At 34.4% G+C, this 57,671-nt stretch carries 51 protein-coding genes and 1 pseudogene (1 of these 52 cut by a window edge); 41 read left to right on the plus strand and 11 right to left on the minus strand.

Features of this window, described 5'->3' with window-relative positions; translation table 11 throughout:
• Positions 1–483: 483 nt before the first annotated feature.
• From MHB74_RS11310 to MHB74_RS11330, 5 genes are all read left to right on the plus strand, one after another.
• Positions 484–984: a sigma-70 family RNA polymerase sigma factor gene (locus tag MHB74_RS11310; protein WP_061679490.1), complete on the plus strand. Its 501-nt coding sequence runs from the start codon at positions 484–486 to the stop codon at positions 982–984.
• Positions 974–1,996 (plus strand): anti-sigma factor, encoded by a 1,023-nt coding sequence (locus MHB74_RS11315; protein WP_061679489.1) that lies wholly within the window; start codon positions 974–976, stop codon positions 1,994–1,996. The genes MHB74_RS11310 and MHB74_RS11315 overlap by 11 nt, the downstream gene beginning before the upstream one ends.
• The gene (locus MHB74_RS11320; protein WP_061679488.1) at positions 1,978–2,289 is read left to right on the plus strand and encodes a hypothetical protein; all 312 of its coding nucleotides are present in this window, start codon (positions 1,978–1,980) and stop codon (positions 2,287–2,289) included. Before MHB74_RS11315 ends, MHB74_RS11320 begins: the two co-directional genes overlap by 19 nt.
• 243 nt (positions 2,290–2,532) lie before the next feature.
• Positions 2,533–3,069, plus strand: coding sequence for a C1q-like domain-containing protein (locus MHB74_RS11325; RefSeq protein WP_061679487.1), 537 nt, complete (start codon positions 2,533–2,535; stop codon positions 3,067–3,069).
• A gap of 106 nt (positions 3,070–3,175) precedes the next feature.
• Complete coding sequence (locus tag MHB74_RS11330; protein WP_061679491.1) at positions 3,176–3,787, plus strand: hypothetical protein; 612 nt, start codon at positions 3,176–3,178, stop codon at positions 3,785–3,787.
• Positions 3,788–4,486: 699 nt separating this feature from the next.
• On the opposite strand, the gene MHB74_RS11335 is transcribed toward MHB74_RS11330, so the two are convergent.
• Positions 4,487–4,912, minus strand: coding sequence for a GIY-YIG nuclease family protein (locus MHB74_RS11335; RefSeq protein ID WP_016717418.1), 426 nt, complete (start codon positions 4,910–4,912; stop codon positions 4,487–4,489).
• A 404-nt stretch (positions 4,913–5,316) separates the two neighbouring features.
• Positions 5,317–5,511 (minus strand): hypothetical protein, encoded by a 195-nt coding sequence (locus tag MHB74_RS11340; protein WP_016717419.1) that lies wholly within the window; start codon positions 5,509–5,511, stop codon positions 5,317–5,319.
• 275 nt (positions 5,512–5,786) lie between these two features.
• On the opposite strand from MHB74_RS11340, the gene MHB74_RS11345 reads away from it, so the two are divergent.
• The 6 genes from MHB74_RS11345 (at position 5,787) to MHB74_RS11370 (ending at position 11,180) form a co-directional block, all read left to right on the plus strand.
• On the plus strand, positions 5,787–6,377 hold the full coding sequence (locus MHB74_RS11345) for a hypothetical protein (RefSeq protein ID WP_016717420.1): 591 nt from the start codon (positions 5,787–5,789) through the stop codon (positions 6,375–6,377).
• Positions 6,378–6,903: 526 nt separating this feature from the next.
• Positions 6,904–7,917 carry a glycoside hydrolase family 25 protein gene (locus tag MHB74_RS11350; protein WP_061679486.1) on the plus strand — a complete coding sequence of 338 codons (1,014 nt, stop codon included), beginning with the start codon at positions 6,904–6,906 and terminating at the stop codon, positions 7,915–7,917.
• Between the two features lie 191 nt (positions 7,918–8,108).
• A complete protein-coding gene (locus MHB74_RS11355; protein WP_061679485.1) occupies positions 8,109–8,960 on the plus strand; it encodes a peptidylprolyl isomerase PrsA in 852 nt (283 codons plus the stop codon).
• A 488-nt stretch (positions 8,961–9,448) separates the two neighbouring features.
• Positions 9,449–9,667 carry a hypothetical protein gene (locus MHB74_RS11360; protein WP_061679484.1) on the plus strand — a complete coding sequence of 73 codons (219 nt, stop codon included), beginning with the start codon at positions 9,449–9,451 and terminating at the stop codon, positions 9,665–9,667.
• A gap of 273 nt (positions 9,668–9,940) precedes the next feature.
• On the plus strand, positions 9,941–10,348 hold the full coding sequence (locus MHB74_RS11365; protein ID WP_061679483.1) for a hypothetical protein: 408 nt from the start codon (positions 9,941–9,943) through the stop codon (positions 10,346–10,348).
• 496 nt (positions 10,349–10,844) lie between these two features.
• Positions 10,845–11,180: a YolD-like family protein gene (locus MHB74_RS11370; RefSeq protein WP_061679482.1), complete on the plus strand. Its 336-nt coding sequence runs from the start codon at positions 10,845–10,847 to the stop codon at positions 11,178–11,180.
• A gap of 214 nt (positions 11,181–11,394) precedes the next feature.
• Here MHB74_RS11370 and gerPF read toward each other — a convergent pair whose 3' ends face one another.
• Complete coding sequence (gene gerPF / locus MHB74_RS11375; protein ID WP_001141565.1) at positions 11,395–11,610, minus strand: spore germination protein GerPF; 216 nt, start codon at positions 11,608–11,610, stop codon at positions 11,395–11,397.
• 209 nt (positions 11,611–11,819) lie between these two features.
• Here gerPF and MHB74_RS11380 point away from each other — a divergent pair, with 209 nt between their 5' ends.
• The 4 genes from MHB74_RS11380 (at position 11,820) to MHB74_RS11395 (ending at position 14,342) form a co-directional block, all read left to right on the plus strand.
• Positions 11,820–12,155, plus strand: a complete 336-nt coding sequence (locus tag MHB74_RS11380) for a hypothetical protein (RefSeq protein ID WP_061679481.1) — start codon at positions 11,820–11,822, stop codon at positions 12,153–12,155.
• A gap of 232 nt (positions 12,156–12,387) precedes the next feature.
• Complete coding sequence (locus tag MHB74_RS11385; RefSeq protein ID WP_061679480.1) at positions 12,388–13,095, plus strand: SDR family oxidoreductase; 708 nt, start codon at positions 12,388–12,390, stop codon at positions 13,093–13,095.
• A gap of 185 nt (positions 13,096–13,280) precedes the next feature.
• The gene (locus tag MHB74_RS11390; RefSeq protein ID WP_061679479.1) at positions 13,281–13,955 is read left to right on the plus strand and encodes a DUF6944 family repetitive protein; all 675 of its coding nucleotides are present in this window, start codon (positions 13,281–13,283) and stop codon (positions 13,953–13,955) included.
• Between the two features lie 174 nt (positions 13,956–14,129).
• The gene (locus MHB74_RS11395; RefSeq protein ID WP_000990225.1) at positions 14,130–14,342 is read left to right on the plus strand and encodes a YqaE/Pmp3 family membrane protein; all 213 of its coding nucleotides are present in this window, start codon (positions 14,130–14,132) and stop codon (positions 14,340–14,342) included.
• Between the two features lie 67 nt (positions 14,343–14,409).
• On the opposite strand, the gene MHB74_RS11400 is transcribed toward MHB74_RS11395, so the two are convergent.
• Positions 14,410–14,619 (minus strand): KTSC domain-containing protein, encoded by a 210-nt coding sequence (locus MHB74_RS11400; RefSeq protein ID WP_061679478.1) that lies wholly within the window; start codon positions 14,617–14,619, stop codon positions 14,410–14,412.
• A 466-nt stretch (positions 14,620–15,085) separates the two neighbouring features.
• On the opposite strand from MHB74_RS11400, the gene MHB74_RS11405 reads away from it, so the two are divergent.
• Together MHB74_RS11405 and tnpB are read left to right on the plus strand one after the other, a co-directional pair.
• Positions 15,086–17,590, plus strand: coding sequence for a PBP1A family penicillin-binding protein (locus MHB74_RS11405; protein ID WP_061679477.1), 2,505 nt, complete (start codon positions 15,086–15,088; stop codon positions 17,588–17,590).
• A gap of 457 nt (positions 17,591–18,047) precedes the next feature.
• Entirely contained in the window at positions 18,048–19,166 is a 1,119-nt protein-coding gene (gene tnpB / locus MHB74_RS11410) for an IS200/IS605 family element RNA-guided endonuclease TnpB (RefSeq protein ID WP_340844077.1), read from the plus strand.
• Positions 19,167–19,366: 200 nt separating this feature from the next.
• Here tnpB and MHB74_RS11415 read toward each other — a convergent pair whose 3' ends face one another.
• Positions 19,367–19,648 (minus strand): hypothetical protein, encoded by a 282-nt coding sequence (locus MHB74_RS11415; RefSeq protein ID WP_061679125.1) that lies wholly within the window; start codon positions 19,646–19,648, stop codon positions 19,367–19,369.
• A 237-nt stretch (positions 19,649–19,885) separates the two neighbouring features.
• On the opposite strand from MHB74_RS11415, the gene MHB74_RS11420 reads away from it, so the two are divergent.
• The 8 genes and pseudogenes from MHB74_RS11420 to MHB74_RS11455 all read left to right on the plus strand — a co-directional run bounded on the left by MHB74_RS11420 (position 19,886) and on the right by MHB74_RS11455 (position 29,690).
• Complete coding sequence (locus MHB74_RS11420; protein WP_061679126.1) at positions 19,886–21,031, plus strand: MFS transporter; 1,146 nt, start codon at positions 19,886–19,888, stop codon at positions 21,029–21,031.
• 15 nt (positions 21,032–21,046) lie between these two features.
• A pseudogene (locus MHB74_RS11425) lies at positions 21,047–21,272 on the plus strand (HesB/YadR/YfhF family protein).
• 414 nt (positions 21,273–21,686) lie between these two features.
• Positions 21,687–22,808, plus strand: a complete 1,122-nt coding sequence (gene mmgD, locus MHB74_RS11430; RefSeq protein WP_041184530.1) for a citrate synthase — start codon at positions 21,687–21,689, stop codon at positions 22,806–22,808.
• Between the two features lie 98 nt (positions 22,809–22,906).
• Positions 22,907–24,343, plus strand: a complete 1,437-nt coding sequence (gene prpD / locus MHB74_RS11435; protein WP_000598119.1) for a 2-methylcitrate dehydratase — start codon at positions 22,907–22,909, stop codon at positions 24,341–24,343.
• Positions 24,344–24,361: 18 nt separating this feature from the next.
• A complete protein-coding gene (prpB, locus tag MHB74_RS11440) occupies positions 24,362–25,270 on the plus strand; it encodes a methylisocitrate lyase (protein WP_061679127.1) in 909 nt (302 codons plus the stop codon).
• A gap of 306 nt (positions 25,271–25,576) precedes the next feature.
• Positions 25,577–27,286, plus strand: coding sequence for an acyl-CoA dehydrogenase family protein (locus tag MHB74_RS11445; protein ID WP_061679128.1), 1,710 nt, complete (start codon positions 25,577–25,579; stop codon positions 27,284–27,286).
• A gap of 16 nt (positions 27,287–27,302) precedes the next feature.
• Positions 27,303–28,193 (plus strand): NAD(P)-dependent oxidoreductase, encoded by an 891-nt coding sequence (locus tag MHB74_RS11450; RefSeq protein ID WP_061679129.1) that lies wholly within the window; start codon positions 27,303–27,305, stop codon positions 28,191–28,193.
• A gap of 36 nt (positions 28,194–28,229) precedes the next feature.
• Complete coding sequence (locus tag MHB74_RS11455) at positions 28,230–29,690, plus strand: CoA-acylating methylmalonate-semialdehyde dehydrogenase (protein ID WP_000633351.1); 1,461 nt, start codon at positions 28,230–28,232, stop codon at positions 29,688–29,690.
• A 70-nt stretch (positions 29,691–29,760) separates the two neighbouring features.
• On the opposite strand, the gene MHB74_RS11460 is transcribed toward MHB74_RS11455, so the two are convergent.
• A complete protein-coding gene (locus MHB74_RS11460; RefSeq protein ID WP_061679130.1) occupies positions 29,761–30,393 on the minus strand; it encodes a LysE family translocator in 633 nt (210 codons plus the stop codon).
• 172 nt (positions 30,394–30,565) lie between these two features.
• Positions 30,566–31,621 (minus strand): enoyl-CoA hydratase/isomerase family protein, encoded by a 1,056-nt coding sequence (locus MHB74_RS11465; protein ID WP_061679131.1) that lies wholly within the window; start codon positions 31,619–31,621, stop codon positions 30,566–30,568.
• 316 nt (positions 31,622–31,937) lie between these two features.
• Here MHB74_RS11465 and MHB74_RS11470 point away from each other — a divergent pair, with 316 nt between their 5' ends.
• The 4 genes from MHB74_RS11470 to MHB74_RS11485 all read left to right on the plus strand — a co-directional run bounded on the left by MHB74_RS11470 (position 31,938) and on the right by MHB74_RS11485 (position 36,878).
• Entirely contained in the window at positions 31,938–32,195 is a 258-nt protein-coding gene (locus MHB74_RS11470) for a hypothetical protein (protein ID WP_061679132.1), read from the plus strand.
• 184 nt (positions 32,196–32,379) lie between these two features.
• The gene (locus MHB74_RS11475) at positions 32,380–32,619 is read left to right on the plus strand and encodes a DUF2584 family protein (protein WP_000667347.1); all 240 of its coding nucleotides are present in this window, start codon (positions 32,380–32,382) and stop codon (positions 32,617–32,619) included.
• 15 nt (positions 32,620–32,634) lie between these two features.
• Positions 32,635–33,792, plus strand: a complete 1,158-nt coding sequence (locus tag MHB74_RS11480) for an exonuclease SbcCD subunit D (RefSeq protein WP_061679133.1) — start codon at positions 32,635–32,637, stop codon at positions 33,790–33,792.
• The gene (locus MHB74_RS11485; RefSeq protein WP_061679134.1) at positions 33,789–36,878 is read left to right on the plus strand and encodes an AAA family ATPase; all 3,090 of its coding nucleotides are present in this window, start codon (positions 33,789–33,791) and stop codon (positions 36,876–36,878) included. The genes MHB74_RS11480 and MHB74_RS11485 overlap by 4 nt, the downstream gene beginning before the upstream one ends.
• A gap of 123 nt (positions 36,879–37,001) precedes the next feature.
• On the opposite strand, the gene MHB74_RS11490 is transcribed toward MHB74_RS11485, so the two are convergent.
• The gene (locus MHB74_RS11490) at positions 37,002–37,175 is read right to left on the minus strand and encodes a hypothetical protein (protein ID WP_001142748.1); all 174 of its coding nucleotides are present in this window, start codon (positions 37,173–37,175) and stop codon (positions 37,002–37,004) included.
• A 330-nt stretch (positions 37,176–37,505) separates the two neighbouring features.
• Between MHB74_RS11490 and MHB74_RS11495 the strand changes: the two genes are divergently transcribed.
• Entirely contained in the window at positions 37,506–37,805 is a 300-nt protein-coding gene (locus MHB74_RS11495; RefSeq protein WP_000214798.1) for an ArsR/SmtB family transcription factor, read from the plus strand.
• Between the two features lie 58 nt (positions 37,806–37,863).
• Here MHB74_RS11495 and MHB74_RS11500 read toward each other — a convergent pair whose 3' ends face one another.
• Positions 37,864–38,049 carry a YkvS family protein gene (locus MHB74_RS11500; protein WP_061679135.1) on the minus strand — a complete coding sequence of 62 codons (186 nt, stop codon included), beginning with the start codon at positions 38,047–38,049 and terminating at the stop codon, positions 37,864–37,866.
• Positions 38,050–38,529: 480 nt separating this feature from the next.
• On the opposite strand from MHB74_RS11500, the gene MHB74_RS11505 reads away from it, so the two are divergent.
• The 10 genes from MHB74_RS11505 to MHB74_RS11550 all read left to right on the plus strand — a co-directional run bounded on the left by MHB74_RS11505 (position 38,530) and on the right by MHB74_RS11550 (position 55,173).
• The gene (locus MHB74_RS11505) at positions 38,530–39,732 is read left to right on the plus strand and encodes an L-lactate MFS transporter (RefSeq protein ID WP_061679137.1); all 1,203 of its coding nucleotides are present in this window, start codon (positions 38,530–38,532) and stop codon (positions 39,730–39,732) included.
• 633 nt (positions 39,733–40,365) lie between these two features.
• Positions 40,366–41,151, plus strand: a complete 786-nt coding sequence (gene dhbA / locus MHB74_RS11510) for a 2,3-dihydro-2,3-dihydroxybenzoate dehydrogenase (RefSeq protein ID WP_061679138.1) — start codon at positions 40,366–40,368, stop codon at positions 41,149–41,151.
• Between the two features lie 25 nt (positions 41,152–41,176).
• Positions 41,177–42,376: an isochorismate synthase DhbC gene (dhbC, locus tag MHB74_RS11515; protein ID WP_061679139.1), complete on the plus strand. Its 1,200-nt coding sequence runs from the start codon at positions 41,177–41,179 to the stop codon at positions 42,374–42,376.
• Between the two features lie 12 nt (positions 42,377–42,388).
• Complete coding sequence (locus MHB74_RS11520; protein WP_061679140.1) at positions 42,389–44,005, plus strand: (2,3-dihydroxybenzoyl)adenylate synthase; 1,617 nt, start codon at positions 42,389–42,391, stop codon at positions 44,003–44,005.
• A 30-nt stretch (positions 44,006–44,035) separates the two neighbouring features.
• A complete protein-coding gene (locus MHB74_RS11525) occupies positions 44,036–44,929 on the plus strand; it encodes an isochorismatase family protein (RefSeq protein WP_061679141.1) in 894 nt (297 codons plus the stop codon).
• A gap of 31 nt (positions 44,930–44,960) precedes the next feature.
• Positions 44,961–52,118, plus strand: a complete 7,158-nt coding sequence (locus MHB74_RS11530; RefSeq protein ID WP_061679142.1) for an amino acid adenylation domain-containing protein — start codon at positions 44,961–44,963, stop codon at positions 52,116–52,118.
• Positions 52,115–52,339 carry an MbtH family protein gene (locus MHB74_RS11535; RefSeq protein WP_000184069.1) on the plus strand — a complete coding sequence of 75 codons (225 nt, stop codon included), beginning with the start codon at positions 52,115–52,117 and terminating at the stop codon, positions 52,337–52,339. Before MHB74_RS11530 ends, MHB74_RS11535 begins: the two co-directional genes overlap by 4 nt.
• Positions 52,339–53,781, plus strand: coding sequence for an MDR family MFS transporter (locus MHB74_RS11540; RefSeq protein ID WP_061679143.1), 1,443 nt, complete (start codon positions 52,339–52,341; stop codon positions 53,779–53,781). Before MHB74_RS11535 ends, MHB74_RS11540 begins: the two co-directional genes overlap by 1 nt.
• Before the next feature lie 64 nt (positions 53,782–53,845).
• The gene (sfp, locus tag MHB74_RS11545) at positions 53,846–54,595 is read left to right on the plus strand and encodes a 4'-phosphopantetheinyl transferase Sfp (RefSeq protein WP_061679144.1); all 750 of its coding nucleotides are present in this window, start codon (positions 53,846–53,848) and stop codon (positions 54,593–54,595) included.
• Positions 54,596–54,630: 35 nt separating this feature from the next.
• A complete protein-coding gene (locus MHB74_RS11550) occupies positions 54,631–55,173 on the plus strand; it encodes a hypothetical protein (RefSeq protein ID WP_061679145.1) in 543 nt (180 codons plus the stop codon).
• Positions 55,174–55,212: 39 nt separating this feature from the next.
• Here the strand turns inward: MHB74_RS11550 and MHB74_RS11555 are convergent, their stop codons facing one another.
• Positions 55,213–55,485 carry an HU family DNA-binding protein gene (locus MHB74_RS11555; RefSeq protein WP_001043960.1) on the minus strand — a complete coding sequence of 91 codons (273 nt, stop codon included), beginning with the start codon at positions 55,483–55,485 and terminating at the stop codon, positions 55,213–55,215.
• A 204-nt stretch (positions 55,486–55,689) separates the two neighbouring features.
• Between MHB74_RS11555 and MHB74_RS11560 the strand changes: the two genes are divergently transcribed.
• Positions 55,690–56,457, plus strand: coding sequence for a DUF3891 family protein (locus MHB74_RS11560; protein WP_061679146.1), 768 nt, complete (start codon positions 55,690–55,692; stop codon positions 56,455–56,457).
• Positions 56,458–56,619: 162 nt separating this feature from the next.
• Here MHB74_RS11560 and MHB74_RS11565 read toward each other — a convergent pair whose 3' ends face one another.
• Positions 56,620–57,671 carry the 3' portion of an alanine/glycine:cation symporter family protein gene (locus MHB74_RS11565; RefSeq protein WP_061679147.1) on the minus strand. It continues 316 nt past the right edge of the window, so only the last 1,052 of its 1,368 coding nucleotides appear in the window; its start codon lies off the right edge, out of view; the stop codon is at positions 56,620–56,622.

Below are 57,671 nucleotides of genomic sequence, written 5' to 3' on the forward strand. Positions count from 1 at the left end.
AATTGAGGGGGATGAAATTGTGTATGTATAAGCGTCAAATAGTCCTTACCTACAATTTGTAAATAACCGATGAGATAATCTCCGTACATAATACAAGTGGAGTTTTTTTGATGAGAAGATATCGATTAAAAAAAGAATGGGAATTATCTAATCATGACAAATGATGACTAGTGGCTTTGCATGAAAGGAAACATGAAGGTTTATTTACGCGAACCAGGTTAAGATTCAACAACGAAGTTCTATCTGTGGTTATATCATACAGTATGATTGTCCTATGACTATCAAATTACAAGATTAAGAGAACAGCTGAATCGTTTTTTGGCTGGTTTTTAAAGATATTTACAGCCATAATATCTTATATTTTGTTTATAATTGTAAATAGTTATTGAAATGTATAAAATTTCTTTTTTATTAATAAAAAAGAAAAAATAATGCAACTTTTTAATTTCTTTATTCGTGTTATATATGAAAGGAGGAGGGGGGATGGAGATTGAAGAAATATATAAGGTTTATATAAACGATGTGTACCGGTATTTATTTTCCCTTTCTCGTAGCCATCACGTAGCAGAGGACTTGATGCAGGAGACTTTTTATAGGGCGTATCTTTATTTAGAAGACTATGAAAACCAAAAGGTAAAATCATGGCTATTTAAAGTGGCATATCATACGTTTATTGATTTTGTTAGGAAAGAGAAAAAAGTAACCTTTGTAGGAATGGAGGAATTAGAGACAATACAAGTAGGGGAATCCACAGAAGAGTATGTGATCGCAAAAAATAGTTATGAAAAATTAATTCAGATTATTCATACTTTACCGATGGTGGAGGCGCAAGTTATTTTATTATGTGACGTACATCAATTAACGTACGAAGAGGGTGCATCTGTATTAGATTTAAAGTTAAACACGTATAAAAGTCACATATTTCGCGGGAGAAAGAGATTAAAAGAATTGTTAAAGGAGGAAAAGAGTCAAAATGACAAATGATAAACCTCATTCTGAACAAGATGATTATAAAGAATTGTTACAAGAAGCTCTTCAGCAAAGACCGGCTTCACTACCTGATGGAAAACAAGAGCAAGTGTTGAAAATAGGTAAAAAAAGAGCGCGTATTACAAATGTTTTAATTGTATTTACTTTTTTATTACTCATTCAACCTATTTTATATGTATTTACACTTTTATATTATACATTGGCACCTACAAACGCGATGGAGATACGGAATGTAGTAAATCAAACGTTAAGTGTAACAGAACCAAATGTATTTTTGAAAGATAGGGACATGGAGCAAACGTTGTTACCACTTAGTTTACAATTGCATTTTGATTTGTATAAAAGGATAGGGAAGAAAGATATTCGAATAGGAGAAGAGAAAACAGATTATTTATTAAGTACAGCAACGAAAGTAAGCCGTGAATATACAACAGATGAAAAAATTCCAGAAATCCCGTATATAGATAACGAAGTATTGTCTCATCCTAATAATTATAATGCGTCCTATAATAGTAGCGAAGAAGCACAGGTATTAAAGGGTCTTCCACAAGAGTCTGTTGTAGAAGCATTTGTATCTTTTAGGGAATTATTAAGTGTACAAGAAGTAACAGATATGTTTCCTACTATTGATATCGTTTGGTATGCCGTTAATACAGGATTAGAGGAGAAGCAAACGAATGATGAGGGTATGTATGTAGCCCCGATTGGCTTCCCAGCAGATATGATTGCAAGTCCAAGTGGTGCTTTTGAAAGTGATTCACCTCATGAGGAACAATTTATTACTGTTTTAAAGTCATTACAGAAGCATGAAAATTTAGCAGTGAAGCTATCTAGAGCGAAAGTATTAGAGTTGTCAAAGCGAATTTCTTTCCTTGAAAAAAATGGGGTGAAAACTTATGGGGCAGTTGTAACTGGACCTAAAGGAGAAGTTGAAAAATTAATGAGCCACGAAAAAGTTAGAAAATTGAAAGTAGGTGAAGCGAGGTTATGGAATTGGCATTCTTAAAAAAAAGAAAGAATCATATGTATAAACAAGAATCGTGGATGGGGACTATTTCATTAATTATTGCCTTTTTAGCTCTAATGTATTTGAACATTATATTGCTTATTCAAGAAACATTTATAGGTAAAGGTTTTCTACAAATAGTTGGTATTGGAGTGGTGTGCTCAGTTGTAGGTATGATCACAAAAAGAAAAAGTCGAAAATATGCATTGTGGGCTTGTAGTTTATTTGTTTTTATGCTGCTGTTTGCTTTCTTTGGATTTATGTTAGGTTGGATGATAAGTTTTGGGCCATAAATATGTGGGAAAGAGCGAATGTAGATTCGCTCTTTTTTATATTGAAAGTAAAATAAATAAGAGAAGAATCTATCAAATTTGAATGGAGTGCACTATACATCTAGGTTGTGTTATTATTGATATCTTTTTCGCTCACGTACACATAAAATAGGTGGCAAGTATAGTACTAAAATAATAGCTCGTCCAAACATTACAAGTCCCTCTTACATAATATGTAGGAATAAGCATGAAAGGGGAACTAGTATGTCTTGCTATAACTACTGTAAGTTTTGTAAAGAGTATAAAAAGAAACAGCATGATTGTTGTAAGAACACGAGTAAGTGTAATAACAACAAGGACATGCTTATAAGGGCATCAGCATTTAGAGCTAGAAATACGGTGGATCAAACGGTTCCTGCCAATACTTTTGTAAAGGTATTGTTCCAAGATGAACAATTTGATTTAGCAAATGAGTATAATCCGGCAACGTCTACTTTTATTCCGAAGACTAGAGGGGTTTACTCAATTATTGGAACGATTGGTTTCTTTCCAAACGATTTTAACTTAAATTATAGAGCTCGTGTAGAAATTCGTGTGAATGGAAACGCAGCAATCGCTATAGATAATGATTTTTTCGGTCCAATAAGTTTTGGAAATGTAGTAAGTGTTTCGACGATTATTCAATTGAATGAAGGAGATCAAGTTGAGGTTTATGCACAAAGTAGCATAGACGGAGTTTTAAGTACTTCAGAAGACGGCTCACATTTTGAAGCTGCAAGATTCCCTTCGCCAATTAAATAAAGTCGAGTATACAGAAGATAAAGGGTAATCCTCACCAAAATGGTGGGGATATTTTATTCAATTGAAAATAGTAGCAGTTTGTCCAATCTATTCTAATCTATATTTCATAGTATGTAATAATAAGTTTAAAGGGGGACTTACTACGTCTTATTATTACTGCAAGTATTGTAAAGGTTACAAAGAGAAAAGTCATGATTGCTTCAGAAAAAATAGTCAATGTGATAGAAAGTATGTAAAAGTGAATTGTTGTGATGATAAAAAAGAAAAGCTTGTAAGAGCGTCTGCATTTAGAGCTGTTAATACAATGAATCAACCTGTTCCTGAAAATACTTCAGTTAAAGTATTATTTCAAAATGAACAGTTTGATCTAGCAAATGAATATAACCCAGCAACATCTATTTTTATTCCGAAGACGAAAGGTGTATATAGTGTATTAGGAAATATAACATTCTCTCCAAATGATTTTAATGTAAATTACAGAGCTAGAGTTGAAATTCGTGTGAATGGAAATCCAGCAATAGCAATAGATAATGATTTCTTTGGGACCGGGGTATTTTTTAATAATGATGTTTCAGTAACGTCTATTCTACAATTAGAAGCAGGAGATTCAGTTGAAATTTTTGCTGAGAGTAGTGTTGCTGGAGTAATTGTTCAAAATGTTAATGGTTTGAATACGGTTCATTTTGAAGCTGCAAGATTCCCTTCGCCAATTAAATAACGAATAGAATAAAATATTTTTCAGCATGTTTAGTTAATCCCCTTTACCAAATGGTGGGGGGATTATTATTGTTTTTCTAAAATATATAAGTAAATAGGCTTAATATAGTTTGTTTCAAGAGAATTTTGCATGCTAGGATGTAAGGCTAAAAGTGCTATCTTATTATGAGTAATAGTGCAGGCAATAAAAAGCCTACAACGAAACGAGTAACATGGTTGTAAAAGTTCTCTGGCATTACATTTGCTAGTCGTCGTATGGAATAGAAAAGACATCTTAATTTATAAATACATAAAAGTCCGTATAATTACGGGCTTTTTCTTAACTATATAGAAATTACATATTTAACATAAGTTTTTGTAGGTATTGTTATTGAATGGAAAGGAATAACATTAAGGTGATTACACTATATAAAAATAAAATAAATCCTAAGATGAGTAGAATCGGATGCAACTTGAACATGTTTGACCTCCTTAATTATATAAAGATTTTAATATATTTATGGTCAATTAAGAAGGAAAATATTTTAAATGAATGAATACGCGAATTTAACAGAGGATATTTTAAAAGAAAAAGAGCTCGATCTAGCTATCAAGCTCTTTTCTGAATGGCGTCATTATATTCCCTTGTGATACGTTAAAAACTATAGCGGACTTTAAGGGGAGAGTGTCAAACCCTATTAAACTAATTTATGATCTGAGTTCACGCCCATTCATAGTTCTGAGTAGTTATTTTTTTATCAATTAATCCTCTTTGTCCAAAGCTGATAACTTCTAAGTTTTCTCTTCCTATATAGTAATTCGTACATTGGGTGTTTTCTAGCGGTGTATGCCAAGAAATTAAAAGTGCCTCTACATCGGATAATTTTTGCTCAGAATACTTACCTCCATTAGGAAATTCTAAAATCCCTAGCCTCACATGAATTCCTCTTGCTCCATGAATCCAATCTTTGTAATGTTCATGTAATCGTTTCGAAAAACTTCTTTTTGTTTTTCCGATGTATAGTAATTTTTCCTTTCCACGATACACTCTATAAATTGCATATATACCTTTTGAAAAAGCTTCTTCATAATGATTGATTTCAGATAAATTATAAAGTTTAGACCACCTAATATGTACAACAGTCATACATTAGCCTCTTTTATCAAGATATTAAAATAAAACATTTTCTTTCAATTTCTCAAAAATCGAAAGAAAATGCAAGGATTATAGTGAACATATAATAAATAAAGGAGGATTGTTACACCTTGATTAGATTGCTTATAAGTAGCAGATGGGTTTACCACTTATGAAATATAAAAGTGAACAAGCTTATATGTACAGGATGAGGGATAAATAAAAAAAGAGCATACATAAAAAGTACGCTCTAAAGAAAGATAGGTTTTATGAGTGGATAATCTCCATACGATAATATATGCTCGGTTAATAAAAACGTGTGAAAAATCAATAGATTATCAATGGAATATCATGAAATGAGTAATTTTAGTCTTTTACCGAAGTCGTTTAGCTAACCAAATTGTAGATTGAATGGATTAACAATTTGATAAAGATCGCACTTCAGTTTCGTATTTTTTATAGTTTGGATATTGCGTAATAGTTTGGCACTTAGGTGTGGAAAGTTGATTAATTATAGAAACATTTGTAATTACCTCGTTACAAGGACCGAAAAATGTAATTTTCAGCTTTGAATTTGGTGGAACTTTGACCACGATAGGTTTTTTTTTCATAAAATCAGCTCCTCATCTGCAGTATCATATACTGCGCTTTTTCGTTCAGATTATAAAGGTGTATTAATATAATATGAAATTTTAGTTGAGTTGATAATGATATGGAGCTTTATGGCGTGGTAAGAATGTGGAAAATGCACTGGAAACTGAGAATGTTTTATAAAATGTTTAATCGATATAATAGGTAAAAGTAAAAAATAAGTAATTTATCTAATACACTTTTTTCTTTGATACATATTATAATAGTAAGAATTGTATTAGGAGGTAATGAAAGAGTGCAAGAAAATGTACAAGCTCAGCTTTCACCACCGTGGATCACATATTTCAATGAGTTAAAAAATTCAATTGGTGCTGATCCAACTATTTCAGTTGGCCCGCTAATTCCAGTTGGCGGGAATTATATTATTTTAGTGCATGCGTTAAGTAATGAAAAAGCGATAGCGTTAGCAACGCTTCTAAAATCTTTTGTTGAATTTGGGAATGTAAGTGTAACAGTTATTGTAACGAATAATGAAAATAACATTGTAAATCCACTTCCATGTCCACTAGATGCATTTGAAATTGCTCATTTATTTCAAGTGGCGTTAGAAAATAATCCTTATTTTGAACAAGTTGTTGTACAGCCGCAGCTCCCTGGTGGATCAAATGTTGTCTTTCCAGTTTTTGCTGCGCAAGTGATTCAATTTTTTAATGATGATATTTCAAATTTATGTCAAACATTTACTGGTGTTGCTGCAAATGTATTTCATGATGTAATGAACGATGACATTTGTGATATCCCAATTTTATTCTCCACAAGCTGTGTTCCGAGCGGTGAGAGTGAACAATTACAAAATACAGATTTAACACCAAAACTGTTTTACTAGATTGTAAGTAGACATTTTCTTTAATAGAAAATGTCTTTTTTGTATGCATTAACGATACAGTGTCTAGCTAATTGCGGATGGTGACTGAAATTTCCACTGATAAATATATAGCGTATAAAGATAGTATGTTTCATGTGAAAATATATAAGAAATGAAAGATAAATTATTTTCATTAATATAGAGTAACCGTAAGAAACACAGAAAGTTAGCTGTCATACATATGTTTATTAGCCTAAAGAAGATTAATATCGATGAGTTTTAATAATGAAAACGTTTCTAATAATAGCGCTAATGAAAGGTTAATGAATTGATATTATTTACTAATAGATGATAGTGCATATTTAGAATTTGTGAATGGACGGAATGAAAAATAAATAAAATTAGTGGAGGTTTAATTAAAAGATTATACGTTTTTGAAAAATAATATAGATTCTCCTTATTTATATTATAGAAAGCTAGTATTAGGCATAAGGAGCTTTCAATAAGACAAGCTTTGAATATGATAATAAAAAGGGGATGAATTGTATTGGGGTATATTATCGATATTTCAAAATGGAATGGAACGATTAATTGGGATATTGCAGCATCTCAGCTAGATTTAGTTATTGCTAGAGTTCAAGATGGGTCGAATATGGTAGATTTTATGTATCAAAATTATGTGAATGAAATGAAGAAACGCAGTATTCCATTTGGTAATTATGCATTTTGTCGCTTCATTTCTATTGCTGATGCAAGGAAAGAGGCACAAGATTTTTGGAATCGCGGAGATAAATCTGCTAAGTTTTGGGTAGTGGACGCAGAAATTCAAACGATGATGGATATGCAAGGAGGGATACAGGCGTTTATAGATGAATTACGCCGTTTAGGTGTGAAAAAAGTAGGGCTATATGTGGGGCACCACACGTATGTATCATTTGGATCACGTAATATTGAAGTTGATTTTGTGTGGATTCCTCGTTATGGAGGGAATAAGCCAGCATATCCGTGTGATATTTGGCAATATACTGATTCAGGATATGTTCCTGGTATTGGGAAATGCGATTTGAATCAATTAATAGGAAATAAGTCGCTTTCTTGGTTTATAGGCTCAGATGAAGTAAATCAATCTATTCTATCTGACAAGGAGGATACGCAGCAACCAAATGGTATTGGTATTGCAGTTTCAAAATATGATGATGGATATGGCATAAATGTATATGAAAATCCTGCGAATCCTCAGTTTACAGGTACAATCACTCAAAAAACGCCATATGTAGTCATACGTGGTTATTGGGAAGAGACAGATAAAAATATGATTTGCTTAGGCAATGATAAACAGTGGGTATATGTAAAACATTTTGATGTGAAATGGTTTTATGCATCTTCAAAATATCCCGTTGGGTATGGGGTTAACTACTATGCAGAGCCTGAATGTATAAACTATAAAGGAAATATTGATGGGTCAAAATCTTTTCGTGTGTGGGACAGGGCGAAAAATGCGGTAGATATCGGGCAAAATAATTGGATATTGGAAGAACATTTAAATATTAAGCACTTATAAGTAAACAAATGTTTTAGGAATACGTAAAGGGTTATCTTGCTGATACATAGTAAGATGGCCTTTAATTATTGAAAAAAGAACAAGATCCATAGTTCAATCAAATGAAATGAATTACATGTGGAAAACACATTGTTAACACAAGTACATTGTATAGTTATCCTTATATAATAATAAAAGTGAGGTATTTTGAATTGAAAAAGAAAAAGCTATTTGTAGGAACAATTATTTCATGTGTAGTACTGGCATTATCTGCATGTGGTTCCTCAGACAACGTAGTAACATCAAAAGTAGGAAATGTTACAGAGAAAGAGTTAAGTAAAGAATTAAGACAAAAATATGGGGAAAGTACTTTATACCAAATGGTGTTAAGTAAGGCATTGCTAGATAAATATAAAGTTTCAGATGAGGAAGCAAAAAAACAAGTAGAAGAAGCAAAAGATAAAATGGGCGACAACTTCAAATCGACTTTAGAGCAAGTTGGATTGAAGAACGAAGATGAATTAAAAGAAAAAATGAAGCCAGAAATTGCATTTGAGAAAGCGATTAAAGCGACTGTTACAGAAAAAGATGTAAAAGAAAACTATAAACCAGAAATGAAAGTAAGTCACATTTTAGTGAAAGATGAAAAGACTGCTAAAGAAGTGAAAGAGAAAGTAAATAATGGTGAAGATTTTGCAGCTTTAGCGAAGCAATATTCGGAGGATACTGGTTCAAAAGAACAAGGCGGAGAAATAACTGGTTTTGCTCCAGGGCAAACGGTGAAAGAATTTGAGGAAGCTGCATATAAATTAGATGCAGGACAAGTAAGTGAGCCGGTAAAAACAACTTACGGGTACCATATTATTAAAGTGACAGATAAAAAAGAATTGAAACCATTTGATGAAGTAAAAGATCAAATTCGTAAAGATATAGAACAGCAAAGACTACAAGATACGACAGGTAAATGGAAACAACAAGTAGTCAATGATTTATTGAAAGATGCTGATATTAAGGTGAATGATAAAGACTTTAAAAATACATTTGAATTTCTAGAAAAGAAATAATGATTGTAATTAGAAAAGGGAACCTATATAGGTTCCCTTTTCTAATTAGTGTGTGAGTTATAAATAGATAGTAAGACAATATAATATTACATTTAAATATTAAGAATTACAATGGGGATTTATGTAATTAATTTAAGTTGGAATGATTAATGCTTCAAAGAATGTTGATATTATAATGTTCCTTTTGTTTAATGTCATTAAATATAAAGTAAATTTAACAATTTCCTCCCACTATTTGTAGGCTAATTATTAGTCGAGAATGAACAAAATCCTAATTGATTTAAATTTTATTTTATTGAAGTGGATAAGCATAATTTGCAGAATGAAACATACAATATTATTGGAAAATATTGATGCGAAATGAAGTGAAAAGCAGAGCATTCTACTAAAAAAGGATGTTCTTTTTTAGTATGAAATTTTTAGGATAAAAAAAGAATACTTTAAACAAATGATTTAATAGATCAATATATTATGTAGGAGGAGAAAATATGAAAGTAATTTTTCAAAGAGAAGGTGGAGGGAAGGTTTTTGAATCATATGATGAAGATATAAGTAACTTATTAGCTATTTTAAAGGAAACGAAAGGGATTAAAATTGGGATGGTTGAGTATGAAGTATTAAAATACGAATTAGAGTATTTTCGCAATCCAAAAAAAGCAGAAACAGAGAGGGAGTTACATATAATAGTACAACCAAAATATATTTAATAATTAGGACCAATTATTAATAGTTTTATACAGTATGTACGAAAAGAGAGTGTTTACATTGCTCTCTTTTCATGGAAATTCATAAGGAACGAATTGTAGTCGGTTATAAATTCCCTAAATTTTGTGAGTTCGTTCTTTATAATATATGCTTTCATTTATAGTTGGTTAATAAACTTGAAAAATTAAAACTTTTTCGTTTAGGCAGGGATTTTATATTTGAGTAGATAAATGTTCATATGAAGTATTTTGTATACGAAAATTGGAGGAGTAAAAATGAGTTTAGCAAGTTATATAGGTTGCAATGTAGAAATTCCGTTAACGGATCCAGATTCTAATGATGTAATTGTCTTTGGATCGTGTTTTTCAGATGAAAGTATGCTTGAAATTATACAAGAGTTTCAATTCCAAACAAGTTACACGTATGAAGTTTCAACGAGTTGGGGCATTGAACTTAATGAGTGGCAAACTGAAAAGGAGAAGAAAGAAGCTAAAAAAAAGCTATTAGCTTTATGTTCGATTATGGATGGATATTTAAAAGAAGGTGACTATTTTGAATTATTCAGTTGTTGGGTTGGTGATGAAGATAAGGAACGAGTAGGGGAATTTAAATTAAAAATAAATCATTTTAAAATTGATGAAATTTTGATTCCAGAAAGAACACTTGTCAGGATAGAAAAATAAATATAGAAATATACGTTATTAGAAAAAAGCGACTTCATTTTGTATGAAGTCGCTTTTTTTAGTAAATATGTTAACTGTCTATTAAATAGGAAGTGAAAAACTCATTTGATGAAGAAGAAAATCAATGATGGATAAATGTATAAGAAAATGATTTGAATTATATTTTGTTAAAAATATAATTATATCTCTTCTCAAAAGAATGTATGTTCGTGTATAATTAGAACGAGTGTTCTTTTGAATGCAGATAATATATGAATTAGAAATAAAGTGAAACATTAATCAGTAAGGTGCTTATCGTCTATTGATTATTAGCTTTCATCAATTCGACGTCTACGGGCGATTGATTTTCGACTTATATACATCACATATGAGGATTTTAAGGTGGGTGCTTTACTACTTGTTAATGCTTGGGAAATATGAGCCTATCATTATGAAAAAATAATTGAGTAACAATATATGTGAAATAAAATGGATAAATGATCAAGGAGATAAAGAAATGAATGATGTAAAGGTGCAGAAAGCAGAAAGAGAATGGGTTCCATTTACAGTAATGTCGGAACAGTTATTAAGTACGCGAAAGATTGTTGGAGAGAAGTTTAAAGTACAAAAGCCGCTTTTAACAAAAGATGCAAAAGAGAGAATTTCTGATAAATTATTAACGTCATTATTGTCTGAGAAAGAAATATTGGTGACATATTTTGAAGATGGCTACATACTTACAAGTTATATGACAGTTGTGCATATAAACCCGCTAAAGCGCATTGTAATATGTACGGACGCATTTTATAAAACTTACGTATTTAATACTACAGATATTATTGAAATAACGTAAAGGAAGCTGAAATTTAAATTTTAGCTTTTTATTTTTGTTAGATGAGGAACAGAAAAAATGAAACGAAAAAGCAGCTAGCTTCATACTAGCTGCTAAGCCCCAGGGAAAGGGAGAAAAAGATAGGGTACTCCAAAAATCAATAATAGCTGTGTAACAGCCTGATTATAGTATAGACAAATTTAACATTCCTAAACAGTACGATGAAAAAATAGGACTACGCTGTACCTACTTGGTTTTGATCTGCAAGGTCAGAATCAAACGTATTAGTCGCACTCACACCATTAAAAGTATTAACAACAAACCCAACGTTTGAAGCACCAGATCCATTATAAGCCTTAGTATTTTCTTTCGGAGAAACGTTGTAGAAATCGCCTAAATTAAATGAACCGTTACTATTTTGTACAACTAAATTCCCTACAACTGAGGGCATAGTTTTCACCCGCTTTACAATCATTTGTTAATACTACTATATGGCCTTATAGTCCAAATGGTTCATGTAACAAAAATTGTGGAATAGTAAAACGTTTGAAGTGTAGCTTAATCCTACAATAAAAGTATGTTAAAATTAATGTAAGGTCGATTAATTTTAAAAAACAATTGTATAATTAATATATACGAAATCAAAGGAGGCAAAATGTAATGAATAATGTTATAAAAAAAGTAGATTTAACAGATGCAAAATCAAGTAATCTTGTTGCACTTATTTATAGCAATGAAGTTATATTGGTTGAAGAAGCATTTTGTCCAAATGAAATAAAATTAAAGTTTAATGAAATTGCAATTTTATCGGCTATTAAAACAGCACATATAATGAAAGTATCCATCAGAAAAGAACTGGAAGCAATTTTTCATGACACTGGTGTTTTATTTGTGAAGCATAGTATTGATTATGGCAATAGTCAATCTATCACTATGCATTTTGAACAATTCAAAAAGTTGCAAAATGAGATTGAGAATTTAAACAAAAGTAGATAATCTAGGTGTAGCTTATAAGTATCGGTGTAAGAAATGCGGGGAAAAGAAGCTGAAATATAAAAGCAATAACGAAATAAATAATGATGTTTTTGATATATAAGCATGAGTAACTGTTACGGTTACTCTTTTTGTTTACATAAAAACTCCTACTAAAGAATGAAATGAGTTGATACTTTAGTAAATGGCCGAATGAAAAGGAAGAGTGTAAAATGTTGTAAAGGAGGAGAGATATTTGAAGCGAAACGAAATTGGGAAAATTGTAATGATTACAGGAGTGACGCAAGGGTTAGGTCGTGCAATGGTTGATCGATTTCATGAATTGGGATGGACTATATATGGCTGTGGGCGTTCAAAAGATAAAATTGAAGAATTGAAAAAATATTACGGTAATATACATGATTTTCAAATAATTGATGTTTCAGACTTCCAGCAAGTAAGTAGTTGGGCAAATTATATATTGCATAGACATAGAGCACCTGATTTATTAATAAATAATGCATCGATTGTTAATAAAAATGCGCCACTGTGGAAAGTAACAGCTCAAGAATTCGAAAATGTAATGAATGTAAACGTAAATGGTGTAGTAAATGTAATTAGGGCATTTGTCCCAGCGATGGTAGCTAGGAAAGAAGGAATGATTATTAATATGAGTTCTAGTTGGGGCCGGGAGGGAGAAGCTGAGCTGGCGCCATATTGTGCCTCAAAGTTTGCAATTGAAGGTATCACGAAATCTATGGCACTTGAGTTACCAACTGGTATGGCTGTTGTTGCTTTAGATCCAGGTGGGAGCATTAGCACTCCAATGCTGTATTCATGTGCATCACAGTATGTAAATGAATCACCCACACCTGAAATGTGGTCACGTAATGCGATTAAATATATATTAAATATAACAATAGATAAAAATGGATCTTCATTGACATGCCCAGAATGTATGTAAATATACATTGAATTAGCATATTTTCAGTGATACACACTTTGTATAAAAAGTACCTTAAAGGTGCTTTTTTGTATTTTTAACACATTATAGAATGCACAAAATTACATGTGGAAAATAAATATGAGAAAGAGGATGTCATTTATGTATTTCGAAAGCGATAGAAAATTTCTAAATAGGTGATAAGAATGAATCCAAGCGGTTTAAAAGTGACGGGAGCATGGTATCAAGTAGGTGGAAATCTTACGGCGGCTATTGGGGCGACAAGAGGATTTATTGGAGAAGAGAAAGTTGAATCAGATCTTGTAATTGTAGGAAGCTCGTTACAAGCCCTCGGGTATATATTACAAATTATAGCGAGTAATGATACCGAAGAGGAAGGCGAAAAAGAAAATCAAAATATATGTTTGGAGAATAAAAGTGAAATGCTCGATAAAATGGGCATTGAGTTATTAGCGTTAGGGAATATATCCAATGTAATAGGAACATATTTTAATATAAATGAACAATTGAAAGAGAATGATTATCTCATTATTGTCGGGAACAGTTTACAATCGATAGGAGCTTTTTTAGGAGTCGAAGCAGCTTTGCTTCAAATGAAAGCGATACAAAGAATTATAATACTAGGCAATTCTTTGCAAAGTTTAGGTGCTGGACTTCAAGCGTATCAAGGTATTATTAATGTATCAAAGAACGAAATAGAACATGAAGACAGTATGGTTGATAAGAAGAATGAGAAGATAATAGCACTCATTGGTATTTGGATACAAGCGATAGGAACTGCTATTTCTGCGATTGGATTAACTATCATAGAGAAAGAAGAAAGATTAGAAAAAAGTAAAAGTATGAAATTATTCATGTAAAGGAGGTATGTAAAATTTCAATTTTACATAAGTAGAAAAGTTGAAATAGTAGGTTTTTTTGCATTGGAATAGAATATATAACAGTAGAACAGTTATTAGATGAAATACAAAGATAATTGGTTTTATTAGTGTATGAAGAGAGATAAAAAATACAAAACAAGGAGTTTTCAAGAGATGATGTATTTATTGGCAATTCTTCTTCCACCTGTAGCCGTATTATTTTGCGGCAAACCATTTCAAGCGATAATTAACTTCATATTAACATTAATATTTTGGGTTCCAGGAGTTATACATGCGATACTAGTTGTACATGATAAAAAAGCAGATCGGCGTTTGAAAAAACAAATTCGAGCATATGGTGAAATGAATAAGAGGGATAGACGCTAGCTGAGTCGGGAAATAATTTCAAAAGAAAGGGGGACTACCGCCTTTCTTTTTTTCATTCTGTTCAAGTTTAAATTTTAGTATAGCGGTAAGAATTTTTAATATAAGTATTGTGATAATTAGTTTTAGATTGTGCGCTTAATAAACCGGTGTAAATGTTTTCAGGCACGTTAAAGAAATCATACATTCCAATCTTTAATTGAATGCGTAAAATCATAGACAAAGGATTATAGCCAACAGCAACTATACTTTTTGAACTCACGGGAGATAGCTTCATCATTACGCAACTCCTTACTTCTCATTTTTAATAATTTCTTGTAGATATTGGGGTTCTGGTGTTGAAATCCATATAATTAAAGAGGTATTATACTTATATGCAATATATTAAATGTTCGTTATACGTAATTATAAGGAAGTTCACACGAAGTACATATCGTTGTGCTATTTTTATTTCACCTTTGATTTATAAATAAGAAAATATTGACCATTTGAAAAAAAGGTATATTATTTATACGAGGTATGAAAAATTCACTTTTTACATTCTATGCTTAAAGGGGCAGCATTATTAGGAAAAATAGAAGTGAAAATAGTTTGTATAAGAAGTATTCTAAAATTTATAATCTGTGAATTAGGAAAATATTGAATGCTCCAGGTCAATATACTTTCTTAATTAAATTCAGTTTAGAAAGTGACCTCAATATTTTTAAGTAAATCAACGGGAGAATTGAAAGGCAGGAGAAAGTAACATGTCAGAAAATTATCGTTCTCGAGAGGAACGACGACAAGTTAAAAAGAAAAATCAGCCAGCTTCTAAAAAACAAAAACCAAAAGGTAAAACATCATTTTTTCGTAAGTTTTTAATTACTTGTTTATTACTTGGTATTGTTGGTTTAGTGGCGGGGGTTGCTACCTTCTTCGTAATGATTAAGGACGCACCAAAACTTGAGAAAGCAAAACTTGTTAATCCGTTATCCTCAAAAATTTATGATAAAAATGGCGATTTGGTATATGAATACGGGAAAGAGAAACGGACGAATGTTACGTATGATCAAATACCTAAATTAGTAGAAAATGCATTTTTAGCAACAGAGGATGCACGCTTTTATGAGCATAGTGGAGTAGACTTTAAAGGTACTGCCCGTGCTGTGTTAGTGAGTCTTAAAGGAGATTACGGCTCACAAGGTGGAAGTACAATAACACAACAGGTTATTAAAAACTACTTCTTATCGATGGAAAAAACATCAAAACGTAAAGTTCAAGAAGTATATTTAGCGTATAAGCTAGAACAACAGTATTCAAAACATGAAATTTTAGAAATGTATTTAAATAAAATTAATTTAGGAAACCGTTCATATGGAATCGCAACTGCGGCACAAAACTACTATGGTAAAGAATTAAAAGAGTTAACATTACCAGAAGTTGCGATGCTTGCAGGTTTGCCGAAAGCACCTAATAACTACGATCCAACAAAAACGGAAAATATTCAAAGGGCAACAGAAAGAAGAAATGTTGTACTAGGATTAATGAATCGACATGGCTATATTACGAAGGCAGAAATGGAAGAAGCTTCGAAAGTTGAAGTGACAAAGGGACTTAAGACAGCAACGGAACTTCAAGCAATGCCACATACTGCATTTATGGATGCAGTAGTGAAAGAAGTAGAAAAGGAAATACCAGATGTCAATATTGGATCAGATGGTTTAGAGATCTATACAACATTAGACCCGAAAGCACAGGAATTTGCGGATAAGATTTTAAATGAAAATATTATTAATTATCCAAATGATAAATTCCAAGGTGCTTTCACATTTATGGATACGAAAACAGGTGAAGTTCGTGCTATAGGTAGTGGGCGTGGTGAAAATAAAGCAGTATTTAAAGGTCATAATATGGCAATTGATTTAGACCGTGCAGCTGGTTCAACTATGAAGCCAATCTTTGATTACGGCCCTGCTATTGAATACTTAAAATGGGCTACGTATCATCAAATTGATGATTCTCCATTTAAATATTCAACTGGACAAGAACTTCGAAATGCGGATAGAAGTCATTTAGGTCCAATTACTATGCGTGAAGCATTAAAAATGTCACGTAACGTTCCAGCAGTTAAAACTGCAAAAGAAGTAGGACTGAATAAATCAAAGGAATTCTCTGAGAAATTAGGTATTACATTTAATAAACCGCCGGCAGAATCTACAGCTATTGGTACAAATGAAGTATCACCAACTGAAATGGCGGGTGCTTATGCGACATTTGGTAATGGTGGAAAGTATGCAAAACCGCATTTTGTTAAGAAAGTAGTTTATCCAGACGGCAAGTCACAAAGTTTTGAGCAAAAACCAAAACAAGTTATAGCTGACTCTACAGCATATATGATTACTGATATGCTTCGTTCAGTAGTGACATCAGGTACTGGTACAGCGGCAAATATAAGTTCTTTAGATGTAGCTGGAAAAACAGGTACAACAAACTATGCTTCAAAACAATTAGCTCAATATAACATTCCAGAAAGTGCTACTCGTGATAGTTGGTTTGCAGGTTATACGCCGCAATATACGATGGCAGTATGGACTGGGTATATGAAAGATGGTAAAGACGAGTATATTAGTAGTAAAAATACGAAAATTGCACAGTTGATCTTTAAAGAAATGATGAGCGAGATGGCTACAGATAAATCAAGATTTAAAATGCCAAGTAGTGTAATTCAAGAAGGTAGTGAGCTGCGTATAAAAGGGGAAAAACGTGATTCTTCTCCAAATACGAGCGTACCGGATACAACGGAACAACCTAAACAAGATCAACAGCAAAAAACTGAAGAAGAGAAAAAGCAAGAAGAATTAAAGAAACAAGAAGAGCTTAAAAAACAAGAAGAACAAAAGCAACAAGAGGAACTGAAGAAGCAAGAAGAACAAAAGAAACTAGAAGAGCAAAAGAAACAAGAAGAACAAAAGAAACAAAATGAAGGAAATGGCCAAGGAAATACAACACCTCCAGCAAATAACGGAGGAGGCCAAGGAAATACAACACCTCCAGCAAATAATGGAGGAGGCCAAGGAAATACAACACCTCCAGCAAATAACGGAGGAGGCCAAGGAAATACGACACCTCCAGCAAATAATGGAGGAAGCCAAGGAAATACGACACCTCCAGCAAATAATGGGGGAGGTCAAGGGAATACAACTCCACCAGCGACCACACAACCAGATACTGGCGGGAATGCAGGAGAAGCTCCTGCTAATAATGGGCAATAAGAAGATTTTATAAAAAATTAAAAAGCACTTAAGATTTGTAAAAATTACATTCTTAAGTGCTTTTTTCGTTTAAATTAGAAAGTCAAAATATTCTTTAGCACTTTACTACAGAAATTTACTATAGTAAGCATTTTTAGGGGAGAAGGAATCAATAGTTGTTATGTAAAATCACTAAATAGTTTTCTCCTAGAGAGAGTTTTTTAATTGTTTCCATACTATTAGTTGACGAGTTTTATCAATTTAGCCAAGAATACTCCTTCCTTAAGGAGCGTGAAGGACGTAGCCCAGCGATTAGGTGGGAGATGAATTGGCTTCGAACAAGAGATGACAGGAAGTTATCTTAATTGTTCGACATATGTAAAGTGTTACCGGACAATTTGTCATAATCACTTCACTATCAAACGAATGTATGTTTGGTGTATAATAGACATATATCGAAATGGAGGTGAAACGAAGGATGATCAATAAAGCGTATAAATTTCGTATCTATCCAAATAAAGCACAAGCGATCCTGATCAATAAAACGATTGGTTGTTCTCGTTTTGTATTCAATCACTTCCTATCTCTATGGGATAATGCATACAAAGAAACAGGAAAAGGTTTGACATATGGTATATGCTCTGCCAAACTTCCTGCCATGAAGAAAGAGTTTGTTTGGCTAAAAGAAGTGGATAGTATTGCTATTCAGTCGTCTGTTCGCAACCTTGCGGATGCTTATACACGCTTTTTTAAAAAACAAAACAGTGCCCCGCGTTTCAAATCTAAAAAGAACAACGTACAATCTTATACCACAAAACAAACAAATGAAAACATTGCTGTTGTGGGAAACAAAATGAAATTGCCGAAACTAGGTCTTGTTCGATTTGCCAAAAGTCGTGAAGTAAAGGGACGTATTTTAAATGCTACGGTTAGACGGAACCCTTCTGGCAGATACTTTGTGTCATTGTTAGTTGAAACAGAAGTGCAAGAACTTCCGAAAACACATTCTTATATTGGAATAGATGTAGGGTTAAAAGATTTCGCCATTTTGTCAGATGGAACAACCTATAAAAATCCTAAATTTTTTCGCTCATTGGAAGAGAAGTTGGCAAAAGCACAGCGTGTTCTTTCTAGAAGAATGAAAGGATCTTCTCGCTGGAATAAACAACGAGTAAGGGTAGCTAGAATTCATGAATATATAGCTAATGCTAGAAAAGATTACTTGGACAAAATATCAACTGAAATCATCAAAAACCACGATGTTATCGGTATAGAAGATTTGCAAGTATCGAATATGTTAAAAAATCATAAGTTAGCAAAAGCGATTAGTGAAGTATCTTGGTCGCAATTTAGAACGTTGCTAGAATACAAGGCAAAATGGTATGGAAAACAAGTCATTCCGGTATCTAAAACATTTGCTTCAAGCCAATTATGTTCTTGTTGTGGGTATCAAAATAAAGACGTTAAGAATCTAAATCTTCGTGAATGGGATTGTCCTGCGTGCGATAGTCATCACGACAGAGATATTAACGCAAGTATCAATCTTAAAAATGAAGCTTTAAGGCTTCTAACCGTAGGAACTACGGGGATAGCCTAATGAATTAGAAGCCACTAGGCTTCTGTACTTAGGAATCTCCCACTTCAAACAGTCCGTAAGGACGTTAAGTGGTGAGTAGTTCAATAACAGTGTATTTATATTTATAGATTACATAAAAAGTCGAATTCCGGGTTACTAGGAATTCGACTTTTTGTATATTGAAAATAAATTGACATATTATTTTCGCTAAAATGATGCATTTAGATGTTAAAGGTACCGTAGAAATTTTGGAAGTAAATAGAAGGGAAATGATAAAAAACTTGAGCCTGAGGTAGTGGAGGATAACTTTGGCTATGGAAGGTGGTACTACTTGGATGTGTGCCATGATGCCAAAATGATGGGGTGACTTGACCGGGAATTTGATATTGTTGCCAAGTTGCGGGAAGTTCAATTCCTACATCGGAACTAGCCGTATGTACGGCTGGAACGTGTATTTCGGGGGTTGAAGGAACGACGACTGTTACTCTTGAAGATACCCACATAAAATAATCACTCCTAAGTTGTGATAATAAAGTAGTATATTCTTTTCACACATATAAAGGTACATATCGATAGGACTTTAGGCTAAGGTATACGTATTAAGTTGTAAGACCAATTGAAATGGGGAGTGGACCATTTATTATAAAAAGATACGTCTATTTACGGAGGGCAAAGGGATTAAGAAAATGTAAAATGGAGGTGTTAATTGCAAGAACATACGTATTTATGGAGGAATTTTAATGGAACGATTATGGACGAAATCATTTATTCAAATGACTTTCGCAATGTTATTTTTATTTACAGGATTTTATTTACTAGTTCCAACGCTACCTCTTTTTATTAAAGAGATAGGTGGCAATGAATCACAAGTTGGACTCATGATGGGAATGTTTACAATAGCAGCAGTTGTAATACGACCGATTATCGGAGGAATGTTAGATCAATATGGTAGAAGATCTTTTATTATTTTCGGACTCATCTTTTTTGGGATAACGATGTATTCTTATAATTTAGCGTCGACAATTGTCCTTTTAGCTGTTTTGCGGGTTATTCATGGGGTAACATGGGCTGTTTCTACAACAGCTGTTGGAACAGCGATAACTGATATTATTCCAGATTCACGCCGTGGTGAGGGGATGGGATGGTACGGGATGGCTATGACAATTGCAATGGCAATCGGCCCAATGATTGGATTATCGGTTGTGCAACACTATTCATTTCACGGCCTATTCTTGTTAGCAACTCTTTTATCCTTTATGGCAGTTCTATTATCGTTCATGACGAAAATGCCATTCACACCTCAAAAAGAAAAAGGGAAAATGCAGTTGTTTGAAAAATCGGTTCTATCCATTACGATTGTTGTTTTCTTTTTATCATTTGCATATGGAGGGATTACGACATTTCTACCGCTATTTGCATCGTCAATTGATGTGAATCCTGGGACATTCTTTCTTGTATATGCAGTTGCTTTAACAATTGTACGACCAATTTCAGGAAAACTATTAGATAAGTATGGTGAAGTATTTATCATACTCCCGGCACTATGCATTACTATTATCGCAATAGTTGTATTAACACTTTCAAATAGTTTAATGGGTGTAATTATCGCCGCTGTATTATACGGTGTTGGATTCGGTTCAGCACAGCCGGCATTGCAAGCAGCGATGATTACAATGGTTGATCCGAGTAAAAGAGGAGTTGCTAACGCTTCGTTCTTTACCGCATTTGATCTAGGGATTGGACTTGGTGCGATTTTACTTGGAGTTGTTTCGCAAATGTTTGGTTACCGTATTTTATTTGCAGGTAGTGCAATTTCAGGGTTACTTGCTTTAATTATTTTTGTTGTTTTTGTAAAACAGCGATTAGGTAAAAAAGAATTTGCGTAAACGGAAGTAACAAAGATGAAAATTTCAATTGAACGTAACGATTTGCAATGGTTAAAGGATAATATATTAATAGTTCAATTCAGCCGGACTATTCTTTAGGGATAGTTTCTGAGAAATCAGATGGGGAAATCGTATCAGTTGAGAAAGAAGACATTATATTTCAGGGGATGTTTATAATCTTTAGTACTTTAAAAACTATCATATAGTTGAATCTTACTATGAGGAAACGAAAGAAATTTAATTTAATTATGTAAAATAATAACTTTTTTAAAAATAAATAAGTTTTATATAAGAATTATATTGATGAGATAGTGAAATAAATTTCATGTAGAAACGAGTTGTATATGTATACAACTCGATTTTTTTATTTTCTTAAAAAAATCGAGTGAATGATATATTCTGTAGGATTTTCTGAGTCATCTTTATATTTTATTTTAATAAGACACGCAAAGAAGTCTGTCCTTTCTTTATAAAATAAGAAAATTATTTTTGAAAAATTGTATTGTTACATCGGTAAAAGTATAGGAAACTTATCATTATAAAATAAATTGAAATCTTCTAAAAACTCTGATACATTGAAATAGAAATGTAGTTTCACAGTATTGTAAAGGCTTACAGTTATGTGCACGAAGATCTATTAGGATTGGAGGAAATAATGATGAAAGCTGAAGAAAAATTTTCCCCGGGATTAGATGGTATAGTGGCAGCGGAAACGAAAATCTCGTTTCTTGACACAGTGAAAGGTGAAATTGTAATTCAAGGGTATGATTTAATCGAACTCTCAAAAACAAAAGAGTATTTAGACATTGTGCACCTTTTATTGGAAGAACATCTACCAAATGAGGATGAAAAAGCAAAACTTGAAAAGAAATTAAAAGAAGAATACGCGGTACCAGAAGGTGTATTCAACGTATTAAAGGCATTACCGAAAGAAACGCACCCGATGGATGGATTGCGTACAGGTGTGTCCGCATTAGCTGGTTACGATAATGATATCGAAAACCGCTCGTTAGAGGTAAACAAAAGCCGCGGGTACAAATTATTGAGTAAAGTACCAAACATTGTAGCGAATAGCTATCATATTTTAAATAATGAAGAGCCAATCGAACCACTTAAAGAATTATCATATAGTGCGAATTTCTTCTATATGTTAACAGGTAAAAAACCAACTGAACTTGAGGAAAAGATCTTTGATCGTTCCCTTGTTTTATATAGTGAACATGAAATGCCAAACTCTACATTTACAGCGCGCGTTATTGCATCAACGCAATCCGACTTATATGGTGCTTTAACAGGTGCAGTTGCATCTTTAAAAGGTAGCTTACACGGCGGTGCAAACGAAGCGGTTATGTACATGCTTTTAGAAGCTGGTAATGTTGAGAAATTTGAAGAGTTGTTACAGAAGAAACTATATAACAAAGAAAAAATTATGGGCTTTGGACATCGTGTGTATATGAAGAAGATGGATCCGAGAGCACTGATGATGAAGGAAGCTTTAAAGCAGTTATGTGATGTAAAAGGTGATTATACACTATATGAAATGTGTGAAGCTGGTGAAAAGATTATGGAGAAGGAAAAAGGAATTTATCCAAATCTTGATTATTATGCAGCGCCAGTATATTGGATGCTTGGTATCCCAATTCAACTTTACACACCAATCTTCTTTAGCTCTAGAACAGTGGGACTATGTGCGCACGTAATTGAGCAACATGCGAACAATCGATTGTTCCGTCCACGTGTAAATTATATTGGCGAGCGACATGTACTTAGTAAATAAGAACAACTGGGGAGTTGTTTGCGCCGCCCGCCAGATGGGTGTTTGACCGACACCCATCATTAATAATAACGAATTTTCGACAGAAAGGGAAGAATAGCATGATTAAAACAAATGAAATTAAACAAAAAGATGCATTATTAGAAGAAATTGCGGATTATGTATTAAATAAAGAGGTAACTAGTGCAGAAGCATTCAGTACTGCTCGTTACGTATTACTTGATACGCTTGGATGTGGAATTTTAGCATTACAATATCCAGAATGTACGAAATTACTAGGACCAGTTGTTCCAGGAACAATCGTGCCAAATGGTACACGTGTACCAGGTACGTCATATGTACTTGATCCAGTGAAAGGTGCATTTAATATCGGATGTATGATCCGTTGGTTAGACTATAACGATACTTGGCTTGCAGCAGAGTGGGGACATCCATCTGATAACTTAGGCGGAATTTTAGCAGTTGCAGATTATATTAGCCGTGTTCGTATTTCAGAAGGAAAAGAACCATTAAAAGTACGTGAAGTATTAGAAATGATGATTAAAGCACATGAAATTCAAGGTGTACTTGCTTTAGAAAACAGCTTAAACCGTGTCGGTCTTGACCACGTATTATATGTAAAAGTAGCAACAACTGCTGTAGTTGCAAAAATGCTTGGCGGAACACGTGAAGAAATCTTTAATGCATTATCACATGCATGGATTGATAATTCTAGTCTTCGTACATACCGTCATGCACCAAATACTGGCTCACGTAAATCATGGGCAGCAGGTGATGCAACAAGCCGCGGTGTTCATCTTGCAATGACTGCTCTAAAAGGTGAAATGGGTTATCCAACAGCTTTATCTGCACCAGGATGGGGATTCCAAGATGTATTATTTAATAAACAAGAATTAAAGTTAGCAAGACCATTAGAGTCATATGTAATGGAAAATGTATTATTTAAAGTTTCATATCCAGCAGAGTTCCATGCACAAACAGCTGCAGAGTGTGCTGTGAAATTACACCCAGAAATTAAAGAAAGATTAGAAGAAATTGATCGTATTACAATTACAACTCATGAGTCAGCAATTCGTATTATTGATAAAGAAGGTCCATTAAATAACCCAGCTGATCGCGATCATTGTTTACAATACATTACGGCAATTGGTTTATTAAAAGGAGATATCGTTGCGGACGATTATGAGGATGCAGTAGCAAATGATCCACGTGTAGATGAATTACGTAATAAGATGGTTGTTGTTGAAAACAAACAGTACAGTTTAGATTACCTTGACCCGAACAAGCGCTCAATCGCCAACGCTGTTCAAGTCCATTTCAAAGATGGCACTGTAACAGAAAACGTGGAATGTGAATATCCACTTGGTCACCGTTTCCGTAGAGACGAAGCAATTCCAAAAGTTGTTCAAAAATTCACTGCAAATATGGCAGGTCATTATTCTAGTAAGCAACAAGAACAAATTCATGAAGCTTGTTTAAATGAAGAGAAACTAGAAAATATGAATGTAAACGAATTTGTAGATCTATTCTTAATTTAATAATAGGGGGAATTTAGAATGGCTTGGGTTGTGAATAAACAGTCAACACAAGAGGAGCTTGCGAATCGCTTCCGAGCTTTAGTAGAAGCAAATGAAATTTTGCAAATTCCAGGTGCTCATGATGCAATGGCAGCTTTAGTTGCGAGAAATACAGGGTTTTCAGCTCTTTATTTATCAGGAGCTGCTTATACTGCAAGTAAAGGGCTACCTGATTTAGGAATCGTGACGTCTACTGAAGTAGCAGAAAGAGCAAGAGATCTAGTGAGAGCTACAGACTTACCAGTTCTAGTTGATATTGATACAGGATTTGGCGGTGTATTAAACGTAGCGAGAACAGCTGTAGAAATGGTAGAAGCGAAAGTTGCGGCTGTTCAAATTGAAGATCAACAATTACCAAAGAAATGTGGACATTTAAATGGTAAGAAACTCGTTACGACAGAAGAATTAGTTCAAAAGATTAAAGCGATTAAAGAAGTTGCACCAAGCTTATATATTGTGGCACGTACAGATGCTCGCGGTGTAGAAGGCTTAGATGAAGCGATCGAAAGAGCGAACGCCTATGTAAAAGCAGGTGCAGATGCGATATTCCCTGAAGCGCTTCAATCAGAAGAAGAGTTCCGTCTATTTAATAGTAAAGTTAATGCACCTTTACTTGCGAATATGACTGAGTTCGGAAAAACGCCGTATTATAGTGCAGAGGAATTTGCAAATATGGGCTTCCAAATGGTTATTTATCCTGTAACTTCACTTCGCGTTGCAGCGAAAGCATATGAGAATGTGTTTACTTTAATTAAGGAAACAGGTTCTCAAAAAGATGCACTTTCAAGTATGCAAACGAGAAGTGAGTTATATGAAACAATTTCATATCATGACTTTGAAGAATTAGATACTGGAATTGCAAAAACAGTATTATCAGAGGATCAATAGATAAAGTGAAACTTTAATCAGTGGGGGTTTTTTTCATCCCCCACTGATTATTAGTTGAACCAATCGGACTTTAATGGGCAGCCCGACCCCCGCCTAACTTCTTTGCTTTCGCTGAATTTTGAGGCGGGGGTCTTACTGCCCATTAAAGCGGGATAAAACAACTAAGGCGATGAGAATACATCTTTGGCAAAAAGAACTGCTTGATGTGAATATTCATCGCCTTCTGTTTTCAAAAATAAGATATTCCACTCATCGTAGACGAGCATATGAAGTAGAAAATAACGCCGAAATGATAGGGGGATTCAGATGGAGAAAACGAAGTTACCGTGGGATGAATTTTTTTCACTTAATAAAGATGTGAATCATACTTTCTTTACGCCAGAGGATTTTTCAGGAGATGAAGATTTAATCGCAAAAACGACAGAACAATTCGTTAAACAAGAAATTTTTCCACAAATGGAGAATATTGAACAACATAACTATAAAGTATCTCGTCAACTATTTGAGAAAGCTGGAGAACTTGGGTTATTAAGTATCGAGGTCCCAGAAGAGTACGGTGGATTTGAGTTAGGAAAGGCAGTTTCAGGGCTTGTAGCAGAAAAAATGGGATACGCTGGTGCATTTAGCGTTTCATTTAATATACACGCAGGTGTAGGTACATTGCCTTACATATATTACGGAACGAAAGAACAAAAAGAAAAATATTTGCCGAAAATTGCATCAGGAGAATGGATTGGGGCTTATGCTCTAACTGAGCCGAATGCTGGTTCTGATGCTTTAAGTGCAAAAACGAGTGCAGTATTAAATGATGATGGTACTGCTTGGAAGTTGAATGGTGAGAAGCAATGGATTACAAATGCCCATATGGCAGATGTATACGTTGTTTTTGCGAAGACAAATAAAGGAATGACAGCGTTTATTGTCGAAAGAACATGTGAAGGTGTATCCATTGGACTAGAAGAAAAGAAAATGGGGATTAAAGGCTCATCAACCGCTACTCTTATTTTAGAAGATGTTGTTATTCCTGCTGAAAATGTTTTAGGGGAAGTTGGGAAAGGGCATCATGTAGCTCTTAATATTCTTAACTTCGCTAGACTTAAGCTTGCTTTTGGAAATATTGGAACAGCAAAACAAGCAATTGGTTTGTCGGTTCAATATGGAAAAGAGCGAAAACAGTTCCAAACGGAATTAGTAGATTTTACGATGATTCAAGAGAAAATTGCAAATATGATCATTGCTACATATGGTGCAGAAAGTGCAGCTTATCGTACAGCGGGCGTAATTGATGAAGCAATTCATGAGAGTGATGAAGATCTTATGAAGAAAATGTCTCAATTTGCAATTGAATGTGCACTTAATAAAGTAAATGCTTCTGAAACACTAGGTCATATCGTAGATGAAGCTGTACAAATTCATGGTGGTTACGGTTATATGCAAGAGTACGAGGTAGAACGATTATATCGTGATGCTAGAATTAGTCGTATTTTTGAAGGAACGAACGAAATTAATAGATTAACAGTTGCCAAAATGTTAATGAAGCAAATGGAACAAATTGAAGATACAGAAGTAGAGATTGATGTAGCAAATGTCGAAAGAAACCATCGTTACATTTTATTGGCGAAAAAATTGTTGAAACAATCTTTGAAAACGCTCTCTAAAACTCCAGGATTAAAAATTGATCAAGAGCAAGAATATTCACGTGTATTATCAAACATGTTAACGGACGTGTACGTCATGGAATCAGCATTTTTACGTACGAGTAAAGCCATTAATAAAAATGGTGAAGAGAAAGAGCGTACGAAACAAATGATAACTGACGTTATTTGTGAAGAAGGCTATCGCAAAGTAGAAGAAGCGGCGATTTCTATACTTTCAGCGGCTGTCACAGAAGAACAAGATAGACATGTGATTTTAACTGAAATTCGTCAATTATTAGTGCCTTTATACACGAACGTATTTACAAAAAAGAGAGAAATTGCGAAAGCTATTATAAATCGCGGAAAGTATATTGTGTAAATAGGAGGAAAGCGATATGAAAAAGATTGGTTTTATCGGTTTAGGTAACATGGGTCTTCCAATGTCTAAAAATTTAGTTAAATCAAGTTACACAGTATACGGTGTGGATTTAAATAAAGAGGCTGAAGCTTCCTTTGAAAGTGAAGGAGGAATTATTGGCTTATCAATTTCAAAACTAGCAGAAACATGCGATGTGATTTTTACAAGTTTACCTTCACCTCGCGCTGTTGAAGCGGTATATTTTGGCGAAGAAGGATTATTTGAAAATAGTCACTCGAATGTAGTTTTAATTGATACAAGTACTGTATCTCCACAGTTAAACAAACAGTTAGAGGAAGCTGCGAAGGAAAAGAAAGTAGACTTTTTAGCAGCACCTGTTAGTGGTGGGGTAATTGGAGCTGAAAACCGTACATTAACGTTTATGGTTGGTGGATCAAAAGAGGTATATGACAAAACGGAATCTATCATGGGCGCACTAGGCGCGAACATTTTCCATGTTAGTGAGCAGATTGATAGTGGTACAACTGTTAAATTAATTAATAACCTATTAATTGGATTTTATACAGCTGGCGTAAGTGAAGCTTTAACATTAGCGAAAAAGAATAATATGGATTTAGATAAAATGTTTGATATTTTAAATGTAAGTTACGGTCAAAGTAGAATTTATGAGCGCAATTATAAAAGTTTCATTGCATCAGAAAACTACGAGCCAGGCTTTACTGTGAATTTATTAAAGAAAGATTTAGGATTTGCAGTAGATTTAGCAAAAGAAAGCGAACTTCACTTACCAGTTAGCGAAATGCTACTAAATGTATATGAAGAAGCAAGTGAAGCTGGGTACGGTGAAAATGATATGGCAGCTTTATATAAGAAAGTTAGTGAACAGTTAATTTCTAATCAAAAATAATAGACTTAAATACATCATAAAAAAGGAGAGAATATAATGATTACAACTGAAATTAAACGAGTAAAAAATCATATTAATGGTGAGTGGGTAGAATCTACTGGTACAGAAGTAGAAGCAGTTCCAAATCCGGCGACTGGAAAAATTATCGCTTACGTTCCGCTATCTCCGAAAGAAGATGTTGAAAAAGCTGTTGAAGCGGCAAAAGCAGCATACGAAACATGGTCTAAAGTACCAGTTCCGAATCGTTCAAGACAATTGTATAAATATTTACAGCTTTTACAAGAAAACAAAGAAGAGCTTGCTAAAATCATTACGCTAGAAAATGGTAAAACATTAACGGATGCAACTGGTGAAGTACAGCGTGGTATCGAAGCGGTAGAACTTGCAACATCAGCACCAAATTTAATGATGGGACAAGCTCTTCCGAATATTGCTAGTGGCATTGATGGATCGATTTGGCGTTATCCAATTGGAGTTGTTGCGGGTATTACACCGTTTAATTTCCCAATGATGATTCCATTATGGATGTTCCCACTTGCAATTGCTTGCGGTAATACGTTCGTATTAAAAACATCTGAAAGAACGCCACTTTTAGCAGAGCGACTTGTAGAGTTATTCTATGAAGCTGGTTTTCCAAAAGGAGTATTAAATTTAGTACAAGGCGGAAAAGATGTTGTAAATAGCATTTTAGAAAATAAAGATATTCAAGCTGTTTCGTTCGTTGGATCTGAGCCGGTAGCTCGTTACGTTTATGAAACAGGTACGAAACACGGGAAACGTGTACAAGCGTTAGCTGGTGCGAAAAACCATGCGATTGTAATGCCAGATTGCAATCTTGAGAAAACAGTGCAAGGTGTAATTGGATCTGCATTCGCAAGTAGTGGAGAGCGCTGCATGGCATGTTCAGTAGTAGCGGTAGTAGATGAAATTGCTGATGAATTCATCGACGTACTAGTAGCAGAGACGAAGAAGTTAAAAGTAGGTGATGGTTTCCACGAAGATAATTATGTTGGACCATTAATTCGTGAATCTCATAAAGAGCGTGTACTAGGCTATATTAATAGCGGTGTAGCAGATGGAGCAACTTTATTAGTAGATGGCCGTAAAATTAAGGAAGAAGTTGGAGAAGGTTACTTTGTAGGTGCGACAATCTTTGATGGTGTAAATCAAGAAATGAAAATTTGGCAAGATGAAATCTTTGCTCCAGTATTAAGCATTGTAAGAGTTAAAGATTTAGAAGAAGGTATTAAACTTACAAATCAATCTAAATTTGCAAATGGTGCGGTTATTTATACGTCAAATGGTAAGCATGCACAAACGTTCCGTGATAACATCGATGCTGGTATGATCGGTGTAAACGTAAACGTTCCAGCACCAATGGCATTCTTCGCATTTGCAGGAAATAAAGCTTCATTCTTTGGAGATTTAGGTACAAATGGTACAGATGGTGTACAATTCTATACACGTAAAAAAGTTGTAACTGAGCGCTGGTTTTAATAAATAGTAGACAGCAAGATCAGTTATTAAATGAAAACCACCACTAGGAATAGTGGTGGTTTTCATTTTGTTAATTATTTTTTTCAAAAGCTAGTTTAATACCAAAACCAATTAAGACGATTCCCGTTAACCCTTGAATATAACGTTGCGTCTTCGGTTTTTTCATAAAAGCACTAATTTTATCAATTAAAAATATATAAAAAGCGAACCAAATAACTGTTAAAACGAGGTAAGTAAGGCCCATTACGAGAAGCTGGATAAACGTATTATGATTTGGATTTAAAAATTGCGGTAAAAAGGTTAAAAAGAAGACTGCAACTTTAGGGTTTAATAAATTTGTAAGAAACCCTTGGCGAAAGCAAGAAGTGTGTTCGTTTTCGTTATGCAAAGGTAAATCGTTCGTATCGACACTTTCTTTGTTTCTTACTGCTAAAAGGGCTTTAATACCAATATAAATTAAATATAGAGCTCCAACGTACTTGAAAATAGAGAATAAAAGAGCTGACTTTACAATAAGTGCGGATAGTCCGATTACTGCTGCTAACGTATGAATCAAAAGTGCAATACATGTGCCGAACACGGTTTTTACTCCACCCATCTTACCGGCAACTAATGTGTTTTTCGTGGCCATTGCAGTATCAGGACCAGGTAAAATAATAAGACAAATAGACATAATGATGAAAAGAAAAAAATTTTCAATCATAGTCGCTCCTCCTTTTTTATTTTTAGAATATTTGATTAAAAATAGTGTAGCACATATTTCGATTTAATAAAATTAAATTTTATTAAAAATTATTAAATAGGAAAGAGGCTATATAGTCGCGTAATGAAACGACTATATAGCCTCAGTTTAATCCTGTATATACGGGGATGATTTATGCATTAAGTAAGTTAAAGAATCGATTTACATCTTCTTCTGAAACATCACTTAATTGCTTATATTTATAATTCGGATTTTGATCTTTATCAACGACAACAGAGCGTACCCCTTCGAAGAAATCCGCATGTCTCATGAAATTTTTAGCAAGTACAAGGTCGGTAGCGAAACATTCTTCAACCGACTTATCTTGGCCATCAATAAACTGTTTTAATGTTACTTTTAACGAAATAGGTGATTTTGATAATAGCGTTTCTTTCGTTTTTATGGCAAAGGCACTTGGATCTTTCTCCAATGAATAGATGATCTCTTCAATTGTATCGAAAGCAAAATGTGAAGTAATTTCTTCTAATGAAGGAGCAAGCTCGCTTTCTAAGTTTGGAGCAGTTGCAAATGTACGAATGACTTCTTTTAAATTAGTATGTACATCATCTTCTTTATGCCAATTTATACTTTCCAGTTCAGTAAGGAAATTTGGTAATGAATCAGATGTCATAAAGTAATCAGCAGCGTTTATGAATAAAACGTCAGCAGCTTTTAAAATAGATGCCGTTAAAGCAACATAGCGGCCAGCAAACCCTGGAGCTTTATTTAAGAAATAAGCAGCACCAACGTCCGGGAAGAAGCCGATATTCATCTCGGGCATTGCCCATTTCGTACGCTCAGTTACAATTCGATATTTCGCACCATTTGTAAGACCGACACCTCCGCCCATTACAATTCCATCTAAACAAGCGATGATTGGTTTTTTATATTGATAAATATATGTATCAATTTCATACTCTTCTTCAAAAAAACGTTCCGCATGCTGTAATGCAGCTTCATTTGAACGTGCTTCATAAAGAGTTTTAATGTCACCGCCTGCACAAAAACCTTTTGTGCCAGCTCCTTTTAAAACGATAAGCGCAATTCGCTCGTCATTTTCCCATTCTTTCAGTTTTTGCCCAATTGGTTGTAACATGTCATAAGATAAAGAATTAAGTGCTTTTGGGCGGTTTAAAGTAATTGATGCAACTCCGTTTTCACTAACAGAAAATAAAACGTGTTCAGTCATAATTCATCCTCCCTTACATATCTTCTTATTCTTAATTCTTGATACGTACTGAAATGTCCTTTATAAACTTTGTCTAAAGTTGGCGATACATGTTAATTTGCCAAATGCATATTTTGACGAGTTATATTTGCAGGATTTCGGAGGTTGACAATGAATATTACAACATTACTGTAATTGTAATTATTTGAAGTTATCATGATAAACACGCTATTATATAAGTGTAAATTGTACATAATCACCTTAAAAAGGGTATTTGAAATGATTATGATAAAAGAAATATTACTTTTTATTAGAAATAGAGAAAGGAGAAATCGGAATGCCAGGACCTTTACTGTTGTCGGTGATTATTTTGTCTTCTTTAATGATAGGGATAACTCAGTTTTTTCATCATACAGATACGACAGAGGAAGTGAAGGATAAAGTACGTCTCGTATTTCCGATTTTTATCATATCTATTTCTATTTGTATTTTATTAAATAAGGATGGATACATTGTCGCTGTATTTTCATTTTTTGTAGCGATTGTTTTAATTACAGTTTTATATTATGTAATGAAAGACTTTATACAAAAATAAAGATGTCCCATGAGACATTTTTATTTTTGAAACAAATAAAATTTCACATACCGTATTATATGTTAAAAATAAAAAGCATATAGCGATAGAAAAGTATGTACTTTACCGTGTATTTACTTGTCAATCTTGCATAGCCAATATACTATTAATAGTGTAGAGATTAGAAAAAGGGGTTGTATCTATCATGAAATTTGAGATGCACACAAAAATTATTTCAAATGAAAAAGAAGTAAGGTTACATATAGAAGAAAACATATTTCAATTAAAATTGGATGGTTATCACTTATTTACAGTTCAAGAAATATTACCTTTATATAAATCAAATGAAGAAAGAATTGGTAGTGCAATGATACAAAAGTTAGAGTGGGAGAACGGAAAAACTACTATAAACTATCAACTCGTATCACTAAAATCAGTAAATTAAAAGGAGCAGGACAATATGAAGTTATTTCATACAGCGGATTGGCATCTAGGAAAGCTTGTTCATGGCGTGTATATGACTGAAGATCAAAAGATTGTATTAGATCAGTTTGTACAAGCTGTTGAAGAAGAAAAACCAGATGCTGTAATTATTGCAGGCGATTTATATGACCGCGCAATTCCACCAACAGAAGCAGTAGATTTATTAAATGATGTGTTACAAAAAATAGTGATTGATTTACAAACACCAGTTATTGCGGTTGCAGGTAACCATGATAGTCCTGATCGTATTCATTTTGGTAGTAGTTTAATGAAGAAACAAGGATTATTTATTGTGGGACAATTTCAATTTCCATATGATCCAATTATATTAAATGATGAACATGGTGAGGTTCACTTCCATCTCATTCCATATGCTGATCCAAGCATAGTTAGACACATATTGAAAAATGAAGACGTACGTTCACATGATGATGCGATGCGTATTTTTATGAATGAGCTTTCTGAGACGATGGATAAAGAAGCTAGACATGTATTTGTAGGTCATGCATTTGTAACTTCTGCAGGAGAAGCAGAGGAGAATACAAGTGATGCAGAACGACCACTTTCAATTGGTGGTGCTGAATACGTAAATAGTCATTATTTTGATAAGTTTCATTACACAGCGCTTGGACATTTACATCAAGCGCATTTCGTACGTAATGAAACAATTCGATATTCAGGTTCGCCACTTGCATATTCTATTTCTGAAGAAAAACATAAAAAAGGATATTATATTGTAGAACTGGACGAGCAAGGTGAAGTAACAATTGAAAAAAGGTTACTTACACCACGCCGTAAAATGCGAACAGTAGAAGCAAAAATAGATGAATTGTTACAACATCCAATAAGTGAAGATTACGTATTTGTAAAATTATTAGATGAAAATCCTGTCTTGCAGCCAATGGAAAAAATACGCTCTGTATATCCAAATGCAATGCATGTTGAAAGATCTATTCAAAGACGAGAGTTCACAGAGTCAAATGAAGTAACAGTTTCAAGACATAAAACGGATGATTTATCGCTATTAAAGGCTTTTTATAAAGAAATGAAAGGCTTAGATTTATCAGAAGAGAAAGAACGTTTATTTGTAGAAGTACTACAAACAGTGCAAGAACGGGAAGGTGAACGAGGATGAGACCGATTCAGCTTATTATGACAGCATTTGGACCATATAAACAGAAAGAAGTAATCGATTTTAACGATCTTGGAGATCATCGTATTTTCGCCATTTCTGGGAATACAGGAGCTGGAAAGACAACGATTTTTGATGCGATTTGTTATGTGTTATATGGTGAGGCAAGTGGAGAAGAACGTAGTGATACGAGCATGCTGCGCAGTCAATTTGCTGATGATAATATGTATACTAGTGTAGAACTAACCTTTCAGCTAAAAGGGAAACGTTATGAAATAAAACGCCAACTTGGACATAAAAAACAAGGGAACAAGACGATTACGGGACATGCAGTAGAATTATATGAAGTGATTGATGAAGAGAAGGTTCCAGCTGTTGATCGTTTCCATGTAACGGATGTAAATAAAAAAGTAGAAGATTTAATTGGTTTAAGTAAACATCAATTTAGTCAAATCGTTATGTTACCGCAAGGGGAATTCCGTAAACTATTAACATCTGAGACAGAAAACAAAGAAGAAATTTTGCGTCGTATTTTCAAAACAGATCGTTATAAGTTAATGCGTGAGTTACTTGATCAAAAACGAAAACAATGGAAAGACGTCTTACAAGAAAAGCAGAAAGAGCGAGAATTATACTTCCGTAATGTTTTTAAATTACCAATTCGTGATGGATCATTATTAGAGACATTAGTGGAACAAGAACATGTAAATACGCATCAAGTAGTAGAAGCATTAGAACAAGAAACAGATGTGTATAAGGCAGAAGTTGAGCAATTACAAGTAGAACAAGAAGTTCAAACGAAGCAATTAAAAGATGCTGAAACACGTTTTCATGCAGCGAAATCTGTAAATGAGAAATTTATAGATTTACAACAAAAGAATGAGAAATATAATACTTTACAAGAAAACCGTACAGTTATTGAAATGAAAGAAACATCTTTTAAACGTGCGGAAGAAGCGAAGCGCTTATTACCATTTGAACAATGGTACGAAGAAGCAATACAAAATGAGCAGAAGGCTGAAAGTTTGTTAAAACAGATAATCGCCAAAAAAGAAAATATAACGAATAGCTTTGAACTAGCTCAGCAGAAATATGAAGCATTAAAGAATAAAGAACCTGAGAGAGAAGATGCAAAAAAACTTGTTCAAAGATTAGAAGAGTTACAACCGATTATTGCATCATTAGATGAGAAACAGTTGAATTTACAAAATGCAGAAATTCAAGTTGGGAAATTAAAAGAAGGTATGCACAACTTAGATCGACAATTAGACGAGCATACAAATCAAAAACAGCAAATGTCTGGTGAATTGCAGCAATTAGAACGAGCACTTGAGCAATATGTAGCTAAAGTAGAAGAACTAACGAATATGCGAGAAGATGCAAAAGTTTTAAAGCAAGCATATGATGTTTGGCAAGAAAAGCAAAAATTCGAGCAAGAAAAAGAAGCGGCATACAATAAGATGCAAATGGCAGTGAACGCATATGAAAATATGGAACGCCGCTGGTTAAGTGAGCAAGCTGGTATATTAGCTCTTCATCTACATGATGGCGAATCTTGTCCAGTATGTGGGAGTACGAACCATCCGAAAAAAGCTACAGAGCAAAGTGATGCGATCGATGAAAAAGAGTTAAATGATTTAAGAGATAAGAAGAATGTTGCTGAAAAATTACATGTTCAATTAGAGGAGAAATGGAATTTCTATCACCTTCAATATGAGCAAGTAATAGAAGAGGTTAAGAAGCGAGGCTATCGCTCGGAAGAATTAGCTGAAACATATAGTGCGCTTGTTCAAAAGGGAAAACAATTAGTAACTGAAGTGAATACGTTAAAAGCAAGCGAAGAAACGCGTAAGCAAACTGCTTTGAATATAAAAAGCGTAGAAGAAAAAGTGGATGCACTTCAGAAGCAACAGCGTGAGGTAGAAACAGAGCAGCACCGAATAGAAATGGAGTGTATGCAGCTTCGTACGTCATATGAACATGATAAGAAAAATATTCCTGAAAGCTTACAAACCGTACAAGCGTGGAAAGTCCAGTTTGACCAAGCTATGCATGAACTTAGATTAATGGAGGACGAATGGAAGAAAGTGCAGGAAGCGTATCAACATTGGCAAAATGAAAATATACGAATTCAAGCAGAACAGGAAAGTGCTTTTAATCAATTTGAAAGTACAAAATTGAAGAAAGAAGAGACTTTCGTGCGCTTTATGAAAGAGCTTGAGCAGAGCGGATTTACAGATCAATCTACGTATAAAGAAGCTAAATTAAATGATGCCGAGATGGAGATATTACAAAAAGAAATTCAAAGCTATTATTCATCTCTTGAAGTACTTGCAAAACAAATTGAAGAGTTACGTGCTGAATTAAAAGATAAAGAGTATATGGATATTACAGCGTTAGGTGAACATATAAAAGATTTAGAAATAAATCTTGATATCATTAAAGAAAAACGTCAACGTGCGCAAAATGCAGTAACATATATTTCTGATTTACATGAAAATATTAGACGTATTGATGAGCAAATTCATGAGGAAGAAAAAGCTTTCCAAGAACTTGTTGATTTATATGAAGTAATGAAAGGTGATAACGAAAGTCGCATATCATTTGAACGTTACATCTTAATTGAGTATTTAGAACAAATTGTTCAAATTGCAAACGAACGATTACGTAAATTATCAAATGGACAATTTTATTTAAAACGAAGTGAACGAGTTGAAAAGAGAAATCGTCAAAGTGGATTAGGATTAGATGTATATGACGCATACACTGGCCAAACACGTGATGTAAAAACATTATCTGGCGGTGAGAAATTTAATGCATCACTTTGCTTAGCGCTTGGAATGGCAGACGTCATTCAATCGTATGAAGGTGGTATTTCCATCGAAACGATGTTTATAGATGAAGGATTCGGTTCACTAGATGAGGAGTCATTAACAAAAGCGGTAGACGCCTTAATTGACTTACAAAAGTCAGGCCGATTTATCGGTGTCATTTCACACGTTCAAGAACTGAAAAACGCAATGCCAGCTGTATTAGAAGTAACGAAGCAGAAGGATGGGTGTAGTCAGACGAGGTTTGTGGTGAAGTAAGTTCAAGTGTAATTCATACTTAAAGCATTCTTTGCGGGTTTCTAGTAAAGAACTTATGATAAAACAAATGCCATCTCTTTTTAGAGGTGGCATTTGTTTGTTATTCAAAATTAAATAATGCACCTACGAGTTATCTGTAGAAGGCGGTGTATTTTCCAATCGATTATAAGTTTTAAATGCCGAAATTGCCGAGATAACACCACCGACTAAAAATAAAGCTGATCCACCGACCAAAATGATACGACTGACATACGTTTCGCGCGCTTCTTCAACTTCTTCTTGTAACATTGTTGGCATTTGAATTCCTCCTAAACAACATTTATTTTGTAGATAGTATATACAAATGCCTAAAATATGTTAAAATCACTGGATAGTATTATGAGGAAGTATATAGTTACATGTGAATTGTTTGAAAAATCTTCATTATAAATTTATGCTAACTTCACATAGAGCACATATTAACATTGTATTATGTATATGTACCAAATAAATAAAGTGAATTGTATTTTGTTCTGTTTTTAAAAATTTAAAATTCTATTATTTTTATATAAAGGTTTCTCGTCGGAGTTTTAAATATTTTGGAAATAGATCTAAATAAGAGAAATTCATATAAAAGGGGAATGTCTTATGACAACATATACGAGTGAAATGAGAAAAAGTTTAGTTTCAGAAGAAGATGTAGATATTTTAAAAATTATGGCTCACCCAATCCGATTACAAATTGTAAATGAATTAAGTACGAGAAAAACTTGTAATGTAACGCAATTAACAGAATTACTAAATATTCCACAATCGACTGTTTCGCAACATTTATCAAAAATGAAAGGTAAAGTGTTACGAGCTGAGAGAAGGGGCTTAGAAATTTATTATCACATTAATAATTTAAAAGCGAGTAAGATTGTAAGTGTTTTAGGATATATAAACTAATGAAATATTTTCATATAAAATAGCCGCTGCTGGTAAGCAGGGGCTATTTTGTGTTGTTTTATGTATTCGTATTTAAAATTTTATAGTTTTTATGATTTACAATTGTTCGATCAAATTCAAAAGTACCACCGCTTACATCTGTAATTTCAACTAAGACCGATTCAGTATATAGTTTTAGTACAGATCCTGTAATCTTTAAATTATTTCGGTGAAAAAGTATAGTATCCCCTACGTTTGCTTTCATAGTACCTCCTTATTAAAGACAGAATTATTTTTTTATTATATATATTAAACCACGTATAGATATATTAGTGAATATTTAGTTTTGTTTATCAATAAAAAATTTTTTGTTTTATAAAAAATAAAATGCATCGTAGTGTAAAAATAGTTTTTTTGGTTGTATAGGAAAATCAAAATTTTGTAATCTAGCCATGATATAACTTGAGACATAATTTTTATAAAAAAAGATGATAAAACAGCTGTAAGTCGTATGGATGCAAAACATGATAATAGCTATTTACGTATTTAATAATTCATTTTTTGTATTTCGTCCTTCGTTTTCTGTAACTGATTCCATATTTTTGACGCTCTATCTTGTAAGTGCTTACATAAGGGGTAACATCTTATACAATGAAGGTGTTAAATCAAAAGAGGTGGTCAATATGAACATAAAAAAAGTAAATTTAGCGAACAGCATTGAAATAGAAAGAGGAGGCGGAAAGGTATGAAAAAATCAAATGTTAATCCATGGCTAGTTGTACTTGGCACAGTCATCGTACAAATGGGGCTTGGAACAATATATACATGGAGTTTATTCAATCAGCCTTTAGTTAGTAAATACGGTTGGAGTCTTAACGCAGTAGCTATAACGTTCTCAATTACTAGTCTTTCCTTAGCATTTTCAACTTTATTTGCGAGTAAATTACAAGAAAAATGGGGACTTCGTAAACTTATTATGATAGCTGGACTAGCATTAGGACTAGGATTAGTACTTAGTTCACAAGCGTCCTCATTAATATTGCTTTATGTACTAGCAGGGGTTGTTGTAGGTTATGCAGATGGTACAGCATATATCACTTCACTATCCAATTTAATAAAATGGTTTCCAAAGCGTAAAGGTTTAATTGCTGGGATTTCTGTCTCTGCATATGGTTCAGGTAGCTTAATCTTTAAATACGTTAACGCACAGTTAATTGAATCAGTTGGTGTATCACAAGCGTTTATATACTGGGGATTAATTGTTACAGCTATGATTGTTCTTGGAGCTTGTTTAATCCATCAAGCTGCTGATCAAGGTGCAGTTCATGAGACAAAAACTCACGAATATACAACGAAAGAAATGCTAGGCACAAAACAAGTATACTTATTATTTATTATGTTATTTACATCATGTATGAGTGGCTTATACTTAATTGGTATGGTAAAAGATATTGGTGTTCAACTTGTAGGACTTAACGCAGCAACAGCAGCTAATGCGGTGGCTATGGTTGCAATCTTCAATACATTAGGTCGTATTATTCTAGGACCGTTATCAGATAAAATCGGCCGTTTAAAAATCGTTACTGGTACTTTTGTTGTTATGGCAAGTTCAGTCTTAGTTTTAAGTTTCGTAGATTTAAATTACGGTATCTACTTCGTATGTGTAGCAAGTGTAGCGTTTTGCTTTGGTGGAAATATCACTATTTTCCCAGCTATTGTTGGTGATTTCTACGGTATGAAAAACCATAGTAAGAACTACGGAATTGTGTATCAAGGATTTGGATTTGGAGCGCTTGCAGGTTCCTTTATCGGTGCACTTCTAGGTGGATTCAAACCAACATTCATGGTGATCGGCGTATTATGTGTCGTATCATTTATTATCACAATATTAATTCAAGCACCTAAACAGAAAAAAGAACACGAAGAAGAGTATCGCAGCGTAGCATAAGTATATAAATCTTCTATAACACTATGATTACGAAAAAGCATCCTGTTAAATAGGGTGCTTTTTTGAGTTGTTTTAAATAGGTTATATAATCTTTGGAATTTTTTGAGACAAAAAGTGAGTGGCATACCTATTTGGATTATATTGGAATATTAAAAATTGATACATTATATTCGAACTACTTATTAAATCTTAAATTATAAACACGACATACATCAATAATTGCAAGATATACTTTCTCAATATTTTCAGAAAAATGTTGAGAAAATATATACTCAATTTTTTGGTAAGGCTTTGTAAATGAGAGTATCTACAGCTTATCTTCTTTAATTTTACAAAGAGGCGTAGGAATTAAATGTTTAATGTACGTGCTTATTGATACTTTTAGATGTAATTGCATTGAGAAGCACTAAAACGTTTTGTCTGAAAAATAAAAATAGGTTGACAAGTTTATTGAGAAAGATTATCATTTCGATGTAAGAATATTAAATGAAAAACATTATCAATGAATAATATTTTGATGAGAAGTACACTTGACCAATTAGTTTAGTAAGTGTATTATTTTTTACATTGATAATGATAATCGTTATCAATATTTTTTAATGAGATTAATTTTTAAATGAAAGGATAGAGGAAATGAACTTAGGGGAATTTAATGGGAAAACGGTTTTAGTAACAGGTGCAGCCCAAGGTATAGGTAGTGTTGTTGCCAAAATGTTTTTAGAAAGAGGAGCTACAGTTATTGCGGTTGATCAAAATGAAGAGGGGTTAAATGTGCTCTTAAATGAAAATGAATTAAATGAAATACGTATGAAAACGTTTCGTTTAGATGTGAGTGATAGTACCGCAGTTGAAGATATCGTAAACGGTATTGAAAATGATATAGCACCGATAGATATATTAGTTAATGTTGCAGGGGTTTTACGTATGGGAGCGATTCACTCTTTAAGTGATGAAGATTGGAATAAAACATTCTCTGTAAATTCTACAGGAGTTTTCTATATGTCCCGAGCGGTAAGTAAACGTATGATGCAAAGAAAGTCAGGGGCAATTGTTACAGTTGGTTCAAATGCAGCAAATACCCCGAGAATGGATATGGCTGCGTATGCGGCATCCAAAGCTGCAACAACGATGTTTATGAAGTGTTTAGGATTAGAACTTGCAGCATATAACATTCGCTGTAACTTAGTTTCTCCAGGTTCAACTGAAACTGAAATGCAAAGGTTACTATGGGCTGATGAGAATGGAGCAAAAAATATCATTGCTGGTTCTCAAAGTACATATAGACTCGGTATACCATTACAAAAAATTGCACAGCCTTCAGAAGTTGCCGAAGCGGTATTGTTTTTAGCTTCAGATAAAGCAAGCCACATTACAATGCACAATTTATGTGTCGATGGCGGAGCTACATTAGGCGTTTAATAAAAAAATAGGGGGCTACTATATTATGAATGAACTTACGGCTGTAAAGGAACTGTCAGAACAATTATTAGAAGATTATAAGACTGAATCCTCATTCTTTTTCGCTTCACCTACTCGAACGATATTGACAGAAGGAGAGTTTACTACAGTAAAGCATCGTGAAATTGAAAGTTTTCCAGAACTTGTACAAGCAGTATTACGTAATGCAAAACAAGCTGGAAATCCGAATCCTATCGTTGTCGGTGCTTTGCCATTTGATCGTAGAAAAGAAGTTCAACTTATCGTACCAGAATATAGCAGAATTTCTGAACGATTACAATTAGATACAACAAACCTGCTTGAAACAAATGAGAACTTAACATTTGAAATGACGCCTGTACCAGATCCGGAAGTGTATATGAATGGTGTGAGGCAAGGAATTGAAAAAATACAAGACGGAGATTTAAAGAAAATCGTTCTATCCAGATCGTTAGATGTTAAATCTTCCGAAAAGATTAATAAGCAAAAACTTCTTCGAGAATTAGCAGAGCATAATAAGCATGGTTATACATTTGCTGTTAATTTACCGAAAGATGAAAACGAGAATAATAAGACATTAATTGGAGCAAGTCCTGAGTTACTCGTTTCACGTAATGGTATGCAAGTTATTTCTAATCCGTTAGCTGGTTCAAGACCACGTAGTGATGATCCAGTTGAAGATAAAAGAAGAGCAGAGGAATTACTTTCTTCTCCAAAAGATTTACATGAGCATGCGGTAGTAGTAGAAGCGGTAGCTGCTGCGCTTCGTCCATACTGTCACACATTACATGTTCCAGAAAAACCATCCGTTATTCATAGTGAAGCGATGTGGCATTTGTCTACTGAAGTGAAAGGTGAACTAAAGGATCCGAATACTACTTCTTTGGAATTAGCAATTGCACTTCATCCTACGCCAGCAGTTTGCGGGACGCCTATGGAAGAAGCGAGAGAGGCGATTCAACAAATTGAGCCATTTGACCGTGAATTTTTTACAGGAATGCTAGGTTGGAGCGATTTAAATGGAGATGGTGAATGGATTGTTACAATTCGCTGTGCTGAAGTGCAAGAAAAAAACCTTCGATTATTTGCAGGAGCGGGAGTTGTCGCTGAGTCAAAACCAGAAGATGAGTTAGCAGAAACATCAGCTAAGTTCCAAACAATGCTGAAGGCTCTAGGGTTAAGTGATAATTCATTGAATGAAAAATAGGGGGAAGAAAGAATGTTGACAGGTTATACAAAATGGCCAAAAGAATTTGCTAATCGCTATCGAGAAGAAGGGTGTTGGCTTGGTGAAACATTTGGCGGGGTGTTAAGAGAGCGTGCTGAAAAATATGGAGATCAAATTGCGGTTGTAAGTGGTAATACGCATGTAACGTATAGTGAGCTTGATAAAAAAGTAGATCGCTTAGCGTCAGGTTTACTGAATTTAGGAATAAAACAAGAGGATCGAGTTGTAATCCAATTACCTAATGTTATCGAGTTTTTCGAAATGTGTTTTGCGCTATTTCGAATTGGAGCACTTCCTGTCTTTGCACTCCCTTCACATCGAAGCAGTGAAATTAGTTATTTTTGTGAGTTTGGTGAGGCGAGTGCTTACGTTATTTCAGATAAGGCTCTCGGCTTTGATTATCGAAAACTAGCAAGAGAAGTGAAAGAGAAAGTGTCAACTTTACAACATGTAATTGTAGTGGGAGAAGAAGAGGAGTTTATGAACATAAGTGATCTGTATGTAGATTCTATTCCATTACCAGAAGTTCAGCCAAGTGATGTTGCGTTTCTCCAATTGTCAGGAGGGACAACAGGACTTTCTAAATTAATTCCTAGAACACATGATGACTATATTTATAGTTTACGTGTTAGCGCTGAGATTTGTAATTTGAATACGGATAGTGTCTATATGGCAGTTCTTCCAGTAGCGCACAATTACCCAATGAGTTCTCCAGGGACATTTGGAACTTTCTATGCGGGTGGAAAAGTAGTGCTAGCAACTGGAGGTAGTCCAGATGAGGCATTTGCTCTAATAGAAAAAGAAAAAGTCACGATTACCGCGCTCGTTCCGCCATTAGCAATGATCTGGCTTGATGCTGCATCTTCTCGTAATAACGATTTATCGAGCCTAGAAGTGATTCAAGTTGGTGGTGCGAAATTTGGCGCCGAAGTTGCGAAACGTATACGTCCTACATTTGGATGTACGTTACAGCAAGTGTTCGGTATGGCAGAAGGATTAGTAAATTACACAAGATTAAATGATCCGGAAGAAATCATCATTCATACACAAGGTAGACCGATGTCTACATACGACGAAGTAAGGGTTGTTGATGAAAATGATAACGATGTAAAAGTTGGTGAAGTAGGAAGTTTATTAACAAGAGGACCATATACAATTCGAGGCTATTATAAAGCGGAAGAGCATAATGAAAGGTCATTTACTGAAGATGGATTTTATCGTACCGGAGATCTTGTAAAAGTAAATGAACAAGGTTACATCATTGTAGAGGGTAGGGATAAAGATCAAATTAACCGTGGTGGTGAGAAAGTTGCTGCGGAAGAGGTTGAAAATCACCTATTAGCACATGATGCAGTACATGATGTTGCAATTGTATCAATGCCTGACGAGTATTTAGGGGAACGTACTTGTGCATTTGTTATAGCTCGCGGACAAGCCCCGACAGTAAGTGAATTAAAAATGTTTTTAAGAGAACGCGGTATAGCAGCTTATAAAATTCCAGATCGAATTGAATTTATTGAATCATTCCCACAAACAGGTGTTGGAAAGGTAAGCAAAAAAGAATTACGTAAAGTCATTGCTGAAAAACTTATTACGATAAAACGATAAAGAATATAAAAATTGGAAGGAAGTGATTAGATGGCTATCCCATCTATTTCAGTATACAAAATGCCAGTTGAATCAGAACTACCAAAAAATAAAGTGAACTGGACGCCAGATCCAAAACGTGCGGTTCTTCTAATCCATGACATGCAAGAATATTTTCTTGATGCATATTGCGATAAAGAGTCACCGAAAGTAGAACTCATTTCAAATATTAAGGTGATAAGAGAAAGATGTAAGGAACTTGGTATCCCAGTTGTTTATACAGCACAACCAGGTGGACAAACGTTAGAACAACGAGGGTTATTACAAGACTTCTGGGGTGATGGTATTCCTGCTGGACCAAATAAGAAAAAAATTGTGGATGAACTTACTCCTGATGAGAATGATATATTCTTAACGAAATGGAGATATAGTGCATTTAAAAAGACAAATCTATTAGAAATTTTAAATGAGCAAGGAAGAGATCAACTTATTATTTGTGGTATTTATGCGCATATTGGCTGCCTTTTAACAGCTTGTGAAGCGTTTATGGATGGTATAGAGCCGTTCTTTGTAGCAGATGCAGTTGCTGATTTTTCATTAGAGCATCATAAACAAGCATTACAGTATGCATCTAATAGATGTGCAGTGACGACATCAACCAACTTACTGCTAAAAGATTTACAAAATGTAAAAGGCGATAAGAGTGAAGGAATCACTTTACAGGAAGTGCATGAACTAGTTGCACAATTACTTCGTGAACCAGTAGAAAGTGTTGAGACTGATGAAGATTTATTAAATAGAGGACTTGATTCGGTCAGAATTATGAGTTTAGTAGAGAAGTGGCGTCGTGAAGGAAAAGAAATCACTTTTGCGGATTTAGCAGAGAGCCCAACTGTTGTTGATTGGTACCGTTTATTATCTCCGCAAACAGAACATGTACTTTAATATAGACTACATAATAAAGGGGTAGTAAAGAATGCCTAATAGTCAAAAGGTTCGTCATTCGTTATCATCTGCGCAGACTGGTATGTGGTTTGCACAGCAATTAGATCCGCTTAATCCGATTTATAATACTGGGGAGTATGTTGAAATAAGCGGAAATATTAATCAAGAAATTTTCGAATTAGCAGTACGTAAAGCTGTAACAGAAGCAGAAGCACTACATGTTCGTTTCGAAGAGGATGAAATGGGCCCATGGCAAGTTATTGAAGAATTACAATTTCATATGCATTTTATAGACGTTCGTAAAGAAGAAAATCCTGAAGAAGCTGCTAAAGTATGGATGAAAAATGATTTATCTATGCCGGTCGATTTGAAGACAGATACATTATTTACTGAAGCACTTATTCAAGTTGAAAATCATCGTTTCTTTTGGTATCAGCGCATCCATCACATTGTGATGGATGGCTATGGATTTTCACTTCTTAGCCAAAAGGTAGCGAAAGAGTATACATCACTTATAGAAAAAACAGACAAGAATGAAAAGTCTTTTGGTTCTATTTCAAAAATTGTACAAGAAGACATTGAGTATCGTGAGTCGAAACAATTTCAGGAAGATCGTACTTTTTGGTTAGAGAAGTTTGCTGATGAACCAGAAGTTGTAAGCTTAGCAGAACGAGCGCCGAGAACATCAAATGGATTTTCACGAGAAACAGCTTATTTATCCAGTTCTAGTACGAAAACTTTACTAGACAATATTAATATTTCGCTAACAAGTTGGCCAGAATTTATTGTCGCTGTAACAAGTATATATATGCATAAATTAACAGGTGCAAATGATATTGTTTTAGGTTTACCGATGATGGGGCGCCTCGGTTCTGTATCTATATTTACACCAAGCATGGTAATGAATTTAGTACCACTTCGTCTCACTGTAACTCCCAATATAACTCTTGCAGAATTATTGCAGCAAGTTTCTAAAGAAATTCGAGACGTACGTCGTCATCATAAATATCGTCATGAGGAATTAAGAAGAGACTTAAAGTTACTAGGTGAAAATCATAGGTTATTCGGGCCGTTAGTGAATGTTATGCCTTTTGATTATGGGCTTAACTTTGCTGGAAATCGTGGAATTACACATAATTTATCAGCAGGACCTGTCGATGATTTATCGATAAATGTTTATAAACGTTTCGATGAAAATGAGTTAATGATTCATTTTGATGCGAATCCGGAAGTATATAATGAAGCTGAACTAGCGTTACATAAAGAGAGATTTATGAAGTTATTAGAATTAGTGATAAATGATGATCAAAAAGACGAGTCGATTGGAAATATAAACATTACTCTTCCTGAAGAAAATCATAAAGTTCTAATGGAATGGAATGAAACTAAAGAAGCTACAGAGTTAATCTCTTTACCTATATTATTTGAAAAGCAAGTACAAAAAAATCCAAATAAAATAGCGGTTACGTGTAACGGAGTAGACTTTACGTATAATGAGCTAAATAAACGAGCAAATGAACTGGCGCACTATTTAGTAGAAGAAGGAATAGGGTCAAATCAGTTCGTAGCTTTAGTGTTTCCAAGGTCAATAGAAATGGTAGTTAGTATGCTAGCAGTTTTAAAGACTGGTGCAGCGTATTTACCGATAGATCCAGAATATCCAGCTGAGCGAATCAATTATATTGTAAATGATGCAAAACCAGTGTGTATCATCACACATTCATCTGTTTCATCTGCTTTAGTTATTGAAAATGATATGAAAAAAATCGAATTAGATCGCGAAGAAACAGAACTAGCGTTAAAAGCATATTCTCATATGAATCTACCATTTAGGAAAGATGAATCACTTTTAAAGCCTGCGTATGCAATTTACACTTCAGGATCAACGGGAAATCCAAAAGGTGTAATTGTTCCTATGGGAGCTTTAAGTAACTTTTTATTGTCTATGGACGATATGTTTTCATTAAATGAAAACGATCATTTAGTAGCAGTTACAACGTTTGCGTTTGATATTTCTGCACTAGAAATTTATTTACCTCTTATTAGTGGTGCAAGTTTAACAATCGCACAAAAAGAAGTAATTCAAGAACCTGCTGTGTTAACGGCATTGTTGCAAGAAGAAAGAGCGACAATTATGCAAGCTACACCGACCCTTTGGCAGGCGTTAGTAATGGAATATCCAGATAGACTACAAGGGCTAAAAGTGCTCGTTGGTGGTGAAGCACTTCCAGCTCATTTAGCAAATACATTAAAAGAATTAGGTTGCTCTATTACAAACTTATATGGACCTACTGAAACGACTATTTGGTCTACTTTCAAGAACATCGACGAAAATGAAATGGGTATACCTCCTATTGGAAAACCGATTTGGAGTACAGATGTATATGTATTAGATGCAGGATTACAACCAGTACCACCTGGAGTAATTGGTGAACTATATATTGCTGGAGAAGGACTTGCGAACGGCTATTTAGGAAAACCAGAGTTAACGGCGGAACGATTTGTTGCAAATCCTTTTGGAGAACGAGGGAAGCGCATGTATCGCACAGGTGATCTTGTGAAATGGCGTAACGATGGTGTGCTGGAATACGTGAGCCGAGCAGATCATCAAATAAAAATCCGTGGTTTCCGAATTGAATTAGCTGAAATTGAAATGGTATTACAACGACATGAAAATATTAAACAAGCAGTAGTAATGGTACGAGAAGATCGCCCAAATGATAAACGAATTATTGCGTATATCGTTGCTGAAGAGAAGGATACAATTAACTTTGCAGAAATTCGTTCTTATGTTTCAGAAAGTTTAGCGAATTATATGGTACCTTCAGCGTTTGTGTTGTTAGAAGAATTACCATTAACACCAAATGGAAAGGTTGATAGAAAGAAATTACCAGCTCCTGATTTTAATGAAATGAATAAGGAGAGAGTTGCTAGAAATCCGAAAGAAGAAATATTATGTGATTTATTTGCAGAAGTACTTGGTGTTTCTCGTATTAGTATAGATGATAATTTCTTTGAAATGGGAGGCCATTCGCTTCTTGCATCTCGTTTAATGGCAAGAATTCGTGAAACGTTAAGTGTCGAATTAGGAATTGGAAAATTATTCGAATCGCCAACTGTTGCGGAACTAGCGAAACAATTAGACCGAGCAAAAAGTGCAAGACCAGCTATTAAGAAAGTAAGTAGACCAAATGAAGTTCCACTTTCATTTGCACAGCGTAGATTATGGTTCTTAAATTGTTTAGAAGGTCCAAGCCCTACTTATAATATTCCATTAGTCATTCGTTTATCTGGAAAGTTGAACGAGGAAGCATTGCAAGGTGCCTTTTACGATGTAGTTGAGAAACATGAAACGCTTAGAACGATTTTTCCTAACGTATTAGGGAGTTCCTATCAGAAAATTTTAGATATGGAAAATTTAAATTTAGAAATGATTATAACAAGAACGTGTAAAGATGAATTAGAAAGTGTGCTTGCAGAGGCGGTAAGATATAGCTTTAACCTCGATGTTGAACCAGCAGTTCGTTTGCAACTATTTACAGTGAATGAAAACGAACATGTATTACTAATTCTATTGCACCATATTGTTGGGGATGGCTGGTCATTACAACCGTTAACAAGAGATTTTACAGCGGCCTATAAAGCACGATGTCAAGGGGAGAGAGTACAGCTGGAGACACTTCCAGTTCAATACGCAGATTATGCACTATGGCAACAGCAATTGCTAGGTGATGAAGCTACACGAGAGAGTCTCATTTCAACACAATTAGATTTTTGGAAACAAGAGCTAAAGGGTTTACCAGATCAATTGGAGTTACCTACAGATTACCAGCGTCCAATTGAAACGAGTTACCGAGGAGAAACAATTCATTTTCAAATAGATGCAGTTATGCATAATAGGTTAGTAGAGCTTGCACGGAAAAACGGGGTTAGTTTGTTTATGGTGTTACAAGCAGGACTTAGTGCACTATTTACAAGGTTAGGCGCAGGTACTGATATACCAATTGGAAGTCCGATTGCTGGAAGAAATGACGATGCACTATCAAATATAGTTGGGTTATTTGTAAATACATTAGTGTTACGTACAAATACATCAGGAGATCCAAGTTTTAAAGAACTATTGAATAGAGTGAAGCAAGTAAATCTTGCAGCTTATGAAAATCAAGATGTTCCATTCGAACGACTTGTTGAAGTATTAAACCCAGTACGTACTCGAAATAGTCATCCGCTGTTTCAAGTTATGTTAGCCTTCCAAAATACGCCAGAAGCAACCTTTGATGCTCCGGATATAGAAGCGAACCTTGAAATTCAAAGCGTCGGCTCTGCGAAATTTGATCTAACATTTGAAATTAGCGAGAGTAACGGAGTTGATGGTACTCCAAATGGCTTACACGGATTGTTAGAGTTTAGTACTGATTTATATAAACGTGAAACGATTCAAAAATTAATAGAAAGATACATTCTGTTATTAGACGATGCGGCGAAAAATCAGGATCAATCAATTGGTAGATTAGAAATATTAACTTTAGCAGAGAAAAATACAGTGTTAGAAAAGTGGAATGGTGGTTTTCAAATTGTACCAGAAATGACATTACCACAATTATTTGAAAAACAGGCTTATATAAATCCGAATTCTATTGCTGTCGTCTTTGAAGATGAAAAATTAACTTATGAAGAATTGAATAAAAAAGCGAATAAAATAGCTCGATTGCTAATAGCAAAAGGAGTCGGTCCTGATCAACTTGTTGCATTAGCAATGCCGAGATCTTTAAATATGGTTGTGAGTTTACTTGCGGTTCTTAAAGCAGGAGCAGGTTATCTTCCATTAGATCCAGATTACCCGTCTGAACGTATTTCATTTATGCTCCACGATGCGAAACCAACATGTGTTTTAACAAATTTAGATGTGGAAATTGAATGTGATGAGGAACTGAAAATTTTAGTCGATGATGAAAAAGTAATAAAAGAAATAGTGAAATATAGTGAAGATAATATTGATGAAATGGAGCGCATGAAGCCACTATCGCCTTCACATATTGCTTACGTTATTTATACATCAGGCTCAACAGGTAGACCGAAAGGCGTTATGATACCTCATCAAAACGTAGTAAGACTCTTAGGAGCAACTGATCATTGGTTCCAATTTGACGCGAACGATGTTTGGACGATGTTCCATTCATACGCTTTTGATTTCTCGGTTTGGGAAATTTGGGGACCTTTATTATATGGAGGGCGTCTAGTCGTAGTACCACATACTGTAAGTCGCTCGCCGAAAGAATTTTTACAAGTTCTTGTTAAGGAAAAGGTTACTGTATTAAACCAAACTCCATCAGCGTTCTATCAATTGATGCAAGCGGATCGTGAAAATGAAGAAATTGGTCAAAGATTATCTTTACGATATGTTGTTTTTGGAGGAGAAGCACTTGAATTAAGTCGATTAGAAGATTGGTATAGTCGACATCCTCATAACGCACCAAAGCTTATTAATATGTACGGTATTACAGAGACGACAGTACATGTTAGTTATATTGAGTTAGATGAGAATATTGTTTCTTTACGCGCGAATAGTTTAATTGGTTGCAGTATACCAGACCTTAAAGTATACGTATTAGACAACTATTTACAACCAGTGCCACCCGGAGTAGTGGGAGAAATGTATGTTGCAGGTGCTGGGCTTGCTCGTGGTTATTTAGGAAGAGCGGGCTTAACTGCAGAACGCTTTATCGCAGATCCATTTGGTAAGTCAGGTACAAGAATGTATCGTACAGGAGACTTAGCGCGTTGGCGTAAAGATGGGACGCTAGATTATATAGGGCGTGCAGATCACCAAATAAAAATTCGTGGATTCCGAATTGAATTAGGGGAAATAGAAGCGGTCATAATGAAACATCCTAAAGTTGAGCAAGTAGCCGTAATTGTACGGGAAGATCAACCAGGGGATAAACGGTTGGTTTCATATATTGTCGCATCTAATCATGAAATGATTGATACGAATGAAATGCGTCAATATGCTGGAGGTAGTTTACCAGATTACATGGTTCCATACGCTTTTGTAGTAGTAAATGAGTTACCTTTAACTCCAAACGGTAAATTAGATAGAAAGGCATTGCCAGCTCCAGAATTTATCGCATCATCTTCTAGTCGTGGACCAAGAACACCGCAAGAAGAAATGTTATGTGACTTATTTACAGAGATTTTAAGTGTACCTCAAATTGGAATTGATGACGGATTCTTTGATCTTGGTGGTCATTCACTTCTTGCAGTGCAGCTTATGAGCCGAATTAAAGAAGCACTTGGAGTGGAACTAAATATTGGAACTTTATTTGCAGCACCTACTGTTGCAGGGCTTGCGGAAAGACTTGAAATGGGAAATGGTCAAAGTGCACTTGATGTGTTGCTTCCATTACGAGCAAGCGGAGAGCAATTACCACTATTTTGTGTACACCCAGCAGGTGGATTAAGTTGGTGCTATGCAGGACTTATGAAATCTTTAGGAACAGATTATCCAATCTATGGTGTTCAAGCACGTGGTATCGCTAAAAATGAAGAACTTCCAAAAAGTTTAGAGGAGATGGCGGCGGATTATTTAAAAAACGTTCGTGAAGTACAGCCTCACGGACCATATCGGTTACTCGGTTGGTCACTTGGAGGAAATGTTGTTCATGCAATGGCAGCGCAACTACAAAATGAAGGAGAAGAAGTAGAATTACTCGTTATGCTGGATTCTTATCCTGGACACTTCTTACCGAATACGGAAGCACCTACTGAAGAAGAAGCATTAATCGCATTACTTGCTTTAGGTGGATATGATCCAGATAATATGGATGGAAAACCACTTACGATGGAAAGTGCAGTTGAAATACTTCGTAAAGATGGAAGTGCATTAGCAAGTCTTGAAGAAGAGACGATTTTGAATTTGAAAGAAACATATGTGAATTCAGTAGGATTGTTAGGGAAATATGTACCGAAAGTTTATAACGGAGATATTTTATTCTTTAGATCTACTGTTATACCAGACTGGTTTGATCCTATTTCTCCAAATACGTGGTTAAATTATTTAGACGGAGAAATTGTGCAGCACGATATTGATTGTAGACATAAAGATTTATGTCAGCCGGGTCCGCTTACAGAAATCGGACAAGTACTGGCGAAATACTTGCAGGAAAAGAAAGGGGTAAGTAAAGTATGACGAATCCATTTGAAAATGATAATTACACATATAAAGTATTAAAAAATGAGGAGGGCCAGTATTCTCTCTGGCCTGTCTTTCTTGATGTACCTATTGGCTGGAATGTCGTACATGAAGAGGCTAGTAGGAATGATTGTTTACAATATGTTGAAAATAACTGGGAAGATTTGAATCCAAAAAGTAATCAAGTTGGCGAAAAAATATTAGTAGGAAAACGATAATGAAGGAAAAAATAAATCCGAAAGTAGTTGTAAGTATCGTATATATAACAGCGATGTTTATGGCTGCGATGGATGCAACAATTGTGAATGTAGCACTGCAAACGATAAGTAAAGAATTACAAGTTCCTCCATCTGCTATGGGGACAGTTAATGTTGGGTATTTAGTTAGCTTAGCTGTTTTCCTTCCTATTTCTGGTTGGTTAGGAGATCGCTTCGGTACGAAAAGAGTATTTCTAACCGCTCTTTTCGTATTTACAACTGCGTCTGCATTATGCGGTGTAGCGAACGATATTACTTCATTGAATATTTTTCGTATCATGCAAGGTGCTGGTGGGGGGCTTTTAACACCGGTGGGGATGGCGATGTTATTCCGAACATTTTCACCAGAGGAAAGGCCGAAAATTTCACGGTTTATTGTGTTGCCAATTGCTGTCGCACCGGCAGTAGGACCAATTATTGGTGGTTTCTTTGTAGATCAAATGTCTTGGCGCTGGGCATTTTATATTAATGTACCGTTTGGAATCGTAGCGTTACTATTCGGTCTACTATTTTTAAAAGAGCATATTGAAAAATCAGCTGGTCGCTTTGATTCTCTCGGTTTTGTTCTTTCAGCACCAGGATTTGCGATGCTAATCTATGCACTTAGCCAAGGTCCATCAAAAGGCTGGGTTTCTCCAGAGATTATAAGTACTGGAATAGCTGGGATTATATTCATTACATTGTTTATCATCGTTGAACTTAAAGTACAGCAACCGATGTTAGATTTACGCTTATTAAAAGAACCAGTCTTTAGAAAAATGAGTCTAATTTCATTGTTTTCATCTGCCGGTTTACTAGGCATGCTATTTGTTTTTCCACTTATGTATCAAAATGTAATAGGAGTTTCCGCACTGGAATCAGGTCTTACGACATTCCCAGAGGCGATTGGATTAATGATATCGTCACAGATTGTGCCATGGTCATATAAGAAATTAGGAGCTCGCAAAGTAATTTCTATTGGATTAGCTTGTACCGCGGTTATCTTTGTGTTATTAAGTTTTGTAAATCACGATACAAATCCTTGGCAAATACGGGCATTATTGTTTGGTATCGGTATTTTCTTAGGTCAGTCTGTCGGTGCAGTTCAATTTTCTGCATTTAACAATATAACGCCACCTTCTATGGGAAGAGCAACAACAATATTCAATGTGCAAAATCGATTAGGATCTGCAATAGGAGTTGCTGTATTAGCTAGCATATTATCTGGGTTTGGAAGTAATGAAATACAGAATAATACACAGGCAGATTTCTTGCCTTATCAAGCTGCATTAATTGGATCAGCACTATTTTTACTCATAGCATTACTATTTTCTTTACGTATTTCTGATAAAGAGATAATGTCAAAGAAGAAGAAAAAGTCGTTACCTGTATTACAAAAAGAGAAAGAAGTTGTAAACGAATAAGTTATAGAATAATAATACTCTTTTGAAATAAAATGATATTGTTTGTTAGAAGGAGAGAGTTTACATGATAGAGAGTAAAGTTGTAGATTCTGTACCAACTCTTAGTGAGAATGATTGTCAAATATGGTGGGCAAGAATTTCCGATTTACAATCATGGCATTACAATTTGCTAAATGATGTAGAACGAGAGAAAGCAAATTCATACCATCATTCGGCAGATCGCGCACGTTTTATAATAGGTTGTGTAATTAGTAGGTTAGTTCTTGGGCAAATACTTTCTATGTCGCCAGTTCAAGTACCAATTGATCGAATGTGCCCAGTATGTAAGTTACAACATGGCAGACCACAATTACCAGAAGGAATGCCACAGTTATCTGTTTCGCATTCGGGTGAGTGGGTTGTTGTTGCATTTACTAAGTCTGCACTTGTAGGCGTTGATGTTGAACAAATGAATCCAAATGTAGATGTTATGAAAATGGCAGAGGGCGTATTAACAGAATTTGAAATCGCGCAAGTTATGAAATTACCAGATGAACAGAAAATGGAAGGTTTTTTAACATATTGGACTCGAAAAGAAGCGGTACTCAAAGCGACAGGTGAAGGACTAATGATTCCACCAGTCCATATTACCGTATCGGCTCCATATGATTCTCCAAATTTGTTGGTTTTTAAGGATAGACAAGAATTAGTAGAAAATACAATGATGGAAGATATAAAGCCAAGTGTAGATTATATTGCTTCCATTGCAATATTTAGTAAAGAAGTAACTGAAATCACACAGATAGATGCAGTAGCGCTTTTAAATTATAGATAAGTTAAATAAAAAATCTTATAGAAGAGGTGTTCCTCATGTTAGTAGCGGAAAATAGAACAAATGAATTCACTTATAATGTACAAGCAATTAAAAATATTTTATTTTCTGGAGATACATCATCTATTTATGCTTTAGAAAAGCTTTTGAATGATACAGTTCAGTTTGATGTTCTCGAACAAGAGGTACTTGATAGACAGTACATCCCGAAAGAAGCAAAGAATTTCTTTGATAAAAACGGAACATTTCTTTACCGTGTATCCAATGTTAGTTATAAAGGAAAAGTGTTATCTGAAAATCTAATTTTTGCGGACACTTCGTTTTTACCAAATACAATTAAGAGTGAATTAGAGAGTGGAAATATTCCAGTTGAAAAACTTATAGAAAAGATGGAAGTGAGAAGAAACGTATTATACGAAGGATATCAGCCATCTGGGAATATTATTGAATTGTTTGATGGATGCTCTGTTACGGCGAATGTGTATCCAACTAGAAAATATCAAATTGTAAGTAACTGCAAATGTATATTTTATATTTGTGAAGTGTATCATGCAGAGAATATAAAGAATCTGCTTAAATAGAAAACAAAAAACCAGCCATTTTATAGGCTGGTTTCTTGTTTATTTCACAGCTTCTTTTAACTCTTTACCTGCTTTAAATGCTGGAACTTTACCAGCAGCGATTTGAATTTCTTCGCCGGTTTGTGGGTTACGTCCTGTACGAGCAGATCTTTCGCGCACTTCAAAAGTTCCAAAGCCAATCAATTGAACTTTATCGCCAGATTGTAATGCAGTAGCAATTGTGTCAAAAACAGATTGTACAGCTGCAGAAGCTTCCTTTTGAGAAATATCAGCGGATTGTGCCACGTTTTTAACTAATTCTGTTTTGTTCATGTTTTCACCTCATAAAAAGTTTTTTAGAATGAATGTTTTAGTATAATGGATAGTATAGAGAAAGCTATTCATATTGTTAGAAAGAATGCTATATAGTTATGTTAATTTCGTTGCAAGAAACTGAATCCCTGCTAATAATTAGGGATTAATTAAGAATTGATGTATAGAAAACACTGTAACATGAGGATGAGGGGGAGTATACGGATGATTTTTCGTGAAAAGGATGAGAAAGAAAGTATATTAATTCGTCAACATGATCATGGTTTTTTAGCTGGAGAAATTGCGAAGCATATAAAAGAAGATTTTTTTGAAGATGATACATACTTAAAAGCAGCTATTGATGCAATATATGAGCATGATAGAGGATGGATAGAACTTGATAAAGTACCAATTTTGAATGATGCTAAAAATATTCCGTATACATTTATGGACTGTCCTAGCTCGTTACGCTTTGTTTTTTATACGATTGGTTTGAATGAAATTGAAGATTCAAATCCATACGGAGCATTACTTTGTAGTAAACATTTTTTATCATTCCCATTAAATGAGGAAGATGAAGAGATGATGTCTTTTTATAAACATGAATTGGAACGACAAAAAATAATTTTGAAAACGTTAACAAAAGAACAATTTGCGATGTTCGATAAACATTATAGATTATTAAAGTTTTGCGATGAACTTTCTTTATATGTATGTATGAATAAACCTGGTGTAGAAAAGAAAGATGAAATTGATTTGTTTAAAGATGGTTTTGAAGGAACAGAAATGTTTAATAGTAAGGAGGAGAAACCTGTTCAAGCAGAGTGGGTGGACGAGGAAACAATTCGGATTACACCGTTTCCATTTCAAACGGAATTTCATACGTATGTAAAATATAAAACTATAAATAAACGTGAAATTGAAGGGAAAGGGATTGCAAAGGCTGATAGAAAAGCGGAAATGAAAAAGCAAAAGATTTGTTTCATACAGTAAGGTGCTAATTGATAAGGGTGACATATGTTCAGAAAGAAGGGGGAATATAGTTTCTAGGAAAGAGAATCTTTGATTGTTAAGGTCACTCTTTCATATGAAGATTGAATAAGATAACGAAAAAAGGAATGCTCATTATGTATGAGTCATTCCTTTATCAATAGATTAACTTGCCTGCTTTTTATGACTTTCTTTCAATTTCTCTTCTTGTAAAAAGCGATTCGTTTCAGCTACAACAATGCCACTTAAACCAATTAGACCAATTAAGTTTGGAATCGCCATAAGTCCATTTGCAATATCAGCAAATGTCCATACGATGCCTAATTTTAAATTCGCACCAATAGCAATCATGACGATAAAGATTGCTTTATAATATTTCACAGCGCCTTCTCCAAATAAATAAGCCACGCATTTTTCACCGTAATACGACCAGCCTAAAATAGTAGAGTAGGCGAATAATATAATCGCGATACCGAGAATCATACTACCAGCAGTGCCAAATACAGATTGGAACGCAAGTGTGGTAGCTTCAACGCCAGTTTTACCAGACTTCCATGCACCTGTAGTAATTAATACTAGCCCTGTAATGGTACATACAATAAACGTATCTAGAAAAGTACCAGTCATAGAAACTAAAGCTTGCTTTGCAGGGGAATCTGTTTTTGCAGCAGCCGCGGCAATTGGCGCACTACCTAAACCAGCTTCGTTTGCAAATACACCGCGCGCCATTCCGATTTGAATAGCTGATGCAACTGTTGCACCGATAAAACCACCAGCAGCTGCAGTACCATTAAATGCACCAGAAAAAATAAGTGAGAATGCTTCTGGAATTTGATCGTAGTGATAGAAAATAATAATAAGACCAGCAATGATATAAAAGAAAGCTTTAATAGGAACGATATATCCTGTTACTTTCCCAATTTTTTTAACGCCGCCTAAAATAACAATAGCAATTAAAAAGGACATGAATATACCAGTTAAAGCAGGAGGGAAAGAGAAATTAATTCGCATTGCCTCTGCTACTGAGTTAGACTGCACCATATTACCGATACCGAAAGAAGCAGTTGTACCGAATATAGCAAATAAAACCGCAAGCCATTTCTTACCTAAACCACGCTCTAAATAATACATTGGTCCACCTGAATATTCACCATTTTCATTACTAACACGGTATTTCACCGCAAGAATTGCTTCGGCATATTTTGTTGCCATACCGA

This window comes from Bacillus sp. FSL K6-0069, assembly GCF_038007785.1.
In the GTDB taxonomy this organism is placed as follows: Bacteria; Bacillota; Bacilli; order Bacillales; family Bacillaceae_G; genus Bacillus_A; species Bacillus_A mobilis.

What these genes read in the sequence shown, in the direction of transcription:
- MHB74_RS11310 (WP_061679490.1), top strand. Translation starts at nt 484, where the DNA reads ATGGAGATTGAAGAAATATATAAGGTTTATATAAACGATGTGTACCGG.
- MHB74_RS11315 (WP_061679489.1), top strand. Translation starts at nt 974, where the DNA reads ATGACAAATGATAAACCTCATTCTGAACAAGATGATTATAAAGAATTG.
- MHB74_RS11320 (WP_061679488.1), top strand. Translation starts at nt 1,978, where the DNA reads ATGGAATTGGCATTCTTAAAAAAAAGAAAGAATCATATGTATAAACAA.
- MHB74_RS11325 (WP_061679487.1), top strand. Translation starts at nt 2,533, where the DNA reads ATGTCTTGCTATAACTACTGTAAGTTTTGTAAAGAGTATAAAAAGAAA.
- MHB74_RS11335 (WP_016717418.1), bottom strand. Translation starts at nt 4,912, where the DNA reads ATGACTGTTGTACATATTAGGTGGTCTAAACTTTATAATTTATCTGAA.
- MHB74_RS11340 (WP_016717419.1), bottom strand. Translation starts at nt 5,511, where the DNA reads ATGAAAAAAAAACCTATCGTGGTCAAAGTTCCACCAAATTCAAAGCTG.
- MHB74_RS11360 (WP_061679484.1), top strand. Translation starts at nt 9,449, where the DNA reads ATGAAAGTAATTTTTCAAAGAGAAGGTGGAGGGAAGGTTTTTGAATCA.
- MHB74_RS11365 (WP_061679483.1), top strand. Translation starts at nt 9,941, where the DNA reads ATGAGTTTAGCAAGTTATATAGGTTGCAATGTAGAAATTCCGTTAACG.
- MHB74_RS11370 (WP_061679482.1), top strand. Translation starts at nt 10,845, where the DNA reads ATGAATGATGTAAAGGTGCAGAAAGCAGAAAGAGAATGGGTTCCATTT.
- gerPF (WP_001141565.1), bottom strand. Translation starts at nt 11,610, where the DNA reads ATGCCCTCAGTTGTAGGGAATTTAGTTGTACAAAATAGTAACGGTTCA.
- MHB74_RS11380 (WP_061679481.1), top strand. Translation starts at nt 11,820, where the DNA reads ATGAATAATGTTATAAAAAAAGTAGATTTAACAGATGCAAAATCAAGT.
- MHB74_RS11390 (WP_061679479.1), top strand. Translation starts at nt 13,281, where the DNA reads ATGAATCCAAGCGGTTTAAAAGTGACGGGAGCATGGTATCAAGTAGGT.
- MHB74_RS11395 (WP_000990225.1), top strand. Translation starts at nt 14,130, where the DNA reads ATGATGTATTTATTGGCAATTCTTCTTCCACCTGTAGCCGTATTATTT.
- MHB74_RS11400 (WP_061679478.1), bottom strand. Translation starts at nt 14,619, where the DNA reads ATGATGAAGCTATCTCCCGTGAGTTCAAAAAGTATAGTTGCTGTTGGC.
- MHB74_RS11405 (WP_061679477.1), top strand. Translation starts at nt 15,086, where the DNA reads ATGTCAGAAAATTATCGTTCTCGAGAGGAACGACGACAAGTTAAAAAG.
- tnpB (WP_340844077.1), top strand. Translation starts at nt 18,048, where the DNA reads ATGATCAATAAAGCGTATAAATTTCGTATCTATCCAAATAAAGCACAA.
- MHB74_RS11415 (WP_061679125.1), bottom strand. Translation starts at nt 19,648, where the DNA reads ATGTGGGTATCTTCAAGAGTAACAGTCGTCGTTCCTTCAACCCCCGAA.
- MHB74_RS11420 (WP_061679126.1), top strand. Translation starts at nt 19,886, where the DNA reads ATGGAACGATTATGGACGAAATCATTTATTCAAATGACTTTCGCAATG.
- mmgD (WP_041184530.1), top strand. Translation starts at nt 21,687, where the DNA reads ATGATGAAAGCTGAAGAAAAATTTTCCCCGGGATTAGATGGTATAGTG.
- prpD (WP_000598119.1), top strand. Translation starts at nt 22,907, where the DNA reads ATGATTAAAACAAATGAAATTAAACAAAAAGATGCATTATTAGAAGAA.
- prpB (WP_061679127.1), top strand. Translation starts at nt 24,362, where the DNA reads ATGGCTTGGGTTGTGAATAAACAGTCAACACAAGAGGAGCTTGCGAAT.
- MHB74_RS11445 (WP_061679128.1), top strand. Translation starts at nt 25,577, where the DNA reads ATGGAGAAAACGAAGTTACCGTGGGATGAATTTTTTTCACTTAATAAA.
- MHB74_RS11450 (WP_061679129.1), top strand. Translation starts at nt 27,303, where the DNA reads ATGAAAAAGATTGGTTTTATCGGTTTAGGTAACATGGGTCTTCCAATG.
- MHB74_RS11455 (WP_000633351.1), top strand. Translation starts at nt 28,230, where the DNA reads ATGATTACAACTGAAATTAAACGAGTAAAAAATCATATTAATGGTGAG.
- MHB74_RS11460 (WP_061679130.1), bottom strand. Translation starts at nt 30,393, where the DNA reads ATGATTGAAAATTTTTTTCTTTTCATCATTATGTCTATTTGTCTTATT.
- MHB74_RS11465 (WP_061679131.1), bottom strand. Translation starts at nt 31,621, where the DNA reads ATGACTGAACACGTTTTATTTTCTGTTAGTGAAAACGGAGTTGCATCA.
- MHB74_RS11470 (WP_061679132.1), top strand. Translation starts at nt 31,938, where the DNA reads ATGCCAGGACCTTTACTGTTGTCGGTGATTATTTTGTCTTCTTTAATG.
- MHB74_RS11475 (WP_000667347.1), top strand. Translation starts at nt 32,380, where the DNA reads ATGAAATTTGAGATGCACACAAAAATTATTTCAAATGAAAAAGAAGTA.
- MHB74_RS11480 (WP_061679133.1), top strand. Translation starts at nt 32,635, where the DNA reads ATGAAGTTATTTCATACAGCGGATTGGCATCTAGGAAAGCTTGTTCAT.
- MHB74_RS11485 (WP_061679134.1), top strand. Translation starts at nt 33,789, where the DNA reads ATGAGACCGATTCAGCTTATTATGACAGCATTTGGACCATATAAACAG.
- MHB74_RS11490 (WP_001142748.1), bottom strand. Translation starts at nt 37,175, where the DNA reads ATGCCAACAATGTTACAAGAAGAAGTTGAAGAAGCGCGCGAAACGTAT.
- MHB74_RS11495 (WP_000214798.1), top strand. Translation starts at nt 37,506, where the DNA reads ATGACAACATATACGAGTGAAATGAGAAAAAGTTTAGTTTCAGAAGAA.
- MHB74_RS11500 (WP_061679135.1), bottom strand. Translation starts at nt 38,049, where the DNA reads ATGAAAGCAAACGTAGGGGATACTATACTTTTTCACCGAAATAATTTA.
- MHB74_RS11505 (WP_061679137.1), top strand. Translation starts at nt 38,530, where the DNA reads ATGAAAAAATCAAATGTTAATCCATGGCTAGTTGTACTTGGCACAGTC.
- dhbA (WP_061679138.1), top strand. Translation starts at nt 40,366, where the DNA reads ATGAACTTAGGGGAATTTAATGGGAAAACGGTTTTAGTAACAGGTGCA.
- dhbC (WP_061679139.1), top strand. Translation starts at nt 41,177, where the DNA reads ATGAATGAACTTACGGCTGTAAAGGAACTGTCAGAACAATTATTAGAA.
- MHB74_RS11520 (WP_061679140.1), top strand. Translation starts at nt 42,389, where the DNA reads ATGTTGACAGGTTATACAAAATGGCCAAAAGAATTTGCTAATCGCTAT.
- MHB74_RS11525 (WP_061679141.1), top strand. Translation starts at nt 44,036, where the DNA reads ATGGCTATCCCATCTATTTCAGTATACAAAATGCCAGTTGAATCAGAA.
- MHB74_RS11530 (WP_061679142.1), top strand. Translation starts at nt 44,961, where the DNA reads ATGCCTAATAGTCAAAAGGTTCGTCATTCGTTATCATCTGCGCAGACT.
- MHB74_RS11535 (WP_000184069.1), top strand. Translation starts at nt 52,115, where the DNA reads ATGACGAATCCATTTGAAAATGATAATTACACATATAAAGTATTAAAA.
- MHB74_RS11540 (WP_061679143.1), top strand. Translation starts at nt 52,339, where the DNA reads ATGAAGGAAAAAATAAATCCGAAAGTAGTTGTAAGTATCGTATATATA.
- sfp (WP_061679144.1), top strand. Translation starts at nt 53,846, where the DNA reads ATGATAGAGAGTAAAGTTGTAGATTCTGTACCAACTCTTAGTGAGAAT.
- MHB74_RS11550 (WP_061679145.1), top strand. Translation starts at nt 54,631, where the DNA reads ATGTTAGTAGCGGAAAATAGAACAAATGAATTCACTTATAATGTACAA.
- MHB74_RS11555 (WP_001043960.1), bottom strand. Translation starts at nt 55,485, where the DNA reads ATGAACAAAACAGAATTAGTTAAAAACGTGGCACAATCCGCTGATATT.
- MHB74_RS11560 (WP_061679146.1), top strand. Translation starts at nt 55,690, where the DNA reads ATGATTTTTCGTGAAAAGGATGAGAAAGAAAGTATATTAATTCGTCAA.